The 57,671-nt window shown below is 45.0% G+C and carries 51 protein-coding genes, 1 pseudogene and 1 riboswitch (2 of these 53 running past the window's edge); of the genes and pseudogenes, 44 read left to right on the top strand and 8 right to left on the bottom strand.

All coding sequences use genetic code 11. The features are described from left to right. Positions 1-963: the 3' end of a phenylalanine--tRNA ligase subunit beta gene (pheT, locus tag MKY14_RS18845; RefSeq protein WP_340034190.1), read on the top strand. 1,482 nt of this gene lie to the left of the window's left edge; only the last 963 of its 2,445 coding nucleotides appear in the window; its start codon lies off the left edge, out of view; the stop codon is at positions 961-963. A gap of 205 nt (positions 964-1,168) precedes the next feature. Then, the gene (locus MKY14_RS18840; protein ID WP_445669886.1) at positions 1,169-3,253 is read left to right on the top strand and encodes a hypothetical protein; all 2,085 of its coding nucleotides are present in this window, start codon (positions 1,169-1,171) and stop codon (positions 3,251-3,253) included. A gap of 138 nt (positions 3,254-3,391) precedes the next feature. Here MKY14_RS18840 and MKY14_RS18835 read toward each other — a convergent pair whose 3' ends face one another. Beyond that, positions 3,392-3,745 (bottom strand): cupredoxin domain-containing protein, encoded by a 354-nt coding sequence (locus tag MKY14_RS18835; RefSeq protein ID WP_256716102.1) that lies wholly within the window; start codon positions 3,743-3,745, stop codon positions 3,392-3,394. A gap of 315 nt (positions 3,746-4,060) precedes the next feature. Between MKY14_RS18835 and MKY14_RS18830 the strand changes: the two genes are divergently transcribed. After that, entirely contained in the window at positions 4,061-5,128 is a 1,068-nt protein-coding gene (locus tag MKY14_RS18830) for a GGDEF domain-containing protein (RefSeq protein ID WP_076126393.1), read from the top strand. Between the two features lie 70 nt (positions 5,129-5,198). Here MKY14_RS18830 and MKY14_RS18825 read toward each other — a convergent pair whose 3' ends face one another. Next, on the bottom strand, positions 5,199-5,546 hold the full coding sequence (locus MKY14_RS18825; protein ID WP_036683548.1) for a phage holin family protein: 348 nt from the start codon (positions 5,544-5,546) through the stop codon (positions 5,199-5,201). 152 nt (positions 5,547-5,698) lie between these two features. Here MKY14_RS18825 and MKY14_RS18820 point away from each other — a divergent pair, with 152 nt between their 5' ends. From MKY14_RS18820 to MKY14_RS18810, 3 genes are all read left to right on the top strand, one after another. After that, positions 5,699-8,065, top strand: a complete 2,367-nt coding sequence (locus tag MKY14_RS18820; protein ID WP_076126396.1) for an endonuclease MutS2 — start codon at positions 5,699-5,701, stop codon at positions 8,063-8,065. Between the two features lie 31 nt (positions 8,066-8,096). After that, positions 8,097-8,516, top strand: a complete 420-nt coding sequence (locus tag MKY14_RS18815) for a DUF350 domain-containing protein (protein WP_036683543.1) — start codon at positions 8,097-8,099, stop codon at positions 8,514-8,516. A gap of 212 nt (positions 8,517-8,728) precedes the next feature. After that, positions 8,729-9,274 carry a hypothetical protein gene (locus MKY14_RS18810; protein WP_051491295.1) on the top strand — a complete coding sequence of 182 codons (546 nt, stop codon included), beginning with the start codon at positions 8,729-8,731 and terminating at the stop codon, positions 9,272-9,274. A gap of 440 nt (positions 9,275-9,714) precedes the next feature. Here MKY14_RS18810 and MKY14_RS18805 read toward each other — a convergent pair whose 3' ends face one another. Further along, positions 9,715-10,965, bottom strand: coding sequence for an NAD(P)/FAD-dependent oxidoreductase (locus MKY14_RS18805; RefSeq protein WP_076126399.1), 1,251 nt, complete (start codon positions 10,963-10,965; stop codon positions 9,715-9,717). 176 nt (positions 10,966-11,141) lie between these two features. Between MKY14_RS18805 and MKY14_RS18800 the strand changes: the two genes are divergently transcribed. The 11 genes from MKY14_RS18800 (at position 11,142) to MKY14_RS18750 (ending at position 19,738) form a co-directional block, all read left to right on the top strand. Next, positions 11,142-11,375: a spore coat protein gene (locus MKY14_RS18800; protein ID WP_036683535.1), complete on the top strand. Its 234-nt coding sequence runs from the start codon at positions 11,142-11,144 to the stop codon at positions 11,373-11,375. Positions 11,376-11,405: 30 nt separating this feature from the next. After that, complete coding sequence (locus tag MKY14_RS18795; RefSeq protein WP_076126401.1) at positions 11,406-11,789, top strand: spore coat protein; 384 nt, start codon at positions 11,406-11,408, stop codon at positions 11,787-11,789. Positions 11,790-12,048: 259 nt separating this feature from the next. Next, a complete protein-coding gene (locus MKY14_RS18790) occupies positions 12,049-12,549 on the top strand; it encodes an Lrp/AsnC family transcriptional regulator (protein WP_036683529.1) in 501 nt (166 codons plus the stop codon). Positions 12,550-12,562: 13 nt separating this feature from the next. Further along, positions 12,563-13,783, top strand: coding sequence for an aminotransferase class I/II-fold pyridoxal phosphate-dependent enzyme (locus tag MKY14_RS18785; protein ID WP_036683526.1), 1,221 nt, complete (start codon positions 12,563-12,565; stop codon positions 13,781-13,783). A gap of 250 nt (positions 13,784-14,033) precedes the next feature. Next, entirely contained in the window at positions 14,034-14,222 is a 189-nt protein-coding gene (locus tag MKY14_RS18780; protein WP_232061510.1) for an aspartyl-phosphate phosphatase Spo0E family protein, read from the top strand. A gap of 171 nt (positions 14,223-14,393) precedes the next feature. After that, on the top strand, positions 14,394-14,960 hold the full coding sequence (locus MKY14_RS18775) for a cob(I)yrinic acid a,c-diamide adenosyltransferase (protein ID WP_076126402.1): 567 nt from the start codon (positions 14,394-14,396) through the stop codon (positions 14,958-14,960). Position 14,961: 1 nt separating this feature from the next. Continuing rightward, positions 14,962-15,948 (top strand): RluA family pseudouridine synthase, encoded by a 987-nt coding sequence (locus MKY14_RS18770; RefSeq protein WP_340977096.1) that lies wholly within the window; start codon positions 14,962-14,964, stop codon positions 15,946-15,948. A gap of 193 nt (positions 15,949-16,141) precedes the next feature. Next, positions 16,142-16,507 (top strand): arsenate reductase family protein, encoded by a 366-nt coding sequence (locus tag MKY14_RS18765; protein WP_038569540.1) that lies wholly within the window; start codon positions 16,142-16,144, stop codon positions 16,505-16,507. Between the two features lie 60 nt (positions 16,508-16,567). Then, positions 16,568-17,467, top strand: a complete 900-nt coding sequence (locus MKY14_RS18760; protein ID WP_076126491.1) for a 5'-3' exonuclease — start codon at positions 16,568-16,570, stop codon at positions 17,465-17,467. A gap of 163 nt (positions 17,468-17,630) precedes the next feature. Then, positions 17,631-18,512, top strand: coding sequence for an ROK family protein (locus tag MKY14_RS18755; protein ID WP_340977095.1), 882 nt, complete (start codon positions 17,631-17,633; stop codon positions 18,510-18,512). A gap of 209 nt (positions 18,513-18,721) precedes the next feature. Beyond that, positions 18,722-19,738, top strand: coding sequence for an HRDC domain-containing protein (locus MKY14_RS18750; RefSeq protein ID WP_340977094.1), 1,017 nt, complete (start codon positions 18,722-18,724; stop codon positions 19,736-19,738). Positions 19,739-19,824: 86 nt separating this feature from the next. On the opposite strand, the gene corA is transcribed toward MKY14_RS18750, so the two are convergent. Next, positions 19,825-20,760, bottom strand: a complete 936-nt coding sequence (gene corA / locus MKY14_RS18745) for a magnesium/cobalt transporter CorA (protein WP_036684479.1) — start codon at positions 20,758-20,760, stop codon at positions 19,825-19,827. A gap of 396 nt (positions 20,761-21,156) precedes the next feature. Beyond that, positions 21,157-21,286, top strand: a riboswitch (SAM riboswitch). A gap of 115 nt (positions 21,287-21,401) precedes the next feature. Here corA and metA point away from each other — a divergent pair. The 17 genes from metA (at position 21,402) to glnA (ending at position 41,826) form a co-directional block, all read left to right on the top strand. Then, positions 21,402-22,322 carry a homoserine O-acetyltransferase MetA gene (gene metA, locus MKY14_RS18740; protein ID WP_076126410.1) on the top strand — a complete coding sequence of 307 codons (921 nt, stop codon included), beginning with the start codon at positions 21,402-21,404 and terminating at the stop codon, positions 22,320-22,322. A gap of 36 nt (positions 22,323-22,358) precedes the next feature. Continuing rightward, positions 22,359-23,531, top strand: coding sequence for a PLP-dependent transferase (locus MKY14_RS18735; RefSeq protein WP_340977093.1), 1,173 nt, complete (start codon positions 22,359-22,361; stop codon positions 23,529-23,531). A 627-nt stretch (positions 23,532-24,158) separates the two neighbouring features. Further along, positions 24,159-25,295, top strand: coding sequence for a cyclic dehypoxanthinyl futalosine synthase (gene mqnC / locus MKY14_RS18730; protein ID WP_076126414.1), 1,137 nt, complete (start codon positions 24,159-24,161; stop codon positions 25,293-25,295). A gap of 531 nt (positions 25,296-25,826) precedes the next feature. Then, entirely contained in the window at positions 25,827-26,669 is an 843-nt protein-coding gene (locus tag MKY14_RS18725) for an SPFH domain-containing protein (RefSeq protein ID WP_036684473.1), read from the top strand. A gap of 11 nt (positions 26,670-26,680) precedes the next feature. After that, the gene (locus MKY14_RS18720) at positions 26,681-26,851 is read left to right on the top strand and encodes a toxin-antitoxin system HicB family antitoxin (protein ID WP_340977092.1); all 171 of its coding nucleotides are present in this window, start codon (positions 26,681-26,683) and stop codon (positions 26,849-26,851) included. Between the two features lie 506 nt (positions 26,852-27,357). Beyond that, positions 27,358-29,298 (top strand): threonine--tRNA ligase, encoded by a 1,941-nt coding sequence (gene thrS, locus MKY14_RS18715; RefSeq protein ID WP_076308810.1) that lies wholly within the window; start codon positions 27,358-27,360, stop codon positions 29,296-29,298. Positions 29,299-29,682: 384 nt separating this feature from the next. After that, complete coding sequence (locus tag MKY14_RS18710) at positions 29,683-30,282, top strand: 3D domain-containing protein (protein ID WP_445669885.1); 600 nt, start codon at positions 29,683-29,685, stop codon at positions 30,280-30,282. A gap of 146 nt (positions 30,283-30,428) precedes the next feature. Beyond that, positions 30,429-30,572, top strand: coding sequence for a hypothetical protein (locus tag MKY14_RS18705; RefSeq protein ID WP_156113077.1), 144 nt, complete (start codon positions 30,429-30,431; stop codon positions 30,570-30,572). Positions 30,573-30,808: 236 nt separating this feature from the next. Beyond that, the gene (gene liaF / locus MKY14_RS18700) at positions 30,809-31,885 is read left to right on the top strand and encodes a cell wall-active antibiotics response protein LiaF (RefSeq protein WP_305953552.1); all 1,077 of its coding nucleotides are present in this window, start codon (positions 30,809-30,811) and stop codon (positions 31,883-31,885) included. Further along, positions 31,886-32,962, top strand: a complete 1,077-nt coding sequence (locus tag MKY14_RS18695; RefSeq protein ID WP_076126420.1) for a HAMP domain-containing sensor histidine kinase — start codon at positions 31,886-31,888, stop codon at positions 32,960-32,962. A 3-nt stretch (positions 32,963-32,965) separates the two neighbouring features. Continuing rightward, positions 32,966-33,619 carry a response regulator gene (locus MKY14_RS18690; RefSeq protein ID WP_036684464.1) on the top strand — a complete coding sequence of 218 codons (654 nt, stop codon included), beginning with the start codon at positions 32,966-32,968 and terminating at the stop codon, positions 33,617-33,619. 236 nt (positions 33,620-33,855) lie between these two features. Continuing rightward, complete coding sequence (locus tag MKY14_RS18685) at positions 33,856-35,529, top strand: S1C family serine protease (protein WP_076126421.1); 1,674 nt, start codon at positions 33,856-33,858, stop codon at positions 35,527-35,529. A gap of 105 nt (positions 35,530-35,634) precedes the next feature. Next, the gene (locus tag MKY14_RS18680) at positions 35,635-36,324 is read left to right on the top strand and encodes a response regulator transcription factor (protein ID WP_076126423.1); all 690 of its coding nucleotides are present in this window, start codon (positions 35,635-35,637) and stop codon (positions 36,322-36,324) included. A 1-nt stretch (position 36,325) separates the two neighbouring features. Beyond that, positions 36,326-37,792 (top strand): sensor histidine kinase, encoded by a 1,467-nt coding sequence (locus MKY14_RS18675; protein WP_076126425.1) that lies wholly within the window; start codon positions 36,326-36,328, stop codon positions 37,790-37,792. 59 nt (positions 37,793-37,851) lie between these two features. Continuing rightward, on the top strand, positions 37,852-38,808 hold the full coding sequence (locus tag MKY14_RS18670; protein ID WP_076126427.1) for a 4-hydroxy-3-methylbut-2-enyl diphosphate reductase: 957 nt from the start codon (positions 37,852-37,854) through the stop codon (positions 38,806-38,808). A gap of 263 nt (positions 38,809-39,071) precedes the next feature. Next, the gene (gene aroF, locus MKY14_RS18665) at positions 39,072-40,118 is read left to right on the top strand and encodes a 3-deoxy-7-phosphoheptulonate synthase (RefSeq protein WP_076281065.1); all 1,047 of its coding nucleotides are present in this window, start codon (positions 39,072-39,074) and stop codon (positions 40,116-40,118) included. 283 nt (positions 40,119-40,401) lie between these two features. Then, positions 40,402-41,826 (top strand): type I glutamate--ammonia ligase, encoded by a 1,425-nt coding sequence (gene glnA, locus MKY14_RS18660; RefSeq protein WP_036684454.1) that lies wholly within the window; start codon positions 40,402-40,404, stop codon positions 41,824-41,826. A 136-nt stretch (positions 41,827-41,962) separates the two neighbouring features. On the opposite strand, the gene MKY14_RS18655 is transcribed toward glnA, so the two are convergent. Then, entirely contained in the window at positions 41,963-42,997 is a 1,035-nt protein-coding gene (locus tag MKY14_RS18655) for a LacI family DNA-binding transcriptional regulator (protein WP_076101584.1), read from the bottom strand. Positions 42,998-43,373: 376 nt separating this feature from the next. Between MKY14_RS18655 and MKY14_RS18650 the strand changes: the two genes are divergently transcribed. The 8 genes from MKY14_RS18650 (at position 43,374) to MKY14_RS18615 (ending at position 52,533) form a co-directional block, all read left to right on the top strand. Next, complete coding sequence (locus MKY14_RS18650) at positions 43,374-44,744, top strand: ABC transporter substrate-binding protein (RefSeq protein WP_076126433.1); 1,371 nt, start codon at positions 43,374-43,376, stop codon at positions 44,742-44,744. A gap of 127 nt (positions 44,745-44,871) precedes the next feature. After that, a complete protein-coding gene (locus MKY14_RS18645; RefSeq protein ID WP_076126435.1) occupies positions 44,872-45,765 on the top strand; it encodes a carbohydrate ABC transporter permease in 894 nt (297 codons plus the stop codon). Beyond that, a complete protein-coding gene (locus MKY14_RS18640; protein WP_036684447.1) occupies positions 45,765-46,601 on the top strand; it encodes a carbohydrate ABC transporter permease in 837 nt (278 codons plus the stop codon). The genes MKY14_RS18645 and MKY14_RS18640 overlap by 1 nt, the downstream gene beginning before the upstream one ends. 29 nt (positions 46,602-46,630) lie before the next feature. Next, positions 46,631-49,369 carry a GH36-type glycosyl hydrolase domain-containing protein gene (locus tag MKY14_RS18635; protein ID WP_340393767.1) on the top strand — a complete coding sequence of 913 codons (2,739 nt, stop codon included), beginning with the start codon at positions 46,631-46,633 and terminating at the stop codon, positions 49,367-49,369. A 111-nt stretch (positions 49,370-49,480) separates the two neighbouring features. Continuing rightward, a complete protein-coding gene (locus tag MKY14_RS18630; RefSeq protein ID WP_340393768.1) occupies positions 49,481-50,368 on the top strand; it encodes a hypothetical protein in 888 nt (295 codons plus the stop codon). A gap of 106 nt (positions 50,369-50,474) precedes the next feature. Further along, positions 50,475-51,563, top strand: coding sequence for a 3-phosphoserine/phosphohydroxythreonine transaminase (gene serC, locus MKY14_RS18625; RefSeq protein ID WP_036684441.1), 1,089 nt, complete (start codon positions 50,475-50,477; stop codon positions 51,561-51,563). Positions 51,564-51,687: 124 nt separating this feature from the next. Further along, a complete protein-coding gene (gene trmL / locus MKY14_RS18620) occupies positions 51,688-52,152 on the top strand; it encodes a tRNA (uridine(34)/cytosine(34)/5-carboxymethylaminomethyluridine(34)-2'-O)-methyltransferase TrmL (protein WP_076218323.1) in 465 nt (154 codons plus the stop codon). A gap of 126 nt (positions 52,153-52,278) precedes the next feature. Next, on the top strand, positions 52,279-52,533 hold the full coding sequence (locus MKY14_RS18615) for an AbrB/MazE/SpoVT family DNA-binding domain-containing protein (protein WP_036684437.1): 255 nt from the start codon (positions 52,279-52,281) through the stop codon (positions 52,531-52,533). A gap of 347 nt (positions 52,534-52,880) precedes the next feature. On the opposite strand, the gene MKY14_RS18610 is transcribed toward MKY14_RS18615, so the two are convergent. Together MKY14_RS18610 and MKY14_RS18605 are read right to left on the bottom strand one after the other, a co-directional pair. Then, positions 52,881-53,945 carry a phosphodiester glycosidase family protein gene (locus tag MKY14_RS18610; protein WP_139331019.1) on the bottom strand — a complete coding sequence of 355 codons (1,065 nt, stop codon included), beginning with the start codon at positions 53,943-53,945 and terminating at the stop codon, positions 52,881-52,883. Continuing rightward, entirely contained in the window at positions 53,942-54,349 is a 408-nt protein-coding gene (locus tag MKY14_RS18605; protein ID WP_036684435.1) for a hypothetical protein, read from the bottom strand. Before MKY14_RS18605 ends, MKY14_RS18610 begins: the two co-directional genes overlap by 4 nt. A gap of 284 nt (positions 54,350-54,633) precedes the next feature. Between MKY14_RS18605 and MKY14_RS18600 the strand changes: the two genes are divergently transcribed. After that, positions 54,634-55,290 carry a response regulator transcription factor gene (locus tag MKY14_RS18600; RefSeq protein ID WP_036684433.1) on the top strand — a complete coding sequence of 219 codons (657 nt, stop codon included), beginning with the start codon at positions 54,634-54,636 and terminating at the stop codon, positions 55,288-55,290. 144 nt (positions 55,291-55,434) lie between these two features. Continuing rightward, complete coding sequence (locus MKY14_RS18595; protein ID WP_036684431.1) at positions 55,435-56,652, top strand: aminotransferase-like domain-containing protein; 1,218 nt, start codon at positions 55,435-55,437, stop codon at positions 56,650-56,652. Between the two features lie 927 nt (positions 56,653-57,579). Here the strand turns inward: MKY14_RS18595 and MKY14_RS18590 are convergent. After that, positions 57,580-57,671 (bottom strand): annotated as a pseudogene (locus tag MKY14_RS18590) (DUF2161 family putative PD-(D/E)XK-type phosphodiesterase) (its annotated part continues 70 nt past the right edge of the window); the annotation flags it as partial.

Below are 57,671 nucleotides of genomic sequence, written 5' to 3'. Positions count from 1 at the left end.
CCAGGAGCACTAACTCACAAGCAAGCGCTCCGTCGTGAACTGCGTCGCCTATTGTCACATGGCGGTTACCAAGAGGTGATGGGTTACTCCTTCATCCAGCCGCAACAAAGCACAATGTTCCCTGAGTTATCAGAAGGAGCAGTAGCGGTGAAGCTGGCTATGCCGATGAGTGAAGAACGCAGCGTACTGCGTACCAGCCTTCTACCACAACTCTTGGATATTGCCAGCTACAATACCAATCGTCGTCAAAGCGACTTGGCATTGTTTGAAATCGGCAACGTCTTCTTCACGGATGAAGAACAGTTGACTCGTCAGCCACGAGAACTGCCGGTGCTGGGGCTGCTGCTTAGCGGAAGCCTAACAGTGAAGCAATGGAATGTTTCGGCACAGCCTGTGGACTTCTTTGATTTGAAGGGTGCGCTGGAAACGGTATTTGCTCATTTAGGGCTGACCGATAAAATCGTCTATGTAGGAGATAGTCCAGAAGGATATCATCCTGGGCGTTCCGCGTCGGTATATTTACTCGGAAACGAGGGTCGTGTGAAGATCGGAACGATGGGACAGATTCATCCGGATCTGCAAAGACAGCTGGATCTGGTGGATACTTATGCGGCAGAAATTTTATTGCAGCCGTTATATGAAAGTGCGCAAAGCCGTTTGCAATATAATGAGCTTCCGCGTTTCCCAGGAATGGAGCGGGATATTGCTGTGGTCGTGGATTCCGCTGTACCAGCGGGCGATCTGCTAGCTTCCATCCGCGATAACGGAGGTACTTTGCTCCAGTCCGTCCAGGTATTTGACGTTTATACTGGTGGTAAGCTGGAGAATGGAAAGAAGAGCATCGCGATCTCACTGCTGTATCGTCATAGTGAACATACACTGACTGATGAGGAAGTAGGAGAGGTGCATGAGAAGGTATTAGCATCTCTTCAACAAACTTTTGGTGCAGAATTAAGAAAGTAGCAGGAATTGTGTAAAGCCGCAGCGAATCCATTTAGAAACTGAGATTCGCTGCGGCTTTTTCTAGGTAGAGTGCAAAGCGGAGAATATCAGCCATAATCTATTGAATATTAGGGATTTTGCCAAATGCTTACCAAAAAAGCTACAATAGAAGAAGTGAAACTAGCTTAGAATCCGCACACATACAAAGGAGGGCACAACTGTGGCTATGGACCGGACACGTGTCGCCGTGGAGATATACGGAACTTCCTATAAACTCGTCGGAAGCAGTACTGAATATATGAAACAAGTGGCCCGTTATGTTGATGAACATATGCGCACGATTTCTAAATCTCACACCAGACTGGACACACCGCGTATAGCGGTGCTTGCAGCTGTACATATGGCGGAGCAGGCTATTCAGGTTCAGGACTTCAAAAATGAACTAAACATGATGACAGGTGAACGCAGTGAACTGCGATTGGAAGTATCTCGCCTGCTGGAGGTACAGCGGGAGCGGCAAGAAGAATTCGAGCGACTAGAAGCTGCGGCCAAAGAAGAGGCTGGGCGACTGATTGCTGCTGCGGAGGAAGAACGTAAGCGGCATTTGGAGATTCAGGAGAATGAACGCAAGGTACATGCGGAACAGCTTCAGGAGGCAGTGCAAGCTGTGGAAGCTGCACGCAAGAAGCTGGAAGAAGAATTGCTTGAGCGCGAGATAGAGCTGCAAGCACTGCGGACAAGCTACGAAGAAGAGCAGGCAGCTAGTCGTGAACACCAGCGGCAGGAACTGGCGAAGGCGGAAGCCATCCACTTGCAGCAGCTGGAGGAGCAGAAGGCTGCTCATCTGCAAGAGCTGGAGAACATCCGGGAGACGCTGACCAAGGAGAAGACAGACACGCTGTCTGCTCTGCAGCTTGAGCTGACCGAGACCAAGTCAACACTGGAGGAAGAGCTTGAGGTTACCAAGTCTACATTAGGTAAAGAACTCGAAGATACCAGATTGACGCTGGGTAAGGAGCTTGAGGATACCAAGTTGACGTTAGGTAAGGAGCTTGAGAGTACCAAAGCGAAGTTGGGCAAAGCGCTGGCGGAAGAACGTGAAGCACTGCAGCGGGAACAAACCAAGAATAAGGAACTGCGGCAGTCACAAGGCACTCAAGAGCATAGACATAAGCAAAATATTCAAGAGCTGGAAAAACAGCTGGCTGAGCTTCGTGGTGGGACAGGGCAACTTCAGTCCAGATTACGTGCGGCTGAAGCCAGTCTTAAGAGTGAGCGAGATGCAAGACAGACGCTTCTTGGACAATATGAAGCGATTGTTAAACGTGAAGAACAGCTCAGTGAAGAGCTTCACACGGCTACTGAGCTGGGCACACTGTTGAATGAGGAGCTGGAAGAGTTACGCCAGCGTTATCAACAGTCACAGAATGAAGCTACAGAGCTAAGAGCGTCACTACAGGAGACGAGTGAAAATCTGCACCGTGTTCAGGAAGAGCTTGCGGGATCAGCAGCAGAGGCGGCTAACTGGCAGGAGCTTTCGGATAAACGCATGGAAGATATTGGTGAACTGGAAATGAATCTGCTGGAGTCTGAGGAGAAATCCGTGTTGCTCCAGAAAGAGATCGACACGCTACGTGGGCAAGCCGATGGATTAGTACAGCAGCTGGATCAGGAGGTTCAGCTTCGTACAGATGCAGAACGCGAAACAGCGGTACTTCGGGAGCAAGGTGTGCAGGCTCAGAAGGAATTGTCTGCGCTTCGTGTTCGTTATGAGGAACTGATTGCTCAATACGACGATGTACTGCAAGAAGGAGAACGCCTGCAGGAAAGATATCAACTGTTGCAGGAAGAAGGCGAAGAGGCAACACGACGCTTAGAAGAGTTATCTGAAGCTAGTCGTGAAGCTGCTGCTACTGTTGCTGAGCAACAGGAAGTGCTGAAGGAAGCAGAGGCGTACGGAGCTTCCTGGAAGCATAAGTACGAGGAACTATCCGATCAGCAGCTGCAGTGGACGGATCTCGAAGCAAAGCTGCGTGAGGAGATCGACATTTGGCAGCAGGAAGCCGGTGAGGCTGAAATGAAGCAGGAAGCTATTGATCGTGAACGTAGCGAAGTGCTTCAGCAGCTAGGTGAAGTTGGTGAAAGCTATGAAATGGTTCAAGGACAGCTTCGTTTGTTGCAGCTCCAGTTTGAAATGCGTCAGGAAGAGCTTGACAAGCTGACAGATGAGCATCGTAACCTTAAAGAGGAATATGCCAAGCTACAAAATGAATATAATGAATGGATTCAACTGATCGAGCAAGACAGTTGAGTGCCGGATGCAAGTAAAAGAGCTGACCTGATGAGTAGAGAGATCTATTTCGGGTCAGCTCTCTTTATTAATGAGCTCAAATTAAAAAAACAGCCGATCTCAGGGGGAATCCCTAATAATCGGCTGTTTATGTGTAATCTATTCCACGATGATTGTAGCTCTCATTCCGCTATGTCCGGAGCCACACATAATGGAGCAGGTCATTTCGAAAGTTCCAGCTTTCTCGGGTACGATCACCTTTGAGGATTTTTTTTCATTAAGCTGCAGCTCGAACTCTGGAATAAGGATACCGTGATTGCCGTCATCATTTTTAAAAATGATTTTGACGGGAACACCCTTTTTTAGATGATATTCTTCCTGATCAAAGCTGTAATTTGTAGCTGTAATTATGAGTTCTGTTTCTGCCTCGATTTCCGGCTCCGCTGTGTTAGTATTGCCAGCAGCACTATCATTGTTGTTCCCACAGGCTGTAAGTGCTATAACGAACACCATTGAAAGTAGAATTGCAAATTTTTTAATAATCTAAATCCCCTCCCAAGAAGTCCAAGCATAGTGAAAATGTGACAATTATGTAGACATCATAACTTAAAATTTAAGTAAGCGCTTTGATGAAATGTGAAAACTATGTGAACAGGCAGACTGTTCAAACTTTGTCGTAAATTGCAAAAAAATGATGAAAATATAACTAAAATTTATTATAATGAAAGCTATTACATTAACGTATAAAAGTAGGGGATACATATTACAAGTATTAATGATGCGCTAAGTACGGAGGTTTGGCACCGTAGAATCTTACAAGGCTATTGGATGGTAGTCATTCTTTTATTAATTTCACAGTTGCTGTTTTTGTCGAATATTGACCGACTCCAAATAAAAACAACCATGGATACGAATCTATGGCATTTATTTATAGCCTGTAATTTACTAATTGTGTTCCTTATGATTACTGCGGAGCTGTGGCTGCGTTATAGTAAACAGTCCCCTAAATATGGGGTGGTTAGCTGCGGGTTTTTAGTGTCCTATCTTATGTATTTTGTATTAGAGCCTTTTGTTGACGGTGCTCAGATGACACTTATGATGCCGATTATGGTTGCTCTTATTTATTTTGATCGTAAGCTCCTGTACATAATGGGGTTATTTAGTATTGTGTTTTATGCCGGGGTATATTTTGGGTTGGAACGGCCATTCCTACATAAACCGCTGCTTGAATTCTTGATGGTAGAGTGTGTATTTTTGGTATTTGTGCTGATGGCTATTGCAGTAATTATTCGTGCTCGTGAAGCGCGTATTAATTTAGAAAGATTAACCAAGGCGGGCCAAGATCTAATGGTGGAGAGGGCTATTTCGGATAAGCTGCTGAAGATAGACGCACTCACTGGACTCTATAATCATAAAACCTTTCATGAATATTTGGATTCATTATTGGAGCAATGTGAAAGCAACAACCTTCAGCTACAGCTGGCTCTTTTCGATATTGATAACTTCAAGCAAGTGAATGATACCTACGGACACAGGGTTGGAGATCTTGTACTTAAGGTGATAGCGGACAAGGTAGGCGGCATGATTGAGTTAAATGATTTTGCGGCTAGGTATGGCGGGGAAGAGTTCGCTGTGATTTTTACAGATAAAAGTTTCTCGGAGTCCTATGAAGCAGTAGAGAAATTACGGAAAAATATTGCTCAAATTGAACATTTGCAGGCTGGTAACAAGCCGATCACCGTGAGCATTGGAATTTGTGATTATCAGCTTGGGGATGGAAAAGAGCTTCTCTTTCGTAAAACAGACAAAGCGCTCTATACCGCTAAAAAGCAAGGCAAGAACAGAGTGGTCAACTGTGCGGAGAGTCATAAAGAGGAGATTGTGTCTTTTGCATAAAAACAACACAGAACCCCTTATTGCCGGAGAAGAACCGGAATAGGGGGTTCTGTGTTGTGAAGAGCTTTTGTTACTTAGCGGCCTCAAATGGAGTGGATACCGGCAGAAACAGGTCGATAATCCCAATGACAAGAGCTGCTAAGATGGCACCCAGAATGGATACGCTGACTCCGCTGACTACGAATTGAGCGACCCAGATTACTACCGCACTGACAATAAAGCCGACGATACCACGACCGAAAGGCGTTGCTTTTTTGCCGAAGATTCCTTCGACTACCCAGCCGAGTAGCGCAATCACCAGTGCAAGGATTAAAGCGCTCCAGAACCCACCAACCGTGAACTGTGGAACAATCCAGCCAACAACCATCAGAACAAGCGCTGCGACCACAAAACGACCAACATGACTTAAGAAATTCACTGTACTAACCTCCTTTGGCCCATGCTAAGGATATGTGCAGTTCTTATTGTGACCTTATTACGTGATTCTATGCTTAAAAATAAGACCCAAATAGCGAAATTGACCTGAATTCTGTATAATGGAAACATCTATGAAGGGAGCTGTGACTGTAATTGGACGACAAAATTTTGCATACGCTTGAATATCGCAAGATTTTAAATAAATTAATGCAATATACGCAAACCCCCATGGGAAGATTGGCTGCGGAGCAGCTAAGGCCCTCCGGCGATTTCGAAGGTGTGAAGAAGCTGCTTCAAGCCACGGATGAAGCGGCTAATGTGGATCGCCTGAAGGGCATTCCTTCGTTCGGCGGGGTAAGCGATATTCGAGCTGCACTAAAACGTGCTTCTATCGGCGGAATGCTGGGAACAACTGAGCTGCTGGCCGTTGGAAATACCATTGGCGGCGCACGCAGAGTCAAACGTTTCCTGGCAGCTATGCATGAGGAAGAAAAGATTGAGCTCCTGTTCTCACTGAGCGACGTTTTATCGGAGCAAAAACATGTGGAAGATGCCATCCGTTTATGTATAGACGAGAATGCTGATGTACTTGATACAGCTAGTTCTGAGCTGGCTAACATTCGCCGTGAATTGCGCGGAGGAGAGACCAGAATTCGTGAGAAGCTGGATTCGATGATTCGTTCGTCTTCTGTAGCGAAAATGCTGCAGGATCAGCTGGTGACCATTCGTGGTGATCGGTTTGTTATTCCCGTAAAAGCGGAGTACCGTGCCCATTTCGGTGGTATCGTACATGATCAGTCTGGATCAGGAGCGACTTTATTTATCGAGCCAGAGTCTATTGTGGCGATGAATAATAAACTCCGTGAAACACGGCTGCGTGAGGAACGGGAAATCGAGATCATTTTACACAGGCTGACGGCACTTGTAGCCGACATTGCGGAAGAAATGACCTACGATATTGATATTCTGGGAGAACTGGACTTCATCTTCTCCAAGGCGCGTCTTGCTCGTGATATGAAGGCTACTCAGCCGCGTATGAATGACCGCGGTTATCTTAAGCTGCGCAAAGGGCGGCATCCGCTTATTCCAGCGGAGCATGTGGTTCCTTTGGACGTGGAGCTGGGCAATCAATACAGCTCAATTATCGTAACCGGACCGAATACCGGTGGTAAGACCGTTACCCTCAAAACCATCGGCTTGTTGAGCTTAATGTCGATGTCCGGCTTGTTTATTCCAGCAGAGGAAGGCAGCCAGATGTGTGTGTTTGATGCCATTTATGCTGATATTGGCGATGAACAGAGCATTGAGCAAAGTCTGAGTACCTTCTCTAGTCATATGACTAATATTATCTCCATTCTGCGTAGAATGACTCCTAAGAGCCTTATTCTGCTTGATGAGGTGGGGGCTGGAACCGACCCGGCAGAAGGCTCTGCGCTGGCAATTGCCATTCTGGAGCATATTCACCGGATCGAATGCCGGATGGTCGCAACAACACATTATAGCGAACTGAAAGCATACGCTTATGAGCGTAAGGGAGTCATCAATGCCAGTATGGAATTTGATGTCCAGACCCTTAGCCCAACCTATCGCTTGTTGATCGGCGTACCCGGACGAAGTAACGCCTTTGCGATTGCCGAGCGTCTAGGCCTGCCTCATGCGATTCTGGAGCATGCCCGCGGCGAAGTGAAGGAAGAAGATCTGCGCGTGGAGCATATGATTGCTTCTCTCGAAGAGAATCGGCTGGGAGCGGAACAGGAGCATGAACGTGCAGAGGGCATCCGCCGCGAAGTGGAGGAGCTGCGCAGCAGACAACAGCAAGAGCTTGAGAAGCTGGAAAGCCAGCGTGAGAAACGCCTCGAGAAGGCTGAGAAGGACGCCAGCGCGATCCTGGACAAAGCGCGTAAGGAAGCTGAGGAAATTATCAGTGATTTGCGCCGCTTGGCTATGGAAGAAGGAGCTTCAGTTAAAGAGCATAAGCTGATTGAAGCGCGGCGACGTCTGGATGAAGCTGAGCCATCACCGCGCAAGAAGGCTGTTACCCGCAAGACTACCAAGGCTCCACGTACAATTGGTCCTGGAGATGAAGTGAAAGTCGACAGCTTGAACCAAAAGGGCTTTGTGGTGGAGCTAAGCGGTACTAAAGAGGCACTGGTGCAGTTTGGCATTATGAAGATGAAGGTAAGGCTGGATGATTTGGAATTGCTCTCCTCGAAAGCAACAGCTGCGCCAACGGCCCTTCGCCATGCGACAACCGTCAAACGTTCCCGTGATGAGAACATTCGCAGTGAACTGGATTTGCGCGGGACTAACCTGGAGGAAGCTATCATGGAGACAGATCGTTTTATCGATGAAGCCTTTTTAGGTAATCTGGGCCAGATCGCCATCATTCATGGTAAAGGAACGGGTGTGCTGCGCACAGGAATTCAGGAATATTTGCGTAAGCACAAGCATGTGAAGAGTTATCGGCTCGGGAATTATAACGAAGGCGGCGCGGGCGTAACTGTGGCTGAGCTGCAATAGCGGGATTTCCCGGCAGAAAGAAGGGGAAAGCGTGCAAGAAGATATTGATCTTTTGCTGGGTCATCCGCTAGGTGCCTTGCTTGGCTACTTTGCAGTGGCGATTCTTGGGCTGGTTGTATTTCTGTCTTTTTTTGAAATGGTAACGAAATATAATTGCTGGGAAGAAATTCGTAAGGGAAACCTGGCAGTGGCAATGGCGACAGGCGGCAAAATCTTCGGAATTTGCAACGTACTGCGTTTCAGTATTGAAGCAGGTGTTTCAATTTACGAGACAATGAAGTGGTCCGTCGTCGGTTTTTTGCTGCTGCTGCTTGCCTATTTTTTATTTGAATTTCTGACCCCTGTATTCTCTATTGACGAGGAGATCGCTGCGGATAACCGTGCTGTTGGACTTATTGCCATGCTGATCTCGGTATCGTTGTCTTATGTAATAGGTGCGGCTATTTTTTAAATCCGTCCTTATAAGGACACCCTGCAAAGGATTATGGATCTGGACAAGCTTTGAATTGAGCAGTCCCACTCTTTGTGGGGTATCTTAGGAGGAAATCATGAAGATTCTCACCCGAGTTCTGTTTCTGTCAGCGATTGCTTTTATAGCAGCCGGTATTATTTATTTAATGATGAATTAAATTTAAAAGTGAAAGTATGAAGGAGATTATAAAGATGGAAACAACTGTATGCCCTTGGTGTCATACTGAAATTGTATGGGACGAGGAATTTGGACCTGAGGAGAATTGTCCTCACTGTAACAATGAGCTTAGCGGATACCGTACGGTCACTGTTGGGATTGACGGCATCGAAGAAGAAGAAGTAGAGGAAGTCGTAGAGGAACCCAAACAAGAGGTTGTTAATGACGATGATCTTTGGGGAGAGCCTGATAAAGACAGCGTAGTTCCAATCTATAATACGCTTAATCAATTCGGCGATGATTATGACTTGAACAAGTACGAAGAGAGTGTCTCAGCTATTCTAGCCATTCAGGAGGAAGCTCCGGAATGTACTCAATGTCATGAGCTCACTATCCTTGCGGGTAAGCAGCCTGTGAGCAGCTTTGAGCCGTCTGCTCCAGCTACACTAGGTAAGTCGGTATTAACCGCTCCATTCTCACTCAATGTTTACGTATGTCCTTCCTGCTTCCATGTTCAGCACAGTCTGGCACAGGAAGATCGGATTCAGCTCGTACGCAATTTGAGCAACGCTCAGGCGTAAGAATAAGTATATAAAAAAAGGGGCGGTCCCATAAGCTAATAGCTGCTGGGGCGTGCCCCTTCTTTTTTTGGACCTTACTTGACCGTTGACCGTTGTCGAAAGCGTGTGTATATGAAATCACTGTCGGATGCTCTTATTAACCCGCTAACGGACACAACCGACCTTAATCGCACCATTATCCGATATTTGGAATGCTATCGGACTCTAGTGCAGCTATTGGCCTGAAAAACGCCTATATATGGGCCTCTTTCCAAGGATAGCATCACTGGAGTCCGAAACCTTGCTTTAAAGGCTAAAAACATGTAAATAACGTCAACTGTGTCCGTAAGCTCCATGGGCTGATGGATTTATGATTGAAGCAAGAAAAATAAAAAGCAGGGCTGTCCCAAAAGCCGTGAAGCGGCTGCGAGGGCCAGCCCCGTTTTTATTTTCTACAAAAATCAGTTCTGTTTCATCACGTCCAAACTCTTAGAAGGAGAGGGTTTGGCTGACCGGGTGAGTGAGAATAAATCTAACTCAGGCCGATGTTTGCCGGCAATCGTATCCGTTAACAACTCCGCAGCGATCATACTGTACACCGTCCCATTGCCTCCGTAGCCCTCGATGAAGTAACAGTGAGGGAACTTTGGATGTGGGCCGATATATGGAAGCCCATCACGAGTAGAACCGAACACAGCACCCCAAGAGTACTCCAGCTCAATGCCTTTAATTTCTGGAAATAAGGCTTCAAGCTCTTCGAGCAATTTTTGACCTTGAGAAATCACTCGGACCTCACGACGTTCGGGGTCTGTCAACTGCTCATCCTTACCTCCCGCAATAATCCTGCCTTCAGGGGTTGTCCGAAAATATAAATAAGGGCGGGCTGTCTCCCACAGCAGGCTACGCTCATGCCACTTTGGAAAATCCTTTAGAGGTTTGGTCATCACTGCATACGTGTTGATCAGCTCAGCGCCCCGGTCTTTTTTGAATTCCTGTGTTTCATAACCCATTGCAAAAATAACATCCTTGGCAATAATCCGGCCACTTTCTGTATGGCAAATCACGCCATCCTCAGTAAACTCATAATGTTTCGCTTCGCTCTGTTCAAAGACGCGGACGCCATTCGACGCTGCCTTGGCGATTAGGCTGTGCACCGTTCGATAAGGATTCGCTTCGGCATCCCCGCGTGAATAAAGTCCTGCTGGTTTTGAAAAAGAGTACAGAGCTGCAATCTTATCCTCTTCCCAAAATTCAGAATCGAAGCCATTAGCCACGAGATTCTCATATTCTTCCCGCAATGCAGGTACATCCGCAGGAGTGCTGGCATACAAAAGACTGCTGCGAGGAATGATCTGCGGATCGATATCGAGCTTGTCCGGCAGGTCCAGAATGTTCCTTACCCCAGCCTGGCATAACTGATAAAAGAGCAAACCGTTCTTTTGCCCAAAGGTGTTCATGCATGAGGTTAACGATTTATCGTTGGAAATCTGCAGGAGTCCAGTGTTAGCATGCGAGCTGCCGCTGCCGACCCGTCTTTTTTCGATCAGAACAGCATCCGCTCCACTTAAGGACAAGCGATAGGCGGCCATTGCCCCACCCATTCCGGCGCCTACAACCAGGCAATCACAATGAATAGTACCTTCTAGAGAGGGGTAAGTTGGAGGGTTCTGTAAAGTGCTTGACCAAGGTGTATTTCCACTATTTAAATTCATGAATTGTTCGCTCCTTCATTCGTGCCGTGATTTAGTATTGGCGGCATTTTATCGTCTCATTCGCGGTATGTTCTTATTTCTGTCATAACTCTCTAGTGCCTTGCGGCAAATAAATCGCGGGCATAGGCGGCATACTAAAGCCTGTATGAATCAACTACAAGGAGGGACTACAACAAATGCAATCAACGCAAATGCAAGCGCTAAGTGGTAAGGAATTGGAATATATCGCTGACTCCATCTCTAATGAGGACTTGCTTCTCAAGCAATGTGCAGCAACGGCTGCGACAACACAGAATCAACAAGTTCGCCAAATTTGTATGCAGCATATGCAAAATCACACCAAACACATGACTGAGCTCACTCAGTTAATCCAACAACATCAACAATACGCGCCAACAAGCCCACAATAATTGCAATATTAATTCTAGGGAGGTTATTTAATGAACGCGCAAAATACTGGGGCATTTATGCCGGATGAGGATTTACTAAACACCATTTTGTGTGATTTGAAGCGGACCGTACGCGAATATGCTACAGCTGCTACAGAATCAGCATGTCCAGCCGTTCGTAGGGTTTTTAACACTATGACCATGGACACTTTGCAACTCCAAGGTGATTTATACACGCATATGTCTCAACTGAATATGTATCCTGCACCTGCAAAAGCATTGCGCCAAGATGTGGACAAGCAGCTTCAAACCGCACAGCAAATGCAACAGCAAACAGGGCAATTTGTTCAACAAAAAACCGGGCAATTTGGCGCATACGCTCAGAATGCTCATATCCCGGCTAACGGACAACATCAGCCTTCTCATTTAATGTAACCATGATGGTTGGCGAATGAAGCAAATCGCTTCATGAGTGTGGAGATAACGCCCGTTTTTACTGGTTAAATCCGGTAGAACGGGCGTTTTTTCTATTTTTTTGTGTATGTTCTATGTAAACTCTGCCTTTCATGGAAGCTCTTATGGGGTTATTTTGTTTGCAGAGATGCACATTTCATGTCATATTAGTATTAAACTCTTTTCGCGGGGCGACGCATTAATAGCGTACCGTCATTGGCGAACTATCCGGAGGGAAGGCATGAAGGAAATGAACGAGCTTAAGAGGAAAGTGCTGGAACTGCTTAAGGAAGACGCGAGAAGATCTACTGCACTCTTAGCAACGCTGCTTGGCGCGGAAGAAGAAGATGTGAAGACTGCGATTGAGCAGTTGGAGAAAGATCATGTCATTGTAAAATATGCCGCCGTTGTAAACTGGGATAAAGTGGACGATGAGAAGGTAACCGCACTGATTGAGGTGCAGATTACGCCTGAACGAGGGCGTGGTTTTGAAGGGATTGCCGAGCGAATCTACCTGTATCCACAGGTCAAATCAGTTTATCTGATGTCTGGTGCTTATGATCTTCTGGTGGAAGTGGAAGGCCGGAATTTACGTGAAGTGGCCAATTTTGTATCTGAGAAGCTGTCTCCAATTGATTCAGTACTTTCAACCAAAACGAATTTTACCCTTAAAAAATACAAACAGGACGGGATCATCTTCGAAGAGCATGAGGAAGACAACCGTCTGATGATCTCTCCATAAAGGAAGTAATCATATGATCACGAATAAATCGCAGCTAACTGGAGAAGACAGCAAATCAATGGATTCTTATTTGGCCCCGTTGGTACAGCAAATTCAACCTTCGGGTATCCGCAAGTTTTTTGATCTGGCTGCAGGTAGTAAGGATATCATCTCTTTGGGAGTTGGAGAGCCTGACTTCAAGACCCCCTGGCATGTCAGAGAGGCTTGTGTCTATTCGCTGGAAAGAGGATTTACAGGGTATACATCCAATGCAGGAATGCCTGAACTGCGAGAAGGGATCGCGAATTACTTGCACAGCCGTTTTGCTGTGGAATATGATCCTGCCAATCAAATTATAGCAACCGTTGGCGGAAGCGAGGCCATCGATTTGGCACTACGTGCGCTGATTTCACCGGGGGATGAAATTCTGATTCCGGAGCCTTGTTATATCTCTTATTCGCCGATCACCGCGATTGGTGGAGGAATACCTGTAGGTATTGAAACGGTTGGTGAGAATAACTTTAAACTTACTGCGGAAAGCTTGGAAGCCAAAATCACTCCGCGCTCCAAGGTTCTGATTTTGTGTTACCCAAGTAACCCTACGGGAAGTGTAATGACCCGAGAAGATTGGGAGCCGATTGCTAAGGTAGTAGAGAAACATGATCTTATAGTGATTTCAGATGAGATTTATGCAGAATTGTCTTATGGCATTAATCACGTCAGCTTTGCCTCTTTACCAGGCATGATAGACCGTACGATTCTGGTTAGCGGCTTCTCCAAAGCTTTTGCAATGACCGGATGGCGGATGGGGTATGCTTGTGGTCACCCGGATCTTATCGCTGCAATGCTTAAGATTCATCAGTATACTGTGATGTGTGCTCCTTCTATGGGACAGGTGGCTGCACTTGAAGCGCTGACCAATGGGATGGAGGAGAAGGACCGGATGGTGGATTCCTATAACCAACGGCGGAGGTTGATCGTCAAGGGCCTACGCGATGCAGGGCTGGAGTGCCATGAGCCGCAGGGCGCCTTCTACGCTTTTCCAAGCGTGCGCAAGACAGGGCTGACTTCTGATCAGTTTGCTCAGCGGCTTTTGCTTGAATACAAGGTTGCAGCTGTGCCTGGAAGTGTCTTTGGATTAGGTGGAGAAGGTTACTTACGCTGTTCTTACGCCACATCAGTATCCCAACTGAACGAAGCAGTAGAACGCATTGGTGCTTTTGTCACAAAGCTTACACGTGAGAGAACGGATTAGTGAAAATTGAACTATAGCCGATCAAACAATCCTATGGTATTATTTTACTTTGAGAGTAATTAGCCCCTATAATAGAACTTACAAGGATCCATTTACTCTGGAACTAAGCGTTGCTTTGAAGTTGCTTTATTTAACTTTTATGCTCTTTTGCAGCACGCGCTCAATAATACTTTTGGGAGGGATGATTGTGCTTAGCGCCGATTATTACTTACCTTCCTATGGTGGGAAATGTTTCTCTGGAAATGGGAAAATACCCCCCAAGGGTGATGCTTCTGCTCGCATACTCTCTCTGGAAGATGAAATTAGAATACTCCGCAGCAAGATGGAGCAGCTTTTCCTGCAGGAAAAATCATTCACTTCGGATAATGTGATTGAAATTAGCAGTTTATTGGACCTCAAAATAAATGAGTACATGAAGGGGCGTCCAGCTGGAAAATAGTGCTGCTGAATGCTCTTGAGAGGACCCTAGGGTCCTCTTTTTGTTGTGCACTCTTACTAATGAGGGTGTTTTTGTGTATACTCTTAATTTGCTATCTTTATTGCCTTCCTTATAGCAGAAAGCTTAAACTATCAGTATATGTTTTTTAAGAATGGATAGGAGGCTTAAACCATGGCGATTTATACACGTACGGGTGATGCAGGTCAGACCTCAGTGATTGGCGGCCGGGTCGGCAAGGATGATGTCCGCGTCGAGGCCTACGGAACGATCGATGAGCTGAATTGTTTTGTAGGGCAAGCACGAAGCCTGATGGAAAGTGATAATTTCGACGATGTCCGCGAGCAATTGCTCGAAATACAGCATGAGCTGTTTGATTGCGGTACGGATTTAGCATTTGTTAGACTTGCTGATGGTGGTCAATATATGGTGACAAGTGAGATGGCTCAGCGGCTGGAAGGCTGGATAGATACTCTACAAGAGGAGAATCCGCCACTTGAGAAATTTATCCTGCCAGGAGGTAGTCAGCTGGCTTCGGTTCTACATGTATGCCGCACGGTTTGCCGTCGTGCAGAACGCCGGGCGGTTACCTTAGGGCGAACTGCGGACATTAACCCAGAAGCGGTGATTTATCTCAATCGATTGTCGGATTATTTTTTTGCTTTGGCTAGAACGGCTAATACACGGTCAGGGATTACTGATGTAGAATACATCCGCAGTAAAAAGGTGTTCCGAGACTAATATGACAAGCTATTATTCACCCATTACTTATATCATACCGCCTGAAGAAGATGACTTCCTGCTGAAGACCATCCTGCACAAACGGATGGATGTCTCACGCAAGCTGCTCTCTCGCCTGAAGCAGACGGAGCAAGGCATTACATTAAACGGTGAACGTGTATACATTAGTGTGCATGTAAAGGCAGGAGATACCGTGCAGATTCGCATGGAAACGGAGACTTCGGATGATATTTTGCCGCAGCCGATTCCATTTGAGATTTTATTTGAAGATGAACATCTGCTAGTGGTTAACAAGGCAGCGGGAATTATAGTTCATCCCACACATGGACATTACACCGACACGCTTGCCAATGGTGTGGTTTATTATTGGGCACAGAAGAATGAACGCTTCCGTTTCCGGCCTGTTCACCGTCTGGATCAGGAGACCTCCGGTGTGTTAGTGATCGCCAAAAATCCTTACAGCCATCAGCATATTTCCGAGCAGATGATCGCCGGTACTGTGGATAAGCGTTACGCTGCATTTGTTCACGGGGTTCCTGCGGAGTTATCCGGCGATATCGACGGCCCTATCGATCGTGATCCTGAGGAGCCACATCGGCGTATCGTGACACCGGATGGATATCCTTCCCTAACCCGATATGAGGTTAAGCAGGTGTATTCAGCTGGCTCTAGAGTTGAACTAAAGCTGGAGAGTGGGCGTACGCATCAGATTCGGGTCCATATGACCTCAATCGGCTGTCCGCTGATTGGGGACAGCATGTACCGTCATGAGCTGTACAATCTACCAGAATTGACTTCAACTCAAAGCGAGCAATTGGAGACCGTTGCAGCACTCGATGCTTCCATACCGCGTCAGGCGCTGCACGCAGTCCGTCTGACGTTCAAGCACCCGGTGCTTCTGCAAAAAATGATTTTCGAAGCCCCGTTGCCACCTGACATGGCAGCCTTGGAGAAAATATTGGAGCAAGGTCCGACAGCGGATTTGTGATAAAATTATGATTCAGGCGATGGTGTGGCGAAGGGGAAGATTGGAACTGTAGGAGCGATAGCGACCGCCTTTGTCTGCGGATTTCAAACGTGTTTAACGGTAAAATTGAAGAAATCTGTAGACAACAGCGGCCGAAAGTCCAAACATTCCCCATAGTTACGATATTATTAGCCGATTATTAAAGGAGCACAGCATGAGCAAATTAAAAGTATATCAATATCCCAAATGCAGCACCTGCCGCAGCGCAGTGAAATGGTTGCAGGGACAAGGTCATGAGCTGGAGCTTCAGCACATCGCAGAGCAGCCACCTACGGTGGACGAGCTGCGTGAGCTGCTCGCGAACAGCGGCCTTGAGCTGAAGAAGTTTTTTAATACAAGCGGTGAAGTATATAAATCATTAGGTCTGAAGGACAAGCTGCCCCAGCTTACGGAACAGGAGAAGTTAGAGCTGCTCTCAAGCCACGGGATGCTGATCAAACGTCCGATTGTCACGGATGGAGTTAAAGTTACGGTGGGATTCAAAGAAGACCAATATGCCGATACTTGGACTAATGTTTAATATCAATACAACGATCAAGGGAGAGGTTTATAAGTGAGAACAGATACAACGGGCCGGGTAATGCTTGTAGATGGAATGGCTCTGCTGTTCCGGGCCTTTTATGCGACCTCTTATGGAGGATATATTCGCAAGACAAAAGAAGGTTTACCGACGAATGCGGTATATGGATTTTTGCAGTATTTTTTTGATGCAGTAAGTACGTTTGAGCCTTCTCATGTCGTATGCTGCTGGGATATGGGTAAAGGAACGTTCCGTACCGAGAAATATGATGGATATAAATCCAACCGGATCGAAGCCCCGCTGGAATTAATTCCGCAATTTGATCTAGTAAAAGAAGTAGTGGCTGAGCTAGGTGTGCCAAACATCGGTCTTGCCGGCTATGAAGCAGATGATTGCATTGGTACGCTAGCATCCTGTTACAGCGATAATTCTGAGGTTTACATTCTGACGGGTGACCATGATATGCTGCAGCTTATTGATGAGAATGTTAAGGTCGTCATTATGAAAAAAGGACGCTCCAACTATAAAGTTTATGACCTTGCAGAATTGCTTGAGGATAAAGGTCTAACCCCTAGACAGGTTATTGACCTGAAGGGCTTTATGGGCGATACAAGTGATAATTACCCTGGTGTAAAAGGGATTGGTGAGAAAACCGCGCTGAAGCTGTTAACGGAATACGGTACAGTTGAAGGTGTAATTGAGAATCTTCACTTGCTCCCTAAAGGTGTACGGTCCAAGATTGAAGCCGACCTTGATATGCTGCATCTATCAAGAGAGCTGGCTGAAATCCGTTGTGATGTGCCTGTGGTCTGTGAGCTGGCGGAAGCTTTATGGCAATTACAACGGGAAACAGCCGCGCGTAAATTTCAAGAACTGGAATTTGGCAGCCTGATGCATTTGATCGCTGAGGTGCAGGACGAACGGGGAATTGTACAGATTGAGTTAGGTGATCTGGGTTAAGGAGAGTCTCCCTTCATGCAAAAAAGCATGAAGGGAGTTTTATTATTGTGATAGCGCTTCATCCAACGTATAATAAGGGCTGTTGATTGTTTTATTTTATATTAATTTTTATTTTCAAACTGGATGGCGGATTATTGCTTAATGGAGAAGGGAGATAGTTGCTATGAAGTTATTGGGAGCGATTGAAGCAGGCGGAACGAAGTTTGTATGCGGAATTGGTTATGAGGACGGTACCATTCTGGACCGAGTTAGCTTTCCGACAACAACACCGGAAGAAACGATGGGACTCGTAATCGACTATTTTAATGGGAAGAATGTAGAAGCTTTTGGTATTGGATCGTTTGGACCGATTGATCCCGTGCTGGACAGCCCTACTTATGGTTACATAACAACGACACCAAAACCTCACTGGGGACAATATAATTTGGTAGGTACAATGGCTAAGCAATTTAACGTGCCGATCGGTTTTGATACGGATGTGAATGGTGCAGCGCTTGCGGAAAGTAAATGGGGAGCGGCTAAAGGTCTGGACAGCTGCCTTTATATTACGGTTGGGACAGGCATTGGAGCGGGAGCAGTAGTTGGAGGTCAGATGGTGCATGGATTGTCTCATCCTGAGATGGGGCATATTCTTGTTCGCAGACATCCAGAGGACACGTTTGAGGGCTACTGCCCTTATCATGGCGATTGCCTTGAAGGGTTAGCCGCAGGTCCGGGGATTGGCAAACGCTGGGGACAACCAGCAGGCGAGCTGCCTGTTGACCATCCAGCTTGGGATATGGAAGCTCATTATCTTGCACATGCACTTATGAATTACGTGTTGATTCTGTCTCCCGAAAAAATCGTAATGGGCGGTGGTGTCATGAAGCAAAGCCACTTGTTCCCGCTAATTCGTACCAAGCTGCAGGAGCTGCTGAAGGGTTATGTTCAGCATCCAGCGCTCAATACCGACATCGATAATTATGTTGTGCCACCGCAGCTTGGAGATAATGCAGGACTTGCAGGTGCGATTGGACTGGCAACTTTAGCTTTGGCAAGGAACTAGTATAAAAAGATATTGACTGTTAGGAAATATATGGTATTGTGGATCTAACAGTATAGCATTTAATGAGGGAGCACCTCTTTCACGTTTATCGTGAGAGTGGTGCTTTTTTGCGTTTTCCGAGTCTGACAGTGTGGGATTCACATCAGCGAATAAGTAGCTCAGACCGGTAGGTATAGTGCTTGCTGAAGACTAGAAAGGCAGGGATGAATATGCAAATTGTATTTATGAATCGCTTATCCAGAATATCTGGGGTGGATCAAGAGGTGTTCGCTCAGCTATGGATTGGAGAGGAAGAAGGAGTGTGGAGCCTGGGCTGGCGTGATTTTTCAGGCGGTGAGGAAACACAGGAGCATTTGTGGTACGCGGGTGGTTCATGGAATGAAATGCTTTGTGTTTACAGGCATGAGCTGGCGGTGAAGATGGGGGATGGCTATCGGCCGTTGATTGATGGCGTATTTCATGAAGAAGACGGCCTTACCGGGCGTAATCAGGAGCAGCTAAGGCTGCAATATTACAGTGAATATAATGGGAACGAAGCTATATATGAGGAGTTATGTGCTTGGCGCCGCAGCCGAGCTTCTAGTGAACGGAAAGCCCCTTACATTCTTGCCAGCAATCGTTTGTTACGTTTGATAAGCACTTTCTTGCCACATACACCAGAGGAGCTGCTGCAGATCCCTGGTGTAGGGGAAGGAAAGGCAGCCCAATATGGCACGGATTGGTTGGCTATAACCTCTACGGCTGCAAGGGAACATTCCTTTCCTTTGAATTGGGTACACCAAGAAATTGAGGAGGATTCTTTTGTATCCTGGCTCTATAAACAGAAAGAGGTCAAATATAAGAAACAGCTAGAAAGACTGCGATTACGGCGAATTCTGCTGCAAGGGATCGAGAATGGGTTAGGGTTAGAACAGCTTAAGGTGAACAGTGGAGTGAACCGTCGCGAACTGATTGAAGCGGTAGAGGAGCTGGAAAGAGAAGGTTATTGCGTGGAGAAACTGATCGAGGTAGAACTGAAAAATGTGCCGCAGAATGAGCAGGAGTCGATATGGAATGCCTATGCAGAGGTTGGAGATCTTTTTCTAAAGCCAGTGCTGCATAAGGTGTATGGGGAGGATTTTTCAGCAGCAGAAGGGCTGGATAGCTATTATGAACGTCTGCGGCTGATCCGCATTCGTTTCCGGCGGGAGCAAGCTCCTAAAGTGGGCATGGTGACCAGTTTCTAGTAGCTTTTTATCATATCAAAAAGACGAAGGCTTCCTTACACCATAGGGTTAAAGGGCCTTCGTCTTGCCTATTCGTCCGTTTATTTTCATAGCCATTCTTTCTTGCGGAATACATACAGCATCCCACAGCCTAACGTCAACATTAGACCTATAACGGCAAAATAACCGTATTTCGTATGCAATTCCGGCATATGATCAAAGTTCATCCCATAGATTCCGGTAATTACGGTCAAAGGCATGAATATCGTTGTAATCGCGGTAAATACTCTCATAATTTCATTGGCGCGGTTGGCGATACTGGATTGGTAGGCCTCACGTAAGTTGCCCATGAGATCGCGGTACGTCTCAAAGGTTTCGGATATTTTAACTGCATTTTCATAAATGTCGCTAAAGTATTTCTGCAGCTGATCATCAATCAGACGGAGGTCTTTTTTATTCAGGGTATTGATAACCTCTTTCTGTGGTCCCAGCATCTTCTTTAACCATAAGATCTCACTTCGCAGACCGATAATCTCACTCAAATGAGATTTCTTGGTATGCATTAGGATATCCTCTTCAAGCTTCTCAATCCGGGCTTCAATTCGGTCACCTACGGAGAAATAATTATCTACGACAAGGTCGATAAGCAGGTAAAGGAATTGGTCGGGTTCGCTAACCTCTTGTTCCCATAACATGGGCTTCAGGACGCGTAGCTCGTGAATCTTTTGTTTCGTTACAGTAATAATATAATGTCTGCCCAAGAATATATTGAGCGCCCGCAGGAAGATTTCCTCATCATCAAAGCGGATGCTGTTTACAACAATAAAGTAATGACTTTCGTATATTTCGATCTTTGGACGTTGATCCTCTTCACTAAGGCAATCCTCAACAGCGAGATCATGCAGGTTGAACAGGGGCTGAAGCAGCTCCAAATCCTCCACATCTGCATCAATCCAATAGAACCCTTCTGTTGGGGGTGTCAATGTTTCATCAATTTCATCAATAGGTGTAAAAACCCCTGCATTCACCAGCCGGATTTTCATCTGATTCCACTCCTTCTATCCCCGGGTCTTCACCAGGGACTGCTAATTAAGCACAGAGAAAAAATCAGCTTGGCCGGCGTTACAATCAATACAAGAGGCCGAATGACGATTCGAGGGCATGAAGAAGAACTGCTCCCGCCGCCGGCAAGCTGATGATTATCCTGTGTGGTTGCTCATTCTGTACACTTAATTGCGAGCTCGGGTCGCCTTCCATTCTTCTTCTCACCTCTTCTTTTCGTTCAGGTATGAAATACTTGTCTAGTATAACAACGGAGTATGCCTCTTTCAAGCAAATTTATTGTTACTTTGAGGCTACTTCAGCATTGTATGGACTTGACGAAAAGGAGGTTCATGATTTAAAGTAAATTTTAAAGAAATTTAATTGAATACAGCTAAATCTTATCAAGAGCAGGTGGAGGGACTAGCCCTATGAAACCCGGCAACCGGCGTGTGAACGCACGGTGCTAATTCTTGCGGAACTTTGCTGACGACTAAACCTCGTCCAAAAGTTTCTGGCAGATGAGAGAGGCGCATATGACTGTAGATATGACCTTTCTCGTTTTCCGAGAAAGGTCTTTTTATTGTTCAGAAAGCCGCGATGTGACATCATAACCTAAATACAGTTAAGGAGTGGAAAGACAATGCCAATTAAAATTCCCGACAGTTTACCAGCAAAAGAAATACTATCCGGTGAAAATATTTTTGTGATGGATGATAGTTTGGCTTTCCATCAGGATATCCGTCCACTAAGGATTGCTATTCTGAATCTCATGCCGACTAAAGAAACGACGGAGACTCAATTGCTGCGTTTAATAGGAAATTCACCGCTACAGGTTGACGTTACCTTGCTGCATCCACGCTCACATACTTCTAAGAATACTTCTGCTGAGCATTTGAGAAGCTTTTACAAAACTTTTGACGAGATCAGCCACCGCCGTTTGGATGGTCTTATTGTTACAGGAGCACCCGTAGAGCAAATGGAGTTTGAGGAAGTATCCTATTGGGAAGAGCTAAAAGAGATTTTTGAATGGAGCAAGGATAACGTGACCTCGACCATGCATATCTGTTGGGCGGCACAGGCAGGGTTGTATCATCATTTTGGTGTTCGTAAAGTGGCTTTGCCTGAAAAATGTTTTGGAGTATTCTCCCATACGATTAATCAAAATAACATTAAATTGCTGCGCGGCTTTGACGAGGTATTCCATGTACCGCATTCCCGTCATACCGATGTCTCCCGCGAAGATATTGAGAGCAATCCAGATCTGCAGATTCTGGCGGAATCCGAAGAAGCTGGTATGTATCTAGTAGCTACGACCGACGGCAAACAAATATTTGTGACCGGACATTCCGAATACGATCCATTATCCTTGAAATGGGAATATGATCGTGATTTGGAGAGGGGCATGGAGATGGCCTTGCCGAAACACTATTTCCCTAAAGATGATCCAGAACGAACACCTCCTGCAGTGTGGCGTGCACATGCCAACTTATTATTCTCTAATTGGCTCAATTACTATGTATATCAAGAGACACCTTACGATATCGACCCGATTGTTTATTAAGATCAGCGCTACATTACAATTTAGGAGGCATTTATCATGGACGACAAACTTAGGATTGAAAGCAGACTGGCACAAATAGGTTCACAAGAAGATCCGGCTACCGGAGCCATTAATTTTCCTATCTATAATGCTACGGCATTCCGTCACCCGAAGCTTGGGCAGAGCACAGGTTTCGATTATAGCCGTACCAAAAGTCCAACCCGTTCCGTACTAGAGAATGCGGCTGCGGAATTGGAGTCTGGTGATGCAGGTTTTGCCTGTAGTTCTGGGATGGCAGCTATTCAAACCATATTTACCCTGTTTGGGCAAGGCGATCACTTGATCGTTTCGCTGGATCTTTACGGCGGGACCTATCGTTTGTTGGAACGAATTATGTCCAAGTTTGGAATCACTGCTTCCTATGTAGATACGAATGATTTGGATGCGCTTGAGGCTTCACGCCTTCCAAATACGAAGGCGATATTTATTGAAACGCCAACGAATCCTTTGATGATGGTTACGGATATTGCAGCCGTTGCTACTTGGGCCCGTCATCATGGGCTGCTCACAATTGTAGACAATACACTGCTGACTCCATTTTTACAGCGTCCTCTGGAATTAGGTGCAGACATTGTAGTCCATAGTGCTACCAAATATTTGGGCGGACACAATGATGTTCTTGCTGGTCTTATTGTATCTAAAGGGGCTGAATTATCCGCTGAAATAGCGATTCTACATAACTCTATTGGCGCTGTGCTTGGGCCAACAGACAGTTATCAGCTGATGAGAGGCATGAAGACACTGGCCCTGCGTATGGAACGGCACGAGAGTAATGCGCTAGCAATTGCCCGCTATCTACAAGAGCATCCGGCGATTGCGGAAGTGTTCCATCCAGGCCTGCCGGATCATCCGGGATATGAAATCCAGAATCGCCAGTCCTCGGGCAATACCGGAATTTTTTCTTTCAAATTAAAAGATGCCAGATACGTAGAACCTCTGCTTCGTCATATCCGGCTTATTGCCTTCGCGGAGAGCCTCGGCGGGGTTGAATCGCTAATGACCTATCCTGCAGTACAGACGCATGCCGATATTCCTGTGGAAATTCGGAATGCGGTGGGTGTAGATGATCGATTGCTGCGCTTCTCGGTTGGCATTGAACATGCGGAGGATCTAATTGCTGATCTTGGTCATGCTTTGGAGGCTGCGCGGGCGGAAATCGAAACGAAGTAAAAGTAACGGCAACCCAGATCGGCACCGAATTGCTGGAAAATATCGAGGATCTATCTCAACGTTGATTTAGAGCTGGTGTTGGACGAAGGATGAAATAGAGCTGTCTCATAAGCCGGGAATTGGCTGCTGGGATAGCTCTTCTTTTTGGACTTTTTGCTATTGGACACAGCTGACCTTAGACACAGCATTATTACACATTTGGAATGTTAACGGACTCCACAGCAGCTATTGCGCTAAAAACCTGCCTTCATGAGTCTCTTGTCAAGGAATAGCGTCGCTGGAGTCCATAACTATGCTCCAAAGGCTAAATACTAACTAATAACGTCATCTGTGTCCGGCAGCCTCCAGGAATTTTGATTCACCGGGTGCAGGCAGCAATGTAAGGACTCTTTCTGCTAGATGGTATCTTGTTGAGAAAGTAAAAAGTTTTTCAAGCTGTTCAGATTGTGATACGATGAGGAAATGAACTGTTCATTTATTAAAATATAAGGTATAAGTTACATACTGTACTTTATCCTTATGTTACTACGAGAAACGGTTGTTATCTCTAAAGGACGACAACGTTATTTTTCTTGTGATTTTGTGAATCTACCATATCCCTAAGGGTTTAAAAGGAGGATGCGAACGATGAGTGCGATAGATCTTATTTTGGATAAAGCCCTGCGGGGTGACCGTCTCCAATTGGAAGATACCATCCGACTATTCGAGAGCAACGAAATTGAGAAAATGGGTGCTGCTGCAAACACTATTATGGAACGCTGGCATCCGGACCCGTTAGCCACATTTGTAATTGGCCGTAATATTAACTATACGAATGTATGTGATGTGTACTGCCGTTTTTGTGCTTTTTACCGCAGACCAGGCTCGGATGAAGGCTATGTGCTGCCAGATGAAACGATTTATCAAAAAATTGCTGAAACGATTGCTGTTAATGGTACAGAAATTCTTATGCAAGGTGGAACTAATCCTAACCTTCCATTTAGCTACTATACAGATATACTGCGCGGAATTAAGCAACGTTTCCCTGAGATTACAATGCACTCCTTCTCTCCTGCGGAGATTATGAAGATGAAAGAAGTATCAGGATTACCGTTGGAACAAGTGGTTCGTGAAATTCATGCTGCGGGTCTGGATTCCTTGCCAGGCGGAGGCGCAGAAATTCTTGATGACCGTACACGCCGCAAAATCAGCCGGCTAAAAGGCTCGTGGCGCGAGTGGATGGATGTAATGCAGACAGCACATAAAGTGGGTATGAATACAACAGCAACAATGGTGATTGGGCTTGGAGAAAGTATGGAAGAACGAGCTTTGCACTTACTACGTGTACGTGAGGCTCAGGATGAGTGTATTGCCAACAAATATGATTCTGAAGGTTTCTTGGCCTTTATCTCATGGACATTCCAGCCGGACAATACCAACCTGAAGCTGGACAGACAAACGCCTGAGGAATATCTGAAGACGGTAGCGATCAGCCGCCTTGTGTTGGATAATATTAAGAACTTCCAATCTTCTTGGGTCACTATGGGGCCAGAGGTCGGCAAGCTCTCCTTGCAATATGGCTGCAACGATTTCGGCAGCACAATGATTGAAGAGAACGTAGTATCTTCTGCGGGTGCGACTTACAAGGTAAACATCGAGTCGATTACTCAGCTGATTCGCGAAGCAGGCAAAGTTCCAGCACAGCGGAATACACGTTATGATATTCTGCGGGTGTTCGATGATCCTAATGCGAAGATTGATAATGATTTTGTAATGCAGAACTAATATATATTAATTATTAATCAACGCTTGATGCTTGTTAATCCTTAAGTGGATTACTGAGCATCAAGCGTTTTTTTTGTAAGGTTAGGATTACGATCATTAGCAAGCCTTATTGCAGAACACATCTGAATCTTCGCTTGTTATATCATCCGCTAGGCGTACGGACCCAGTGGACCTTAATTGCAAATTCAGCGCTTCTTGAGTCGGGGTTCGGACCCCAGCGACGCTATTCCTTGAAAAGAGCCCCATATAGGCTGGTTTTTAGTGCAATAGCGACTGTGGGGTCCGATAGCATAGGGAAAATCGGAAAATGTGGCGTATAAGAGCATCAGTGTCCGATAGAGCTGAAGTATACGAACAATTTGAACTAAGGTTTACTACACAAACTAAGGTTGCCGTGGAATAAGCCTTTTAAACGAAGCTTTATATAAATGTGAACATGAATTCATTTTTTATTTCTTTTTATCCATTCACATTATTATCCAAAAGTGATATCATAATCATATCAAAAGAATATCTAGTGGGGGTGCTTTTATGAAAGAGAAAACGCTTCGTCCTGTCAGTGGATTTTGGGTTCTCGCCTTAATTGCAGTTTGTTTAGCTGGGGGAATTTATGGTGCGGTTCAAGAGTATGTCGCAGTGCCAGTCATTCTGTTCGTTGTAGCTGGGGTATTATGTACAAGTGTTACGGTTGTGCAGCCCAATAAGTCGGTTGTAGTTACCTTTTTCGGGCAATATGTAGGGACTATCGTGACAAGTGGCTTGTTTGCAGTCATTCCATTCAGTTTGCGCAAGACGGTTTCCCTCCGCGTACGTAACTTTAACAGTGTCAAGCTGAAGGTTAATGATGTGGAAGGGAATCCGATTGAAATTGCTGCAGTTATCGTATTTAAGGTAATTAACTCTGCAAAAGCGCTTTTTGATGTAGATAAATATATGGCGTTTGTGGAAATTCAAAGTGAAACAGCGCTGCGTCATGTGGCCAGTAAATACCCGTATGATAACTTCAATGAATCGGGCATGTCCCTGCGGGCCAATGCAGATGAGATTGCTAAAGAATTGGCAACCGAGCTGCAAGAACGTTTGTCGATATCTGGTGTAGAGGTCATTGAAGCGCGGCTCACACACTTGGCTTATTCCACAGAGATTGCCAGTACAATGTTGCAACGTCAGCAAGCATCTGCAATTCTGTCCGCTCGTCAAATCATTGTTGAAGGCGCCGTGGGCATGGTCGATATGGCGATTAAACAGCTAAAAGAGAGTGGCGTGGTTGAGCTTGATGAGGAACGCAAAGCGGCGATGATTAATAATCTGATGGTTGCGATCGTGTCGGAGCGCGGAGCGAGTCCGGTCATTAACGCCGGCTCGTTGTACTAAGGCGGTGCATCATGGCGGCCAAGAAAAGCTTTCCACTGCGGATTGATCCGGATTTACATGAGGCGCTGGAACGATGGGCGGGAGAGGAATTTCGCAGCGTAAACGGACATATCGAATACTTGTTGCGTGAGTCTTTGAAGCGTACAGGCCGCTTACCTGAAAAAAAACGGCGAGAGGAATAACCATAGAAGGGCTGTTTCAGCATCCATGTATTGGCTGCAAGAACAGTCCTTATGTGTGTCTTCTGACTGTGTTTCTATCATTTTGGACCCTTTTCTGACTTGACTGTCAGAGAGGACAGATTTATAATTACTCCATAATTCACGTTAACAGCATTGACGAAGATATGAGTTGATTGTTCTGGACCGTTCAGAGAGAGGAAACTTAGGCTGAAATTTTCTCCGGCATCCTGCTTTCGATTTACCCCTTTGTAGCTGCGGTTTTGAATTCCCTGCAATGGGATAGTAAGAGCTGCCGGTTCATGGTCGTTACTCCATGCTTACGAAGGATTCTATCTTCACTCCGCTTGAGGATTCAAGGGAGGCTAGAGAGAATCGAATTTGGGTGGAACCACGGGTGTAATCGCTCGTCCCTTTGCGGGACGGGCGTTTTTTTGTGTGCGTGGATATTATTGTTCCGCAAAGGTTAAAGGGCCCTTAGGCTTAATTATATGAAGGAGGAATTAGCAATGTCAGTAAGTATTAAGCTTCCGGACGGTTCTGTCCGTGAATACGCAGAGGGTAGCAGTATTGATGATGTAGCAGCTTCTATTAGCAGTGGCCTGCGCAAAAATGCAGCAGCGGGGAAATTGAACGGTATCGTTGTAGATTTATCTACTCCCCTTGAAGAGGGCGCACTGGTAGAGATCGTAACTTTGGATTCACCTGAAGGTCTGGAGGTTATGCGCCACAGTACAGCTCACTTGATGGCTCAAGCGGTTAGACGTTTGTTCGGAACAAAAGAAGTTAAGCTTGGTGTAGGTCCGGTCATTGAAGATGGCTTCTACTACGATATGGATCTGGAACATCCTCTAAATCCTGAAGATTTGCTCAAAATCGAAAAGGAAATGGACCGCATAATTTCGGAGAACCTGCCGATCGTGCGCAAAGAAGTTAGCCGCAAGGAAGCACTTGAAATTTTCGGTGAGCTAGGTGATCCTTACAAGCTGGAATTGATCGAGGCATTGCCTGAAGATAGCGTAATTTCTATCTATGAACAAGGAGAATTCTTCGACCTATGCCGTGGACCCCATGTGCCGTCGACTGCTAAGATCAAAGTCTTTAAATTGATGAATGTAGCCGGTGCTTACTGGCGCGGCGACAGCAAGAATAAGATGCTTCAACGCGTATACGGCACAGCTTGGATTAAAAAAGCTCAGCTTGATGAGCATCTTCGTCTGCTTGAAGAAGCGAAGAAACGCGATCACCGGAAGCTTGGTAAAGAGCTTGAAATCTTTACATTTAATCAATTGGTAGGACAAGGCTTGCCAATCTGGTTGCCTAAGGGTGCCAAATTGCGCAGTATTTTGGAGCGTTATATCGTAGATCTGGAAGCAAGTCTTGGCTATCAGCATGTATACACACCAGTTCTGGGTAATGTTGAGCTGTACAAAACTTCAGGACACTGGGAGCACTATCAAGAGGACATGTTCCCTAAGATGACTATAGACAATGAAGAATTTGTTCTTCGTCCAATGAACTGCCCGCATCACATGATGATTTATAAGAGCTCGATGCACAGCTACCGTGATCTGCCGATCCGTATTGCTGAGCTAGGTATCCAGCACCGTTATGAAATGTCAGGCGCATTGACTGGTTTACACCGTGTGCGCTCGATGACTCTTAATGACTCCCATATTTTCTGCCGTCTGGACCAAATTAAAGGCGAGTTCATTCGTGTAATCGAATTGATTAAACAGGTATACAGTGACTTTGGTATTAATGACTACCGTTTCCGGTTGTCCTATCGTGATCCTAAGGATACTGAGAAATATTATGCGAATGACGAAATGTGGGAAACTGCACAGCGGATGTTGCGTGAGGTTGTAGAGGAAGCTGGACTGCCGTTCTACGAAGCAGAAGGCGAAGCTGCATTCTATGGTCCTAAACTTGATGTGCAAATTAAGACTGTATTAGGTAAAGAAGAGACTCTGTCTACTGTACAAATCGACTTCTTGCTGCCTGAACGTTTTGAACTGGAATATATCGGCGATGATGGTCAAAAACACCGTCCAGTCGTTCTGCACCGCGGAATCTTGGGTACAATGGAACGTTTCGTTGCCTTCCTGTTAGAGAACTTTGCGGGCTCGCTGCCGCTTTGGTTATCTCCACAGCAGGTTAAAGTAATTCCTGTATCGACAGCGTTCGACGATTATGCCAAGGAAGTTACAGACAAGCTGCGTCGCCGTGGTGTCTCTGCTGAAGCAGATCTCCGCAATGAGAAGCTGGGTTATAAGATTCGCGAAGCTCAGCTTGAGAAACTGCCATACATGTTCGTCGTTGGCGAGAATGAGATGAATGCTCAGACAGTCTCCATCCGTAAACGCGGGGAAGGCGACATTGGAGCTAAGCCGCTTCAAGAAGTGATTGAGCTCTTGTCTCAGGAAATTGCTGATCGTGTGATCTCCTAGTTTCTTGTAATTAACAACACCAAAATACGTCTAAATAAGACCTCTGTTATATGCCAATGAGGAACAACTTCTGATCTTCATGTATAAAATTTTGTGAATCGGGAAACCTTCGCTAATAAGGGGGAGGTTTATCACATGAACAAAATGGGCATATTTCAGAGGTTTTGGTGTCTTTTTGTCACCATCGTTTTGCTATTGACCGCTGCTGGAATCATTCCAGAATCTAAGCAACAGGCAGTAGGGGCCATTGGGACAGGAGACACTTTACAGCACACGGGTATTAACAAAACGCTATCGAACGAGTTGCAATATACCAAGGCTAATTCTGTGTTTATGAGAACCACAGATGATAAGGTCGTTCTTGCGACTGGCCGCGCCACACTAATGTCAAACGAGGCGCATTCCGTCGCACCTGTATTACCTGCAACAACAAAAAATAAACCAGTAGCGACAAAGGCACCGCAGAGCACCAAAGCTCCAACCACTAAAACAAACGGTGGCAGCGGATCTTCCAAACAGTTACCAAATTCTATTCCTGTAGCCGCACCTGCGGAAGACCAGATTATTACTTCAATGAAAGTGATGGCGACTGGATATACTGCGGGTTATGAATCTACAGGTAAAACATCTAAGCATCCCGAATATGGAATTACCTATTCAGGGGTAAAAGTGCGCAGAGACAAAAATACAGTCTCAACCATTGCTGCGGACCCTAAGGTTTTGCCGCTGGGGAGTATTCTTTATATACCAGGCTATGGATATGCCATAGTTGCTGATACAGGCTCGGCTATTAAAGGGCGGAAGATTGATCTGTATTTTGCTACTACGAAACAGGTGTATAAGGAATGGGGCAAAAAATCAGTTGTAGTTCAACTCATTAAGCGTGGTAACGGGACTTGTACGGAAGTCATGCTGAAGAAGCTGAGCCAAGCGATTGAGACTTACAAAGCAGTACCGCAATCCATGCTCGAAGAATCCATTTAAAGGGATTGAACTTATTTTCACTTGGTCATGCATAATAGTGACATCACCTTGCCATAATACGGACTGGGGCAAAGCAATTGCCTCTTCCGAGATGTTCTCTTAGTAAGCATATTCTATGCTGCATAAGAGAAAAGGAGGTGAATTCCGTGGCCAATAACAAGAAATCTAAAGTACAAGAAAATTACAAAACACCAAATGAAAAATACAATGCTGAGTTTGCTGTTGAGAATGACGGCGCTACTAAGCAAAGTGGAAATACTTCTAAACCAGCTCAGAAACCGCAACAATAATGCGCTGACTGAAGCAGAAGACTGCTGAAAAAAAGAGACTGTCCAATTCAGTTAATTACTGAGGGACAGTCTTTTTTCATATATAATGAAGTAAATAGAATTTTATCCCATTCATCTCAGTCTAGAGACTGAGGGGAAGTTCCTTCTCTCGCCGCTGTTTCTCAGTACTTCATTCCTGTAGACTAAGGCTATAAGATTGAAGAAGAGAGCGTTCCACTACTTTAAAGGGGAAATGAATGATGAAAAGAAGGTTCACCAGCCAGGTTTTAGGCGGCCTGATCCTGATAGGGATTGGAGCTATGTTTCTACTGAGACAATTAGGTTACACTGATTTCAGCTTAGGTTACCTGATTTCGAATTATTGGCCGGTAATTTTGATCCTAATGGGAATGAACCGGCTTTTAGGTACAGGGGATGGACAATCCAAAGGTTCTTCACCTATCGGCGGCTTTTTCTTTCTGGCGATCGGAGTGTTTTTCCTTGGACGGAATTTAGATTGGTTCGATATTTCGGCCGGGGATTTTTTCAAAATGTTCATTCCAGTTATGTTGATTGGCGGCGGACTTTATGTGATTTTTAAACCACGCGGTTCAGTACCACCTGTGCCACCAGCTCCACCGTCACCACCAGATCACTTTCCTTCAGGAAAAAGCTCACTAGATGTGGAGCCGCCCAAACCACTGGATTCCACACTTGATGAACAATTTGAGCAAAAATTCGGCAAGGCTTCTGGTCAACGCGACTGGAAGGACTATCTTCAAAAAGATGAAGAAGACGATGAGGACGAAACAGGATCTTATAAGTCCAGCGCTGAAGCACGTTGGCAAGAGAAGCAGGAACGACACGAGCGCAGACGTCAGGAACGTCATGAGCGTCATGCTCATAGACATGGTAAATGGCATGAGGAATTCCATGAATCAAATAATCAAAAGGAATCGACCAATCGCTCTGCTTTTATCGGAGATGTCCACATGGGGCGCGAGCATTTCCAACTGAAGAACACGAATATCTCGCAGTTTATCGGCGATACCGTACTGGATCTGACGAATGCACAGATTGCTTATGGCGAAACGAGGATTAATATTTCCGCTTTTATAGGCGACATTAAAGTGTACATTCCGAATGATATGGATCTTGGCATCTCGGTGAACAGCAGTTCTTTTATCGGGGATATGGAAGTTCTGGATCAGTCTCGCAGTGGTTTTATGAGCAGTGTACAGTGCAAGACTCCTTATTATAAAGAAGCAGGCAAAAAAGTCCGTATAAATGTAAGTGCATTTATAGGTGACATTAAAGTTAAAACGGTGGGTTAGATGGGGACAATCTTCAGTAATACCAAATGGTTGCTGTTGTTTTACTTTTTGCTCACTGGAGCGGTAAGTGCAGGATTGATGTATGCAGGCACTTGCCTTGGTTATATCGAAGTGAAGGATTATCGGATGTGGCTGTACTTATGTCTCGGGATTGTGTTGTTCACTGTAGTTATCGGCTATATGGCAGGCCAGCGGATTCAGCGCCGGATTGATCATCTGGATCTGAATATGCTGCAGGTCGCCAAAGGAAATCTGTCCGTACGGATGCCAGAAAGTGACGATCAGTCTTTTGCCCGAGTGTATCACGAGTTTAATGTCATGATGGATACGGTCGAGAATAAGATGCAGCTTCTACAGCGATTGGGTGAACAAGAGGTTATTGAGAAGGAACAGGCAGCGGAGAGTGCGGTGTTGGAGGAAAGAAGGCGTATGGCCCGGGATCTGCATGATACGGTGAGCCAACAGCTTTTTGCCATCCATATGTCGGCTTCTTCGCTGCCTAAAGTGCTGAAGGTCAATGAAGCTCAAGGTCAAATGGTCATGGACCAGTTGATTACAATGTCTCAGATGGCACAAAAACAAATGAGAGCATTAATTGCACAACTGCGTCCGGTGGAGCTGGAAGGTCGAAATCTGTTCGAGGCGCTGGAAAAATGGTTTCCCGATTATTGCCGCCAGAATGGCTTAAAAGGAATGAAGGAGCTCGAACTTCAGGGCGAGTTATCGGAAGCAATCGAACATCAGCTGTTCCTAATTATTCAAGAGGCGATGGCGAATATCGTGAAGCATGCCGGGGCTAGACTGGTGAGTCTATCGCTGCGTGAAGGATCAAGACAAGTTGTGCTGAGTATTAGTGATGACGGTCAAGGTTTTGAACATGTGCAGCAAAAACAAGGCTCCTACGGTCTCACCACCATGCGCGAACGGGCGGAGAAACTGGGTGGGCAAGTGGAGATTATTAGCCGCAAGGGTGCGGGAACGACGATCCGTGTACATATTCCTAAGTTTGTTCAAGGGAACCCAGAATTAGAGCAGAATAGATCGTTAGGAACAGATACACAGGACGAGGAGGAGTAGAGCATGAGTGTCATAAAAGTGTTGCTCGTAGATGATCATGATATGGTACGGATGGGCCTCAAAACTTATCTAATGCTGGAGCCTACATTCGAGGTCATCGGTGAGGCGGCGAATGGACAAGAGGCGCTGGAGATGCTGCGTGCGGGTGGACATGAAGGTCTGCCTGACCTCGTGCTGATGGATTTGATGATGCCAGTGATGAATGGTGCCGAGACCACAAGAGCAGTGCTGGCTGAATTTCCTGGCCTCAAAATCGTGATCCTCACCAGCTTCCTGGAGGATGATCTTGTTGTAGATGCTATAGAGGCTGGTGCAGTCAGCTACGTGCTCAAAACAGTGTCGGCAGAAGAGTTAATCTACGCATTGCAAGGGGCTTACCGCGGCATGCCAGTCATGACGGGTGATGTGTCACAGGCGCTGACCCGTGGTATTCGCCAGCGCACCGTGCAAGGTGATTCCTCCGGTTTAACAGAGCGTGAGAAGGAAGTCCTGCTGCTTATAGCTGAGGGCAAGACCAATAAGGATATCGGTGAGGAGCTGCATATCAGCATCAAGACAGTGAAGACGCATGTCAGCAATCTTTTGATGAAATGCGAGCTTGATGACCGTACCCAGTTGGCTATTTACGCTCATCGGAAGGGCTGGGCTCAGGGGTAGGACTTGTAGACTAAGGTGCATTATTATTTGAAATGGTTTTAGAAGCTCGGGCCGCGATGTTTTTCGCGCCCGAGCTTCTTTTTTTACTTTCCTGCCTAATCTCCTCCCATTTGCCTATATCTTTTATCTGCGCTTAAATTGTTTTTAATGTGACCTTAAGGTTTAAAGTACAAAATAAGAACATGAAAACAAATTAATCCTTGTCACGGCGACAGGAAGCAGGAGGAAAGATAAACATGGACGATAACAAAAACAACTTCAATCGCGACAATGGACCAGCACCAGATCGGGAATGGGACAATAATAACAATAGCAGCAATAATAATAATTCATCTGAAGCAGGATCATCATCATACTACTATTCTTACGGACCTTTTAAATCTTTGAACAAAGATGAGAATAACGCTGACGGCGGCGCACAACACTACAATCGGATGGAGCCAGAACGTGTCGAGGTTACACCTCCACAGCCTGTAAAGCCATTACCTTATAACACATCGCTTCGCACCACTGGCTATGATGGCAATGGTGGTGGCCGCGGAGGAAATGGCGGTGGCGGTTCTGAAGGTGGCGGCGGCTGGCAATATAATAAAAAACCAAAAAGCTCGTTAAAAACAGTGCTGGTATCATTCCTAGCCGGTATGGTCGTTCTCTCGGGCTCAATGTATATGGCAGACAGAGGTAACTGGTTTACGGGAGATACAGCTACAACGGTTGCTAGCTCCGGAACGAATGGAACGGCGAAGACAACGGGCGAGAGTGCAGGTGTTGCGCCTTCTACTTCTACTACATCCTTGGTGACTGGATCTCGTGATGTGACAGGTGTTGTTGATGCGGTGGGACCAGCAGTTGTTAAGATTGAGACACTAGTTAAATCTAATTCGCGTAATGGAAGCTCATCCAGCCCGAATCTGAGTGATCCCTTCTCACAATTTTTCTTCGGGGATCAATACAGTGGAAATGGTTCTTCCCAAAATGAACAGGATTCCAAATCAGGATCGGATTCTTCATCACAGCTTATCCCTTATGGAATTGGAACAGGCTTCATTTATGAGAAATCCGGCTATATTTTGACCAACCAGCACGTAATTGACAATGCCGATGTAATCCAAGTCACCGTGGATGGCGTAACCAAGCCTTATGAAGCGAAGCTGCTAGGTTCTAGCAAAGATCTGGATTTGGCTGTGCTTAAAATTGAAGGAGATAGTGATTTCCCTACAGTAGCACTGGGAGATTCGGATAGCATAAAGGTAGGTTCAGAAGTGGTTGCTATCGGTAACCCGCAAGGCTTCGACCATACTGTAACTTCCGGTGTTCTTAGTGCAAAAGGACGCAGTATTGATATTAACGAAGAAGATGGCAGTGGAACACGTAATTACAAAAACCTGCTGCAAACCGACGCTTCTATCAACCCGGGTAACTCAGGTGGGCCGTTGCTCAACATGAATGGGCAGGTAATTGGGATGAACGTAGCCGTCAGCACGGATTCTCAAGGTATTGGTTTCGCAATCGCTGTGAATACGATTAAAGAAGTCGTAGATAAACTGGAAGCCAACCAAGCCATTCCGAAAGAGCCAGTACCTTTCATTGGTGCAACTCTTATGACGATTACAGATGAGGTTGCTAAGCAAATGGGTACGGATATTAAAGAAGGTTCTGTGGTTGCAGATATCATCTATAAATCCCCAGCGTATACCGCTGACCTGCGCCCTTACGATATCATTACCGGTGCGAATGGAACGAAGTATGCAACCAACCAAGATCTGATTACTTTCATTCAAACGTTAAAAGTTGGTGACAAAGTAACATTAAATGTTGTGCGCGACGGTAAAACCATGGATCTCTCAGTTACCATCGGTAACAAAAATGATTTTGATACAACGACTACACAACAAAGTCAGCAGCAATAATACCGGACGGTAAGTCACACGGAAGGGGCGACCCTTCCGTTTTTGTCTAATTGTGATGTAAACTGCTACAATATATAAAAAGAACTGAACAATGGGGGCTGCTTGATGCGACCGAATATTCTAATTATTGATGATGACGAAAAGATTATTTCTATGCTGCGTAGAGGTTTAGCTTTTGAAGGTTACGATGTGAAAACAGCGGTGAATGGAGCGGATGGATTACGGGCAATCTTGAGCAGTGATCCGGATGTGGTAATTTTGGATGTAATGATGCCTCAGGTGGATGGCTTTGAAGTATGTCGCCGCTTGCGGGAAGGGGGCAGTAATGTTCCTGTTCTCATGCTTACCGCGAAGGATGAAATTGAGCACCGTGTAAAAGGGCTTGATCTGGGTGCGGACGATTATCTGGTTAAACCTTTCGCGCTGGAAGAACTGCTTGCACGTGTACGTGCGCTGCTTCGGCGTAAGAGTGAGCAAAACGAAGGTGGAGAGCAAGCGGTTTCTTATGAAGATATTACGCTGGATGTGGATTCACGTGAGGTTACCCGCGCCGGTAAAAGACTGGAGCTAACAGCAAAGGAATTTGAGCTGCTTCATCTTTTTATGCAAAATCCGAAACGTGTGCTTTCACGGGATCTGATCATGGATAAAATATGGGGTTATGATTATAGCGGTGAATCTAATGTGCTTGAGGTATACATAGCTATGCTACGTCAAAAGACGGAGGAGCATGGCGGTAAACGCCTCATTCAAACGATCCGGGGTGCCGGTTACATTCTAAGAGGTGACAACTAACATGTCTATAAGATTGCGGCTGACTGCTTGGTATTCAGGGATTTTGGCCGTTATGCTGCTGGCCTTATCAGCCGCAATTTACGGTTTTGTTTATTTTAATACTTATGGGGACTTGAAGGATCGTATACAAAAACAGGGTGAGCAGCTTGTAACCAACCTCAATCCTAACTGGGCGTATGACGGTTCATTGCAAAGTGTGAGCATAAACCCCTTCTTCGGCAACAAACTGGAAGAAGCTAATATTCTGGTGCAAACCTATATCTATAATAATGAGAACCTGCAAAAGTCAGAGAACTTGCATTATCTAGATATCCAATTCGATGTTCCGAAACTGGAAGATATTGATAAAGCTCACGGGTTCAAACAGACTACGCTTGGCGGATATCATTTGATGGTTTATCAGATACCGATATATGACTTGAATAAGAGTCCTGTGGCCCTTCTGCAGGTGGCAACACCGTCAAATTCGGAAGACAAGCTCTTGGAGCGTTTAAAAAATATACTACTCGTAGGTTCTTTTGCTACCCTGATCGCGGCATTTACCTTCGGTTTGTTCCTTGCGCGCAAATCCATGAGTCCAATCGGCAAAGTAATTGAAGCTGCGAATGGGATTCAGACGGGGAATGATTTAAGCTCGCGGATTGAATACGATGGGCCGCCAGACGAGATAGGAAGACTTATTGAGACCGTTAACAGTATGCTTGGGCGTATGGAAGGGTTCTACACAGAGCTGGAGGATTCGTATGCGGCTCAGCGCCGTTTCGTTTCAGATGCTTCACATGAGCTTCGGACACCGCTCACTACGATCCGCGGAAATATTGATCTGCTGCAAAAGGTTTGGGAGATGGAACCCGGAGAAGGGAAGATGAGTGAAGCAGAGATTCGCCAGCTATCGCTTGAATCGGTGCAGGATATCGCAGACGAGTCTAAGCGTATGAGCCGCTTGGTAGCGGATATGCTCTCGCTCGCGCGTGCGGATACTGGACGTACTTTTGATATAGAGCCCGTTGCACTGGAACCGATGATGAATGAGATTGCGCGCCGCGCCTCTTTCCTGCCCCGTCAAGCCGAGTGGGTTACAGGTGATATGTCAGTCTTAAATGGCAAATATATAGTTGGGAATAAAGATTATCTACAGCAAATGCTCTTTATTTTTATTGATAATGCTTTTAAGTACACGCCTTCAGGCATCGTGAGTTTGGATACCCTCTTCTATCAGAATCAGATTGGCATTCGGATCACAGATACAGGGATTGGTATGGATAAAGATGAGGTTCCATATATCTTTGACCGTTTCTATCGTGCAGATGAATCGCGTGGAATTACGGAAGGGATTGGGCTTGGCTTATCCATTGCTAAGTGGATTATTGACGAGCATGGTGGGTCTGTGGAGGTTGTTACACGCCAAGGTGAGGGTACCACTTTTGTCATCTGGTTGCCGCTTCTCTTTGCTCCGCCGCTGGAATAGGGTATAATTTAGAAGTGTCCTATTACAGAGGTCAATGAAAGCAGAAAGCTGGTGAACTCATGGAAGTCATTAAAATCTCTCCCCGGGGATATTGTTACGGAGTTGTCGATGCAATGGTTATGGCACGGCAGGCTGCGCAAAATCTCGATCTTCCCCGGCCGATTTATATACTGGGTATGATTGTTCATAACAGTCATGTCACGAATTCGTTCGAAGATGATGGCATTATTACTTTGGACGGACATAATCGTCTGGATATTCTGGATAAAGTGGATAGTGGGACCGTCATATTTACTGCACACGGGGTTTCTCCTGAGGTACGCAAGATGGCTAGAGACAAGGGTCTAACTACGGTCGACGCTACCTGTCCTGATGTCACGAAGACCCATGATCTTATTCAGGAAAAAGTAGATGACGGTTATGAGGTCATTTATATCGGCAAAAAAGGCCATCCGGAACCGGAGGGTGCTGTGGGTATTGCCCCTGAGCATGTGCATCTGATTGAAAAAGAAGATGAGATTGCTACGTTATCCATCTCTTCTTCACGTATTGTCATTACGAATCAGACTACTATGAGCCAGTGGGATATTAAACACATCATGAAAAAGCTTCTAGAGACCTTCCCAGGTGCTGAAGTGCATAATGAGATATGTATGGCTACCCAAGTACGTCAAGAGGCTGTGGCGGAACAAGCGGGGCAATGTGATCTGGTGATTGTTGTCGGTGATCCGCGAAGCAACAACTCCAATCGTCTGGCACAGGTGTCGGAAGAAATCGCTGGGGTTCCTGCCCATCGTATTTCTGATGTGTCTGAACTCCAAACAGAATGGCTAGAGGGTGTAAATATCGTCGGGGTCACTTCTGGCGCGTCCACACCTACACCTATCACCAAAGAAGTGATTAACTACTTAGATCAGTATGATTCGGCTAATCCGGAGACGTGGGAGATCAAACGTACAGTGAATATGGCGAAGCTGCTGCCACCGGTTAAGAATAAGAGTGCAAGTACTACTTAATGTATTGGGCTAGGCTCGAACTTATATATTATGAACGCTGCAACAAGAGCGCTTAACTTCGTCAGTCGAGGTTAAGTGCTCTTTTTTATCGAAAGAACGCTTCCGGCATAGGAATTAGAATATAGATTGACTATAATCGTTTTTTGAGGTAAAATTGCTTTAGTGATTAAAAGCATAAAAGCTTAAAAGCGAACACGCGTCGTAGCGCGATAGTATTTAGCGGAATTATTATAAATTTTAAATGTAGAGAGGGAGTTATAAATATGATCGTCATTACATCAAATCAAACACCGGAAGAGCAGGTTAAAGATATAATTGCCGTAATCGAAAAAGAAGGTTTGCAGGTGCATCTCTCCAGAGGAGCAGATCACACGGTGATAGGTTTAGTGGGAGTCGTCACTCCTAAGCTCGCCGAGCATTTGCGGCAAATGAAGGGTGTAGAGAACGTCGTGAAGATCTCCAAATCCTACAAGCTGGCCAGCAGGGATTTCCATCCTGAGGATACGATTATTGATATCAAGGGTGTGAAGATTGGTGGAGAAAACCTGGTGATCATGGGCGGACCTTGCGCCGTTGAGTCTCCAGAGCAGATTGATGAGATCGCCCGGCTTGTTAAAGCGTCTGGTGCTCAGGTACTTCGTGGAGGCGCATTTAAGCCCCGTACAGGACCGTACAGCTTCCAAGGCGTAGGTGTGGAAGGTTTGACTATGATGGCTGAAGCAGGAAAGCGTCATGGGCTGTTGACCATTACAGAGGTTATGACACCAGAGTATGTTGATATCTGTGCGGAACATGCGGATATTCTGCAGGTGGGTACACGGAATATGCAAAACTTTGATTTGCTGCGCAAGCTGGGGACCTGTGGCAGACCTGTTCTTCTAAAACGTGGCTTCAGTGCGACCTACGATGAGTTGCTCAATGCAGCGGAGTACATTTTGGCAGGCGGTAATAAGGATGTAATGCTCTGTGAGCGCGGGATTCGCACATTTGAGACCTACACTCGTAATACGCTGGATCTATCGGCTATTCCAGTTCTACAGAGCTTAAGCCATCTTCCAGTAATCTCTGACCCAAGTCACGGAACCGGTCGTCGTGAGTTAGTTGAGCCTATGGCCAAAGCTTCTGTTGCTGCTGGCGCAAATGGTCTAATTATTGAAATGCACACAGATCCGGACAATTCCATGACAGGTGATGGTGTTCAATCGTTATTCCCTGATCAGTTTGATAACCTGCTTAAGGATCTGGAAAAGCTGGCTCCAATTGTTGGACGTAAGTTTTCAACTTCGCCAGAAACGGTTTCGGTCCTATAAAATTTAACCTAATAGCTTCCTCGGAAGCCCTCTTAACCCGCGACCTAGTGGGAAAAGAGGGTTTTTTTGGAGTTGGATAAAATAAATGTGACATGGAAATATGCGAAAATAACAGATTTCACGAAAGCGTTAGAATATCTTACATTGCTGAAAGAAATACCTGACATAAGCATTGACGATGTTAGGTATGAGATTTATAATTACGACAGCAAAAAAAATTAAAACAAGAACATTTGCATACTGTGAGCGGCCTAATGTTCGGAACTTGGGGGAGGAAAAATTCATGTCGGTTGAAAAAGTGTTGCAAACAATTAAAGAGAACAATATCGAGTGGGTAGATTTTCGATTCGTAGATTTAGGTGGTCGTGCCCACCACATCTCTCTGCCAGCTTCTGAAGTGGAAGATGAAACTTTTGTAAATGGGGTAGCATTCGACGGTTCTTCCATCAAAGGTTTCCGTGGTATTGAAGAATCAGACATGGTTATGATGCCTGATCCGAATAGTGTATTCATAGATCCGTTTACAGCTCATCCAACGCTGAACGTGATGTGCGACATTTTCACTCCTGATGGCGAACGTTATGAGCGCGATCCTCGCGGTATTGCTGTGAAAGCAGAAGAATTCCTGCAAAAAAGCGGAGTAGGTACATCTGCATTCTTCGCGCCTGAATCAGAATTCTTTATCTTTGACGATGTTCGTTACGAAAGTGGCATGAACAGATCCTCATTCTTCGTAGATTCTGAAGAAGCGGCTTGGAATACGGGTCGTAAAGAAGAGGGCGGCAACTTGGCATTTAAAGTTGGCGTTAAAGGTGGATATGTTCCTGTAGCACCAGTTGACTCCCAACAGGATATCCGCAGTGAAATGTGCCGTCTGCTCGCTGAAGTTGGACTACGCATTGAACGTCATCACCATGAAGTAGCCACTGCAGGTCAAGCGGAAATTAACTTCCGTTTTGATACCTTGAAGAAAACTGCTGATAATCTCATGACTTATAAATATATTGTACAAAACACTGCGCGTCAGTATGGCAAGGTAGCAACCTTCATGCCAAAACCGCTGTTCGGTGATAACGGTAGCGGAATGCACGTGCATCAATCCATCTTTGACGGAGACACTCCTTTGTTCTACGAAAAAGGCGCTTATGCTAACCTGAGCGAAATGGCTCTTCATTATATCGGTGGTATTTTGTACCATGCACCAGCATTGATCGCTTTGACTAACCCAAGCACCAACTCCTTTAAACGTCTGGTTCCTGGCTACGAAGCACCGGTTAACTTGGTTTACTCCAAAGGAAATCGTTCTGCAGCAGTTCGTATCCCGGTAGCAGCTGTGACACCAAAAGGCTGTCGTATCGAATTCCGCACACCGGATTCCACAGCTAACCCTTACTTGGCATTCTCCGCAATGCTGATGGCAGGCCTGGACGGAATCAAGAACAAGATTAACCCGCAAGAACTGGGTTATGGTCCTCTGGATAAGAACATCTATGAATTGTCTGATGCAGATAAAGAAAAAATCCGCAGCGTTCCAGGCAGCCTGAGCGAAGCGCTTGATTCTTTGGAAGCTGATTACGAGTTCCTAACAGAAGGCGACGTATTTACTAAGGACTTCATCGATAACTATATTGCTCTGAAACGTTCTGAAGCACAAGAGGTTGCCATTCGTGTTCATCCACATGAATATGCCCTGTACTTCGATCTATAAGATTCCTGCTATTATAATCTTTATAATAAAAGAAGCTGTCTCAAAAGTAGTGAATTCTACTTGGGGCAGCTTCTTTTTTATGAATCAGGAAAAGTAATGGATTTTACTGTGCCCTATGACTATATGCTAAGAAAGACTACACTAGCCCCCGTTCAGGAGCGCCGCAGGACTCTCTAATGATAAGCTCTGGCTCCACGCTGAAAGAACTCGTGCCGGATTGGTTGTTTATTAGATCATATAGCATTAGCGCTGCTAGGCGGCCGATCTTATCTTTATTTTGGCGGATGGTAGTCAATAGGGGTGTTGTATAATTGCAGGCCTCGATATCATCACAGCCAATAATTGCGACAGTTTCAGGAACGGCGATAGAAGCCTCTTTAAGGGCACGCATCGCCCCTATAGCAAGCTGATCGGACGCCGCGAAGATCGCTCTAGGTAAATTTCCATTCTCAATCATTCTACGCATCGTCTCATACCCGCTGGCCTCAAAGAAGTTACTTCCGTTTAAGAACCAATTCTCGTTAATAGGCAGTCCTAAATCTTCAAGAGCTTTGCGATAACCACTTTCGCGCATATTGGAGATGTCTGAATCTGAGGAGCTGCCGATGTAGCCAAGCTCTCGATAGCCCAGTAAGTAAAAGTGTTCCACCACTTTGGAGGACATTTTGAAATTATCCGACATGATAAAACCAGAGTTGTCACCGGTCAGCTTTAAATCTACGCCGATACACGGAATTGCACTGTTGTCTAATTCGCTGATGGAGGTTTCTAGCTCCTGTCCGGATAGAAGCACACACCCATCTACATTAAAATGCTGGCAACGGGCAAGATAATCGTTAGTATCGCCACTTTGGAATTTTTCATTGGAAAAAAAGATAAGGTCGTAACCTAGTAGTCCCATTTGTTTTTTAAATGAATTTAGCACCTCGATGAAAAAAGGGTGGGTAAAGTCGACATTCAGCATTCCGGCAAAAATCACTCCGATTAGATTGGATGATTTCGTAGCCAATGTTTTAGCTGAATTGGAGGGGGTATATCCAGTTTCTTTTATAATTTGTTGAACCCTTGTCTTGGTATCTTCCGAAATATCACTGTAGTTATTAATGATTTTGGATACTGTCGAAACAGAAACTCCAGCAATTTTCGCTATATCTTTGATGCTGTAGGCCAAATTAAGTCCCCCTTATAGTGAAAAATGTTCCGTAATATATGTTTAAAATCTACTCAAGGCTATTTTTTATGACTTGAATTTATGATTTACGAAATAGTTTCGTTACTTATTTTATAGTTCAATAAGATTATAGTCAATGGAATGTTTACTCTTAAACTAGGATTATGCTTGGTTTTAAAGGTTTTTTTGAATATTTGGTTCAAAAAACGTTCAAAAACGAACAAAGAAAAAAGACTTTACAAAGACAAATAACGATGTAATAATAAAAACACCGAAACCGCTTTCTGTGATATCGTCCTTACTGTTTCGTGATTTTCAGAAATTAACATGTGGTTTCGTTAAAAGGGTCATAACAAATTATCTGGGGGGTAACAAAATGGTAAAGAAGCTTTCTGCGGTATTGTTGAGCTCAGCGCTAGTGCTCTCATTAGCAGCATGTGGAAACAGCAATAACAACGCGAATGGTGAGGCTACTCCGGGCAGCGGAACAAACAAGCCTGCATCTGGTGATAAGAAAGTGATTAAGATCTTACACTGGAAACAAGAGAATATTAACAAGGTCATTACAGAAATTAATAAAAAGTTTGAAGAAAAATATCCGGAATACAAAGTGGAGTACACAACCACGGGTCCGGATGATGAATTCAAACAAGCACAAAGAGCAAGAATTACAGCTGGTGACGTAGATGTTCTTGCCGATCTATCCGGTATGAGATTGTCCCCGAAAGATTGGACACCAGGTGCGAAAGTGCCAGACTGGCAACAATGGATTGATTCCGGACTGATTGCTGATCTGAGCAACGAAGCTTTCGTTAAAAACTACAATGCGAATGATATTGCTAAAGCCGGCACTTATAAAGATAAAGTGTATGCAATCCCAACCGGTAAAGTAGCAATGTCAGGATTCTTCTATAATAAAGAAATTTTTGAACAAAACGGCCTGACTGTACCTACAACTTGGACAGAGTTCATTAGTGTTCTAGATACATTGAAAGCTAAGAGTATTGTTCCAATCGTAGTGGCTGGTAAAGACGTATGGCCATTGAAACTGCCAGTGTTCGGTTTGCAAGCTAAGATTCTAGGTGGCGGCAACCAACAACAATGGATTGAGGGCGTTTGGAAGGGAACTTCGGCATTTAACGATGCTGAGGCTGTAGAAGTATTGGAGAAAATGAAGACGCTTCAAGATAACTACATCATCGACGGTTTCTTGGGTATCGACTATGCAACAGCACCTTCGTTTTTCGCAACAGGAAAAGCAGCTATGATTGCTGACGGAACTTGGGATGCTCCTACGATCGCGGCAGCAAATCCAGATGTGAAATTTGGTTACTTCCCAATCCCAGCTACAGAAGATGCTGCTAAGAATAATTCTCTTGTCGGTAAATACGATGTAACTTGGTATGCAGCAGAAAAAGGCCCGAACAAAGAAGGTGCTTTGAAATGGCTGGAATTCTTCTCTGAACCAGAAAACTACACAGAATATGTTAAAGCAGCAGGATTCTTGCCTACACAAGACAATATTGCCACTGAAAGTGATTTTATTGACAAAGAACTTGCTCCATACATGACTGGAGATTTCGAACTTGCTTATGAAATTATGATGATTAACCGTGACAACGTTGGTGAGCACATTGCAGCTGAAGGCGTTCACACTGAGTATTTGGCACCAGGCGGCGAGTTTAAAACCGCTAAAGAGCTTGCAGACGTACAACAAAAAGAATGGGAAGCAGCAGCACCTAAATAAGTAGCTATCCCAATAAATAAAAAAGAATCTACAACATACTGTACACCAAACATGTTTTACAGCTTCGGGGTCTGTTTTGTGCAGGCCCCGATCATTTTATTGAATTAGGATTGGGTAGGTGAGAGAAATGTATCCGTTCGGGAAAGGTTTTAAACGATATATACCGCTTCTGCTGCTAATGATTCCATTATCATTGTATGTAATTTTCTATTTTGGCCCATCTATGATGACGGTCATCTATTCATTTACAGATATCACTAACGTTCCTGGAAGCAAGATGAGTTTCGTAGGCCTTGACAATTATTATGATGTATTTTACTCAGGAAATTCAGGCGAGCGTTGGGATTCCATTATACGTACTATTTATTTCATGGTCATTGTAACCATTGTACAGAACGGTGTCGGTCTGCTTATGGCCGTAGTTATCAATCAGAAGCTGAAAGGCGATTATTTCTATCGCGCGGTATTCTTTTTACCGGTTGTGCTTGGTGTGGCGGTAGTTGCACTGGTATGGGGCATGATGTTCGATCCGCTGAGTGGTCCGGTTAACCAACTGTATGATTCTTTGTTCGGTTATAAAGATATGTTCTTTGGAAGCTTCACTCATGCGTTCGGTTATATTATATTTACGCAAATTTGGATGTATATGGGATATTCGATGTTGATTTTCCTTGCGGGACTACAATCCGTACCGAAAGATTTGTATGAGGCTGGATATATAGACGGAACTACGAAGTGGCAATCTTTTAAAAATATCACATTCCCACTTATCGCTCCATCCTTTACGATTAACATTATTTTGTCTATTATCGGTGCGATGTCCACCTTTGATATTATTCTCGCAACTACGGACGGTCGCTTTAACACAAGAACGATGGCATATGACGTTTATAAAGAGACGTTCCGTGGTTCTCTACAGATGGGACTTCCTTCCGCGCTTTCCGTGGTTCAGTTCCTTATGATTCTGGTGTTTGTAGTATTTGCAGTGAAACAAATGCGTAAGAGAGAGGTGGAATATTAATGAAGGATTCCAAAACCGCCAAAACTCTCTCTTATATTCTGATTGCAGTGTTGCTTGTTTTGTATATCATGCCGTTGTTATTTGTAATCAATATTTCATTCAAGTCCTTTACAGAATATCTGTTAGATCCTATCGGTCTCGTAAAAAGTATTCAATGGGATAATTATAAAGAAGCTTGGCTACAGGGTAATTTCTCTAATTATTTCTTAAACAGTCTGCTGTATACAGCCGTAGCAACAGTGCTGACCCTAATTGTTTCGTTATTCGGGGCCTTCCCTGTGGCGAGAAATTATGTGAAGTGGAGCGGATTTATTTATTTGTTCTTCTTGATGTCTCAGTTCCTGCCGAATCCAATGGTCGCACAGTTCAAGCTGATGCTTACCATGAAACAGGAGCTAGGATTTGTAGGTTATGACACGAAGCTGGGTTACATTCTCCTTAAAACAGGCGGAACGGGTATCGTGTTCATGATGTTTGTAGGTTACATCAAAGGAATTAGCCGGGAGATGGATGAAGCAGCAGGTATGGATGGCGCTGGATATATGCGTTATTTGTTCCAGATCATCATGCCACTTATGAAACCAGTAATTGCTACAGGTGTTATTCTAACAGCAATTAGTATCTGGAATGACTTCGTGGGGCCGGTCATGTATTTACCGAGTCCAGAAAACTATCCAATCACCTTCGGGCTTAAAGAATTCCGCGGTCAATACGGAAACAACTGGCCTATGTTGGCGTGCGGGATCATGATCGTATCTGCACCGCTTATCATCCTATACACCTTCATTCAAAAGTATATCGTTGACGGTGCATTGGCAGGTGCGGTTAAAGCTTAAGTAGTTGTGTAAATGAGAGGATGGAGAGAATGGATCGTAATAAAATTCATGGCTTCGAATTCACCGGAAATGATGGGGAATTCAGGCTTCAGCAACCGGATCGCAGCAGTTTTCTATATTTCCCTCTAGTGAATGAAGGGGGAATGATGTCGACAGTAACTCCAAAACTTCATGGTCAGGTTACCACAGGTCATAATACATTTTTAACACCGCCATTATCTGTTGAAGATTTGCATAATTCGCGGGCTTCCCGCAACTTCTGGGTATACGTAGACGGCAAGGGAGCTTGGTCGGCAGTGGGGAACTCCGCTAAGCAAAATGCCGATTTTTATACATCCTCTACTGATGAAGCAGTACTAGAGGCTGGTTTCTTGTGGCAACGCGTAACGCGTTGTAACGCAGAGATGGGTGTTAAAGCTGAAATCACCAGCTTTGTACCAAGTGGTAATGATAAAGTCGAATTAATGAAGGTTACGTTGACCAATACAGCAGCAGAGGCTATTACGCTGACACCGACAGCGGTAGTTCCGATTTACGCGCGTTCGGCGGATGATCTGCGCGATCATAGACATGTAACCTCTTTGCTTAACCGGATTTATACTTCACCCTATGGTGTTGAGGTTCAGCCTGCGCTCTCCTTTGATGAGCGGGGACACCGCATCAATCACACTTCTTATGGAGTATTTGGTGCAGAGGGTGACGGCAGTCAACCTGCGGGGTTCTTTCCGGTGCAGGAGGAGTTCATTGGAGAAGGTGGAAGCCTGGATTGGCCGGAAGCTGTTATCCTGAACAACACGCCGGAGATTGGCAAGGGTGGAGGCGTACAAAGAGAGGGATATGAGGCTATCGGGGGTCTTCGTTACGAGACGCTTACTCTGTCTCCTGGTGACAGCCATTCTTATATAGTAGTTATGGCGATCCATAATGAGAGAATTGACGTGGATGCTTTGATGAACAAATATGGTACATCTGAAGCTTTTGATCATTTGCTTGAGGAGACTAAAGCCTTCTGGGCAGATAAAGTGAATATGGTAGAATTTCATACCGGTGATTCAGATGCTGACCAATGGATGAAATGGGTTACGATTCAACCCGTGCTGAGAAGACTTTATGGTAACTCCTTCTTGCCTTATCATGATTATGGAAGAGGCGGACGTGGCTGGCGGGATCTTTGGCAGGATTGTCTAGCACTCCTTATTATGGAACCGGCTGAAGTACGGAGCTTACTGCTGAACAACTACGCTGGGGTAAGAATAGATGGTAGTAATGCCACTATTATCGGTCAACAGCCTGGTGAATTTATTGCCGACCGTAACAACATCCCGCGGGTGTGGATGGATCATGGGGCTTGGCCGTTCTTAACTACTATGTTATATCTGGATCAGAGTGGTGATCTTGATTTCTTATTGCAGGAACAGACGTATTTCCGCGATACCTTTATGAGTCGCTGTAAGGAACGTGATACTTCATGGGATACCTCGCTAGGAAGTGATCTCAGAACAACTTCTGGTGAGGTTTATAAAGGTACGATTCTGGAACATATCCTGCTGCAAAATCTGGTTCCGTTCTTTAATGTTGGAGAGCACAATAATATCCTGCTGGAGGGTGCAGACTGGAATGATGGTCTTGATATGGGCGCAGACCGGGGTGAGAGTGTAGCTTTCACAGCATTCTACGCAAGTAACTTATTGGATATTTCTCGTGTGCTGCGTACGCTAAAGACTTCTAAAGGGCAAGAGACAGTTGAATTGGCAGAAGAAATGAAACTATTGCTAGATTCGCTTGGTGAGCAAGTGGATTATGAATCTGTATCAGGCAAGCATGAAAGACTTAATCAATATTATGCTGCCGCTCCGAACAAAGTTAGCGGTATTCGTGCAGCACTCGACATAGAGACAGTAGCGGACGATCTGGAACAAAAAGCAGAGTGGATCTTTAATCACTTGCGCCGCAATGAGTGGGTGGAAAGTGAACAAGGTGGAGGCTGGTTTAACGGTTATTATAATAATGATGGAGAACAAGTGGAAGGGGAATTCGCAGAAGGCGTTCGGATGACGCTTACAGGTCAAGTATTCCCGCTGATGGGTCATGCAGCTGCGCCAGAGCAAATTCCGCATATCATTGCCGCCGTGGATCGTAATCTACTGGATGACAAAATTGGGTACAGACTTAATTCCCGTTTCGGAGGCATCCAGCAGAATCTGGGTCGCGCCTTTGGCTTTGCCTTTGGACATAAAGAGAACGGTGCTATGTTCAGTCACATGACCATCATGTATGGCAATGCGTTGTATAAACGCGGATATGTGAAAGAAGGACATAAAGTATTAGAATCTCTGTATAGCTTAAGTACTGACTTTGCAAAAGCCCGCATATACCCAGGAATTCCTGAGTATATTAACGAGCAAGGCAGAGGGATGTATACGTATTTAACAGGATCAGCGAGCTGGCTGCTGTTAACTATGGTTACTGAAGTATTTGGTGTAAAAGGTAAGCTAGGCGATCTTTTGTTGGAACCGAAGCTTGTTAAAGAGCAGTTTGATTCTGAGGGAAAGGCCTCTATTAAGACAATCTTCGCGGATCGCGAGTTTGAAGTGGTCTATAAAGCCACAGGAAGCTTAAACTACGGGGAGTATCAAATACACTCTGTTACCCTAAATGGCAGCGAGGTGACGCTGCAGCGCGGCTCAGAAAGTGCGATTATTCCGCGTGAAGAGTTGCTCTCTCTGCAGACAGAGAAATGCCACTTGATTGAAGTGACATTGGCGTAGCTTTATACGATATTTTAAGACGTCTGCACCGTTATTCATAGCGGCTGCAGACGTTTTTTTCAATAATGAATATTTATTCATTGTAACAATGAACGAAAGGGCGCGTTAGGTATGGGCTGCAGACTGTCAAATGGCATATTAACTGTCGATATCGCTGATATCGGAGAGTATAAGGGCACACGTTTTGACTGGACAGGATTTATTACACAGGTGACATTAGAAGAGGGGAAACATACGTTTTGTGTGCCGGAAAGCTTGAAGCCAGGCGAAGGAACTGGAGGCAAGGGGCTTTGTAATGAGTTTGGCATTTCCCGGGCAATTGGATATGATGAAGCACCAATCGGAGGCTGGTTTCCAAAAATCGGAGTCGGATTATTACAAAAAGGAACTTCCCCATTATACAGTTTCAATGAGGAGTTCCCCTTAACCTCTTTTAGTAAGGATATCGAAGCAGGGAATGATGCGGTCACATATACGATCCACCCAATGGAAAGCAACGGATATGCTGTGCAGCTAACCAAAACGATTTCTTTACAGGGGGATCAATTAATAATTGCATATGAACTGCATAACAAAGGGCAAAAGCCTTTCCATACGGAGGAATATATTCACAACTTCATCGGAATCGACGGGTTGAATATTGGGCAGGATTTCGAACTGCGTCTTCCGAGGGAACTCAAGGTAGTAGAACCAGAATCCTCCTATACGAAAGAATTGCTAGAGGTATCCGGGAATACCCTTACTTGGTCAAAGGAACCGGATAAACCCTTTTATTGCAAGTTGAGCGGTTGGGAAGGTCAGGAAAATGAGTTCACCTGGGAGTTGGTTCATAAGCCTAGTGGAACAGGCGTGCGAGAGAGTGGGGACTTTCCAGTAGAACGTATGGCCCTGTGGGGAGAAGGTCATGTAGTCTCTCCTGAAGTATTTGTGAACATTAGTCTTTTACCGCGTCAAAGCAAGAGCTGGCGCCGATCTTACCGGTTTTTCACTGCGAAATGAGTACCGTCTTAACCTTTTATGTGAATAATTATACTTGCTGGTGCGGGAGAATATTGCTATCATAACCATATCCATATTGATAGGAGAGAAAGGGTGGGGAGCAGTTTTGAATAAGAGAGCATACAATTTTAATGCCGGACCGGCAGCATTGCCGCTTACGGTACTGGAACGCGCACAAGCGGAGTTTGTTGATTTCCGGGAAAGTGGAATGTCTATCATGGAGATGTCGCACCGTGGTGCAATTTACGAATCCGTGCATAATGAAGCGCAGGAACGTCTGCTTTCGCTCCTCGGCAATCCGAAGGGCTATAAGGTATTGTTCGTACAAGGCGGAGCAAGCACACAGTTTGCAATGATCCCTATGAACTTGATTTCCGAAGGCCAAGTAGGTAGCTATGTAATGACAGGTAGCTGGGCAGATAAAGCTTATAAAGAAGCCAAATTGGTAGGAGGCGCTCATGTTGCTGCTTCTTCCGAAGATAAGAAATTCTTGGCTATACCTGAATTAAGTTCGATCAAAGCTGCGGAGAATGCTGCTTACCTTCATGTTACTTCCAACGAGACCATTGAAGGAACGCAATATGCAGAATTTCCGGATGCAGGCTCGATTCCGTTAATCGCGGATATGTCTAGTGATATACTTTGCCGTCCAATCGATGTGAACCAATTCGGAATGATCTATGCCGGAGCACAAAAGAACCTTGGACCTTCAGGCGTGACTGTAGTTATCGCGAAAGAAGAATTGCTTGCAGAATCACCTTCTAACATTCCTACTATCATGCGTTACAGCACTCATTATAAGAATAACTCTCTTTACAATACACCTCCATCTTTCTCTGTATATATGGTGAACGAAGTATTAAAATGGATTGAGGAGCAAGGCGGCTTAGCTGGCATCCATTCCAAGAACCTTGAAAAATCGGGTCTGTTATATGATCACATCGATGGAAGTGACGGTTTCTACCGTGGTGTTGCAGAACAAGGCAGCCGCTCTATTATGAACGTTACTTTCCGGATGCAATCAGAAGAACTCGAAAAGCAGTTTGTCAAAGCTGCTGAACTGGAAGGTTTTGTCGGCTTAAAGGGTCACCGCAGTGTTGGGGGCTTGCGTGCTTCCATCTATAATGCAGTTCCTTACGAAAGTGTAAAAGCACTATCCGATTTCATGAACCATTTCCGGCAAACTCAAGGTTAATGAATTCTATCTATAACCTTCCGCCTTCTTGGTGGAAGGTTTTCAGTTTGTTTGGAGAAGCTATGGTTAGGCACTAGAGTAAAACATCTGGCTATTAAGCCTTTAGAGAGGAAGGAACCATATAATGGCACTCCATATCGTATTAGTCGAGCCGGAAATTCCGGCCAATACTGGCAACATTGCGCGTACTTGCGCCGCTACCGGCACTCATCTTCACTTGGTTCGTCCACTCGGATTCCGTACAGACGATGCTACATTAAAAAGAGCAGGATTAGACTATTGGCATGCTGTTACTATTGAATATCACGACTCCTTTGCTGAGGTTTTGGAGAAATATAGCGAGGGGCGTTTCTTTTACGCAACGACGAAAGCAGAGAAAAGATACAGCGACTTTAAGTTCCAAGATGGCGATTTTTTTGTTTTTGGCAAGGAAACGAAGGGGCTTTCTGCAGAGATTCTAGAAGCAGGTAAAGAAACAAAAATGCGCATGCCAATGAGTGATGCTGTGAGATCTCTGAATTTATCCAATTCGGCAGCAATTATTGTGTACGAGGCGCTTCGACAATTGGATTTCCCTAATCTTATTTAAAAAAAGACAAATTTTTTATTTTTTTCAGCAGGATTCGACAATTAGGTAACGAAATATATTGAAAGAGCCGAAATAAGTAGTAGCTACTAAATAATTTTTCTTGAACAGGAGAGGTGTACGTTAGTTATGAAACCTGCTGGTGTAGTTCGCAAAGTGGATCAGTTGGGTAGAATTGTTCTGCCTAAGTCCCTGCGTAAAAGGTATCAGATGAATGAAGGCGACCCGGTTGAAATTTTGGTACAGGGTGACCATATCATCTTGGAGCGTTACCGTCCAAAATGTGTTTTCTGTGGATCGATGGATGGTGTAAGCGAATATAAAGATCGTTATATTTGTTCTGCATGCCTTTCGGAAATGACTCAATTGCCAAGACATGCCTAAGAAGTACATATTTTGAATTTTGACAGCCAAGAGCTTATAAAAAAACTGTCCTCTTCGTAGAACTCTTCTACTTGGGGGGCAGTTTTTTTATGTATACAAAAAATGCCCCCGCACCAAGTGGCTGCAGGGACATATCGGCTTTATAGGCCTTTTGTTTTGTCGTCGTTGTAAGATGAGGTAAGGATGCCGACCGTAAATAACACAAATACGAACATTACGATCCAAAAGGTTAATGAGAACGACATACTGGCACCTCCAATAGCGAATGTATTCGTTATCAAGATTATAACCTGCAATTTAATAAAAATAAACGCAAATGTGATATGTTACATAGACAATTTACTATATTATTTAAAAAACAGAAAATTCGTTGGCACAGCTCTTAGATTTCCATCGGATGGTTTATTGATAACTCTTCCGTTAAAGATCAATGAGGAAGAGCCACCACCATCTAAATTATAAGCATCTACGAGACCCATATTCGATAATTTGTTCTGAATCTCCTCCAGCTGTGCACCAGAGCTGCCATACTCATTATATCCATCCGCTACAAAAAGCAGGATCTGATCATCTTTATATTTGCCGATCACGGTACGTGGTGCCCGATTAGGGGATGTTTTCCACTTTTCGGGTATGGGTGTTTTGATGTTGTTTTTAAGGAGGACAGGCACAAAGGTGGCGCCGAATACCGGATCTAGCTGATCTAATTGTGCGCGACTGTAGAATTTCCCGCCGATTAATTGCCCGGATTTGTTCAGCCCAACAAAACTTAGGTCCTTGTACGTCGGCTCAAAACCGTATAAATACTTTCCATCCACTACAGTTGTGCTTAAGGGATAACGTTTTCCGGATTGATCTGCAAAGCCGCCCGCATTAATACCAGCAATGGCACCATTACGCTGTACGGCATGCATAGTAGTTTCCGCACCGGAGGCTGTCTCCGCCAAGCTCATCTTCATAGCGGTCGGGTCCTTCAATTTGATTTTCAACGCATAAGCTTTGTAGTTTCCTGGATTCAATCGATATAACTCAACTCTTATACGGTCGCTAGTAACGATCTCTGAAGGTATACCAAGCTTGGCTGAAATCCTGCGGTTATAGATCAGTTCAGGCCGGGTCGCCTGAGTCTGTGCTGTTTCGACCAGCTTATTCATCGTAGTGGTAGTCTCTTTATATAGCTTGGCACTAGCGCTGACAGCATCAATGGTGTAAGCTGCGGAGGCCTCTGCCAGCGTCAGCTCTTTTTTTAAGGAAGCTGTTTCATTCACTGGCCCAGCGCTTGGTGTGAATTGTCCTACATCAAGGTCTAGCTGTAGCGGTGGTCGATACCACGACATACAAATAACCAAGCCTATGAACGGTGCAGTTAGAAGCATGAAGAAGCGGTTTACTCTTTTGACTGGCGTCATCATTTGATCAGATCCATTTCTTTCTTCAAAGCTTCTAACTGTTTGCTTACCTCACTCAATTGCGTATATAGCTTGTTGCTGTTATCTGTCTTGGCACTAGCATTATCTTTAGTGAAGGTTAATAGTTCGTTAAAGCTTTGCACTGTATTCTGCAATTCCTTCACTTCTTCAGAGAGAACGGCAATTTTTGCTTCATAGTCGGTCTTCAAAACGGTAAGCTGCTGCTGGCTCTGAGTACTAAGTTCGGTAAGCACCTGTTGCTTCAGATGGTTCGTGTAGCTGTATACAGCATATACGCCGAGTCCGATCATCATAATCCAGAACAGTAAAAACCATTTTACGGAAGGGCCGTTTCTCGCAGTAGTAGAGCGCGAGCGTACCGGGGACGTTTCCGCTAGCGGTTGCATTTTATCACCTCGGGTTGGTCTTTTTTTCAAGTCCCCATTCTATCAGACTTTGACAAGATTCGCAAAAATGTAAGAGAGTATGAAAACTAGAAAAAGTAATTGCATCCTATTAAACTACTGCGATACAATTTCTATAGATTGGAATTCTGATAGACGTACACAAGGTAACCAGCTAGAGATTATACAGACAAGTCATCATACAGCCTTGCTTGCGTTTTAACCGGAAACGCTGCGGCGCTTTCCTTTCTAGATGATTATATATAGAGCAGGGGGTCAGGGCATTAATGATGAAGGTTTGGCAGGTGGTCATTGTGGGGTGTCATCCTACAAGTATGCTGGGGACAAAATTGATTTTGGAAGAGGAAGAGGGGCTTAAGGTTCTGGGAATGTATTCCACTTGGGACGAAGGCGCTACCATCGTAAGGGAAAAAAATCCCGAGCTAGTGCTAGTAGATTATCATATGCCTGAGGGGAATATTGAGAGTGTGCTGTTAAATATGAAAAAAAGCTCACCAAACTCACATTTTGTCGTGATGACAGACGAAGACGGGCGAGAACTGCTTCAGCCCCTCGTAGAACTAGGAGCCAGCGGGATATTCTCGAAGGGAGCTTCTCCCCGTCAGCTTTTACAGCTGATCCTGGGTTTACGGGAGGGTTTTCTTTCAATGCCCTTGGAATGGATTGAAAAAGGAGCTTGGCCGATTTCGACATTTAAAGGATTAGATGATGTTTTACAACTGACGGAGACAGAGATGTTTATCATGGAGCGAATCGTTCAAGGGATTACCTACGATAAAATTGCGCTTGAAATTGCGGTAAGCCGTCGGTCCATTGATAATTATTTGCGCAAAATCTATGTAAAGCTAGATGTTTCGACCCGGGCACAAGCGATTGAGAAATTCGCGCTCTTCTCAAGACAAAACAGGCAAATCTACGCCTAACCCACGCTTTACGACATAATGACGTATGGGGTGGAATATTCTTGGAGTAGAAGTAAGAATATCATGTTGAATGGGTAACCATCCCATCCTTGGATGAGGATGACGAAGCCGTTTCTACTTGGTAACAGGGAAGGGGGATTTCGCATGATTTACGAATTTTCTGCTCGCGCACACACATTGTTGTCGTCATCGCTTCTTAGTATCCGCACCCAAACACGGAGAAGCTCCATGATATCGCTAGCTGAAGAATTACCAGCGGAAGAACTATTCCCATTGTCACTGCTTGCTGAAGCAGCATCTACGGTGATTTCAGCAGATGCGGGAGCACTGCAATATGGTGATCCTGCAGGGTACGGACCGCTTCGGGAGTGGCTTGCAGGGGATTGGCTTAAAGAAAAAGGGGTAAATGTTGTTGAAGGTGGAGTTCTGCTAACAACGGGTAGCCAGCAAGCCATTGATTTGTTGTCGCGGGTGTATATTGATCCAGGAGATCGTGTATTAGTAGAAAATCCGACCTCTCCAGGATTTTTGCAGACTCTTCGGATGCAGGGGGCCGTTATTATTCCTGTACAGGGTGATTTGGACGGGCTTGATCCGGAGCATTTGCGGAGCCAGATCGAGCTGCATAAGCCGAAAATGCTGTTCGCAACCCCTAGCTTTACCAATCCAAGCGGCATTTTATGGAGTTTGGAGAGACGCCGCGCAGTATTGGATTTATGTATCGCATATAACATCTTGATTGTGGAAGATGATTCTTATGGGGATTTGCACTTCCAGAAGCAGGGTGAACACAAGGCTAAAAGATATCCGTCTTTGTATGCACTGGAAAATATCAGCGATGGCGGACACGTGCTTTATATCGGTTCGTTCAGCAAGACCGTTGCGCCCGCGCTGCGGACGGGCTGGGCGGCAGGCAGCCGAGTCTTGATCAGAATGATGTCTGCGGCTAAGCAGATGGCCGATTGGCAGTCGAGCGCATTAAATCAGCGGCTGCTGCATCATTTATTGGATGTGTCTGCGTTTGATCTGCGTGAGCATATCGCGCAGCTGAATCGAGAGTATAACACCCGTCTGAAGCTTATGGTGGAACTGCTCAAGCGGCCTGCTTGGAAGGGCAGCTCCTATGACCTTCCATCAGGAGGCATGTTCCTGTGGGTCGCACCACCAGAGGGAATGGATGTTATGGCGTTGCTCAAATGTGCGCTAGGTAAGGGAGTGGCTTTTTTGCCAGGTCCGTTATGTAGTGTAGATGGAGTCAGCAATCACCTTCGCCTTAACTTTAGCCATCCCGGGCGGGATGAGCTGCTGCTTGGCATGAATCTGATGAGCGAAGCGGTTAAGGAGTTCACAGCACGGAGTTAGGTAGTGGAATGAAAGTTGTGAATGAAATGATTGAAATGATGAAAACACAACACAAGACACTTTTAGAGCTAAAACAAGGACAGAATTACAAGTCGGGCAAGACGAAGTTCGTGATGTGAGATTAATTAGGGAAATCCTCCCTAAAAATGGTCGATTTGAACTCTAAAATGGACTGTTTAGGGAATTTCTCCCTAAAAAATCAAGGGATTCCCCGTTTTAGGGGGAAATCTGGCGAAAATCAGGGAGGAATTCCCTAAAATGCGGTTTTTAGCGCGTGAATCGAAGAATATTGGGGAGGATTTCCCTAATAACTTAGTGTGCCCTTTTCGGAATGGTGTTTTTAAAGCTTATTTTGCTTTGAATGATTTAGTAAATAGCGCTCGTGTTCGAAGATTGTAAATAAGTTAGTTAAGTACAGTCAAGTAGAGCTGGATGAGGTACGCATGAGACATGAACGTGGTAAGAGTGAGATATGAACGTGGTACGAAAGAGTTACTAATGTGATGAGAATGATTTACGAATGCGGGAAGAGCGAGTTAAACACGCGGTAAGAATGCAATTCGAATGTGGTATGTATGAGATACTCATGAGATATGAGTGAAATAAGACATGACACGTATGAGATACTAGTGTATTAAAAATGTAATCTAAATGTGATATGAGTGTAGTAAGAGCGTGGTACGCACCAGATACTAATATGTTAAGTGTAAGTTAAGAACATGGAATGCACAGAGATAGGATTTAAATAAGATTAGACATACGAAAAAGCATCCCGTAGTTGGGATGCTTTTTGGCGTTATTTACACATGTTATGTGTGCATCAGAATAATAAGTTTAAAGTCTGAGTAAATGATTAGAACCGAGCTAAAAGAATAAGACCCGACTAAAAAGAAATAGTCGATAGAAGTACTGTCCAGGCTAGGTTAGCTAATTAATGGGATGTTTGCTGTTATTGGGTACGCCGCTTGTTATCGCGGCATATTCCACCAGCGCCGCATGACCGGCTGGGGTTAGGGTGT

This window comes from Paenibacillus sp. FSL R5-0887 (assembly GCF_038002305.1).
Lineage (GTDB): Bacteria > Bacillota > Bacilli > Paenibacillales > Paenibacillaceae > Paenibacillus_AQ > Paenibacillus_AQ odorifer.
This window is presented reverse-complemented; position numbering and strand designations above follow the sequence as displayed.

Excerpts from the sequence above, each read along its gene's own strand:
- MKY14_RS18840 (WP_445669886.1), top strand. The coding sequence starts at position 1,169 with ATGGACCGGACACGTGTCGCCGTGGAGATATACGGAACTTCCTATAAA.
- MKY14_RS18835 (WP_256716102.1), bottom strand. The coding sequence starts at position 3,745 with ATGGTGTTCGTTATAGCACTTACAGCCTGTGGGAACAACAATGATAGT.
- MKY14_RS18830 (WP_076126393.1), top strand. The coding sequence starts at position 4,061 with ATGGTAGTCATTCTTTTATTAATTTCACAGTTGCTGTTTTTGTCGAAT.
- MKY14_RS18810 (WP_051491295.1), top strand. The coding sequence starts at position 8,729 with ATGGAAACAACTGTATGCCCTTGGTGTCATACTGAAATTGTATGGGAC.
- MKY14_RS18805 (WP_076126399.1), bottom strand. The coding sequence starts at position 10,965 with ATGAATTTAAATAGTGGAAATACACCTTGGTCAAGCACTTTACAGAAC.
- MKY14_RS18800 (WP_036683535.1), top strand. The coding sequence starts at position 11,142 with ATGCAATCAACGCAAATGCAAGCGCTAAGTGGTAAGGAATTGGAATAT.
- MKY14_RS18795 (WP_076126401.1), top strand. The coding sequence starts at position 11,406 with ATGAACGCGCAAAATACTGGGGCATTTATGCCGGATGAGGATTTACTA.
- MKY14_RS18790 (WP_036683529.1), top strand. The coding sequence starts at position 12,049 with ATGAAGGAAATGAACGAGCTTAAGAGGAAAGTGCTGGAACTGCTTAAG.
- MKY14_RS18785 (WP_036683526.1), top strand. The coding sequence starts at position 12,563 with ATGATCACGAATAAATCGCAGCTAACTGGAGAAGACAGCAAATCAATG.
- MKY14_RS18775 (WP_076126402.1), top strand. The coding sequence starts at position 14,394 with ATGGCGATTTATACACGTACGGGTGATGCAGGTCAGACCTCAGTGATT.
- MKY14_RS18770 (WP_340977096.1), top strand. The coding sequence starts at position 14,962 with ATGACAAGCTATTATTCACCCATTACTTATATCATACCGCCTGAAGAA.
- MKY14_RS18765 (WP_038569540.1), top strand. The coding sequence starts at position 16,142 with ATGAGCAAATTAAAAGTATATCAATATCCCAAATGCAGCACCTGCCGC.
- MKY14_RS18760 (WP_076126491.1), top strand. The coding sequence starts at position 16,568 with ATGCTTGTAGATGGAATGGCTCTGCTGTTCCGGGCCTTTTATGCGACC.
- MKY14_RS18755 (WP_340977095.1), top strand. The coding sequence starts at position 17,631 with ATGAAGTTATTGGGAGCGATTGAAGCAGGCGGAACGAAGTTTGTATGC.
- MKY14_RS18750 (WP_340977094.1), top strand. The coding sequence starts at position 18,722 with ATGCAAATTGTATTTATGAATCGCTTATCCAGAATATCTGGGGTGGAT.
- corA (WP_036684479.1), bottom strand. The coding sequence starts at position 20,760 with ATGAAAATCCGGCTGGTGAATGCAGGGGTTTTTACACCTATTGATGAA.
- metA (WP_076126410.1), top strand. The coding sequence starts at position 21,402 with ATGCCAATTAAAATTCCCGACAGTTTACCAGCAAAAGAAATACTATCC.
- MKY14_RS18735 (WP_340977093.1), top strand. The coding sequence starts at position 22,359 with ATGGACGACAAACTTAGGATTGAAAGCAGACTGGCACAAATAGGTTCA.
- mqnC (WP_076126414.1), top strand. The coding sequence starts at position 24,159 with ATGAGTGCGATAGATCTTATTTTGGATAAAGCCCTGCGGGGTGACCGT.
- MKY14_RS18725 (WP_036684473.1), top strand. The coding sequence starts at position 25,827 with ATGAAAGAGAAAACGCTTCGTCCTGTCAGTGGATTTTGGGTTCTCGCC.
- MKY14_RS18720 (WP_340977092.1), top strand. The coding sequence starts at position 26,681 with ATGGCGGCCAAGAAAAGCTTTCCACTGCGGATTGATCCGGATTTACAT.
- thrS (WP_076308810.1), top strand. The coding sequence starts at position 27,358 with ATGTCAGTAAGTATTAAGCTTCCGGACGGTTCTGTCCGTGAATACGCA.
- MKY14_RS18710 (WP_445669885.1), top strand. The coding sequence starts at position 29,683 with ATGTCAAACGAGGCGCATTCCGTCGCACCTGTATTACCTGCAACAACA.
- liaF (WP_305953552.1), top strand. The coding sequence starts at position 30,809 with ATGATGAAAAGAAGGTTCACCAGCCAGGTTTTAGGCGGCCTGATCCTG.
- MKY14_RS18695 (WP_076126420.1), top strand. The coding sequence starts at position 31,886 with ATGGGGACAATCTTCAGTAATACCAAATGGTTGCTGTTGTTTTACTTT.
- MKY14_RS18690 (WP_036684464.1), top strand. The coding sequence starts at position 32,966 with ATGAGTGTCATAAAAGTGTTGCTCGTAGATGATCATGATATGGTACGG.
- MKY14_RS18685 (WP_076126421.1), top strand. The coding sequence starts at position 33,856 with ATGGACGATAACAAAAACAACTTCAATCGCGACAATGGACCAGCACCA.
- MKY14_RS18680 (WP_076126423.1), top strand. The coding sequence starts at position 35,635 with ATGCGACCGAATATTCTAATTATTGATGATGACGAAAAGATTATTTCT.
- MKY14_RS18675 (WP_076126425.1), top strand. The coding sequence starts at position 36,326 with ATGTCTATAAGATTGCGGCTGACTGCTTGGTATTCAGGGATTTTGGCC.
- MKY14_RS18670 (WP_076126427.1), top strand. The coding sequence starts at position 37,852 with ATGGAAGTCATTAAAATCTCTCCCCGGGGATATTGTTACGGAGTTGTC.
- aroF (WP_076281065.1), top strand. The coding sequence starts at position 39,072 with ATGATCGTCATTACATCAAATCAAACACCGGAAGAGCAGGTTAAAGAT.
- glnA (WP_036684454.1), top strand. The coding sequence starts at position 40,402 with ATGTCGGTTGAAAAAGTGTTGCAAACAATTAAAGAGAACAATATCGAG.
- MKY14_RS18650 (WP_076126433.1), top strand. The coding sequence starts at position 43,374 with ATGGTAAAGAAGCTTTCTGCGGTATTGTTGAGCTCAGCGCTAGTGCTC.
- MKY14_RS18645 (WP_076126435.1), top strand. The coding sequence starts at position 44,872 with ATGTATCCGTTCGGGAAAGGTTTTAAACGATATATACCGCTTCTGCTG.
- MKY14_RS18640 (WP_036684447.1), top strand. The coding sequence starts at position 45,765 with ATGAAGGATTCCAAAACCGCCAAAACTCTCTCTTATATTCTGATTGCA.
- MKY14_RS18635 (WP_340393767.1), top strand. The coding sequence starts at position 46,631 with ATGGATCGTAATAAAATTCATGGCTTCGAATTCACCGGAAATGATGGG.
- MKY14_RS18630 (WP_340393768.1), top strand. The coding sequence starts at position 49,481 with ATGGGCTGCAGACTGTCAAATGGCATATTAACTGTCGATATCGCTGAT.
- trmL (WP_076218323.1), top strand. The coding sequence starts at position 51,688 with ATGGCACTCCATATCGTATTAGTCGAGCCGGAAATTCCGGCCAATACT.
- MKY14_RS18615 (WP_036684437.1), top strand. The coding sequence starts at position 52,279 with ATGAAACCTGCTGGTGTAGTTCGCAAAGTGGATCAGTTGGGTAGAATT.
- MKY14_RS18610 (WP_139331019.1), bottom strand. The coding sequence starts at position 53,945 with ATGATGACGCCAGTCAAAAGAGTAAACCGCTTCTTCATGCTTCTAACT.
- MKY14_RS18605 (WP_036684435.1), bottom strand. The coding sequence starts at position 54,349 with ATGCAACCGCTAGCGGAAACGTCCCCGGTACGCTCGCGCTCTACTACT.
- MKY14_RS18600 (WP_036684433.1), top strand. The coding sequence starts at position 54,634 with ATGATGAAGGTTTGGCAGGTGGTCATTGTGGGGTGTCATCCTACAAGT.
- MKY14_RS18595 (WP_036684431.1), top strand. The coding sequence starts at position 55,435 with ATGATTTACGAATTTTCTGCTCGCGCACACACATTGTTGTCGTCATCG.